Raw genomic sequence first — 44604 nt, forward strand, 5'->3', positions numbered from 1 at the left:
TATCCGATTTGCACCTGCCGCCGCCGGCTACTCTCAAGCGGACTTCGAGACTGGCTCGCTGCGCATCGCCAGGGGACTGAGGTAGCTTTCACTTCACTGGCCTCATCTACACTGTCGTTCCAACGAAAGTTGGAACCCAGCGTCGTGAAGACGGTTGGGTGACGCACTGACGCCACTGGGTCCCAGCATTCGCTGGGACGACGGTGTAATTAATTACGACAGAAGGTGAAAATCACGATGCCGCAGGCGAGCCACCCCTGGCGATGCGCAGCGAGCCAGTCAGGCCGTTCCGCTTGGAGCCAGCCGGTGATGCGATGCGAAAAATGGAAAAAGAAGGAAAAACTGTCTGAGCGAAGCGAGTTTTTTTCCTTCCCATTTTTTGCTTCGCAGCACCGGGAACCCCGAAGGGGCTGGATCCCGCGGTCGCGTTTCTTTGCTTACTTTCTTTGGCGAGACAAAGAAAGTGAGCGGCTGCCGGGCCGCCCCCGGCAACCCCGGTTGATCGAAGAAAGAACAGCGTTATATACCGCAGAAAGTATGCTCAAGACCCACCAAACACCGCCACCGGCGCCCCCGCCGAATTATTAGCCTCCACCACCGGATTACTAATCAGCAAGGCATCCACCACCGGCCCCAGCTTGCTGCTGGTGGAAGACCACTTGTCCTGCGCAATCGACCCGATCTTGTAACTGGCGCTGCCAACCACCCGCCCATCCTTGCGCAAGGTCACCGACGCAAAAGTCAGATAGGGCGTGTAAGCATTGCTGAAAGTTTTCATGTCCCACTTGATATAGGCGCTGTAAACCAGCGTCATCGGGCAGCTGCCGGGTTGCGTGCCGGCGTCGTACACCCGGCTCGGCACGCCGTGGCGTTGCAGCTCGCCCTGCAGGCTCGGCACGAAGTCGCTCAGGGCGACGGCGCCGTTCCATTCGATGCAGATTTCCTTGATCGGCGCATGCGCAAAGACGATGGGATTTTGCGGCGTGCTCGGCGTCATCGCCGACACGCCGGTGATGGCGGAGCCGACCAGGTTGGCCGCCTCGACGATCGGGCTCGGCGACAGGACGACGCAGCCGGAGAGCGATGCTGTGCTGGCGAAAACGATGAAAAGTTTGATCATGATGGCGACCGGTTCGACAATGATTGAAATTCATCATATCTGCCGATGTTCCCGGATTCGCGTACTTTTACGCTGATTTACGCCATCGCGAACAATACTTAACATGTACGTTTTTTCTGTAGCCGGCCAGTCCGCTCCTCCTGCACGAATGCTGCAACAAAGGCACAATCACCGCGGTCACACGTTTTTTCCAGGAGATCGCATCATGCGCACATTGCTGCCCACCATCGCCCTCGCCGTCTGCAGCCTGACGGCATCGGTCAACGCCATCGCCGATACGCTCAGGAGCGAGGCCGAAGTTCGCCAGCTGGCCGACAAGGTCATGGCTGCCGCCGGCAAGGGCCGCACCGACGACGCCTATTCCGCGATGACGCCGTATGCGCTGGCCGATGTCAGCACGCTCGACCGCGCCCGCGTGAGCGCGCGCAACTCGCGCATGCAGCTGGAGCAGTTCATCGGGTCGTCGGTGGGTTACGAATTCATCCGCAGCGAAAAGGTGGGAGAGTCGCTGCTCAAGCTGGTCTATATAGAGAAGGCCGAGAAACAGGCCATTCCCTGGCAATTCATTTTTTACAAGACCGGCGCGGGCTGGGCGTTGAGCGCGTTCAGCAACAGCGACAACATTAACACCCTGTTCAGCCGCTAAACCCATGTCTTAGCGAAACGCCCGCAACGGACCCAGATCCTCGCTGGCGATTTCCGTGGCAACCCCGGCGATCTTGTCGGCAATCAGCCGACTGGAACCGCAAGCGGTGGTCCAGCCGTTGGAGCCGTGGCCGGCATTCAGATAAAGATTGGAATACGAAGTCGCGCCGATCAGCGGCGCGCCGTCCGGCGTCATCGGGCGCAGGCCGGCCCAGTATGCGATCCGGCTCATGTCGGCGCCGCGCGGGAACAGCAGCTGGAGCGACTTGATCGCGGTGGCGCAATCGCGCGGCGTCACCCTGGTGTCCCAACTGCCGATCTCGGCGGTGCCGGCGGCGCGGATGTTGGAACCCATGCGCGTGATCGCCACCTTGTAGTATTCATCCATCACGCCGCTCCGGGGCGCGGCATCGGGATCGCTGACCGGCACCGTGATGGCGTAACCCTTGACCGGATACACCGGCAACCGCAAACCCAGCGGCTTGACCAACGCCACCGATGCGCTGGCGCAGGCGACCACATAAGCGTCGGCGCTCAGCAAACCGTTTGCGGTGCGCAGGCCGGTGACGGCGCCGCCGGCGAATTCGATCTGTTGCACCGCGGTGCCGAGGACGAAGTTGACGCCTTGCGACTTCAACCACGCCGCCAGCGCGCGCGCAAACAAGGGGCAGTTGCCGGTTTCATCCTGCGGCAACAGCATGCCGCCGACCAGCTGCCCGCGCGCATCGCGCAGCGCCGGATCGAAAGCAACGCAACTGTCGCCATCCAGCAGTTCATAAGCGACGCCGGCTTCGGCCAGCACGCGGGCGGCAAGGCCGGCGTTGTCCATGCCTTCCTGCGTGCGGAACAATTGCAGGTTGCCGACCGTGGTTTGTTCGTACCGGATGTCGAGACGCTCGCGGATTGCCTTCAGCTGCGTGTGGCTGTAGCGCGCCAGCCGTCCCATGCGCGCCTTGTTGACGGCGTAGCGTTCGGAATTGCATTGCGACAGGAACTGACCCAGCCAGCGCCACTGATGCGCATCCAGGCGCGGCGTGAAACGCAGCGCCGCTTCCATGCCCAGCCAGCTCTGCAGCGACCACTTGAGCGACTTGCCCTTCATGCCCGGCGCCGCCCACGGCGTGGCGTAGGACGGGCAGACGTGACCGGCGTTGCCGACGCTGGTTTCGGCGGCGACGTCCGGCTGGCGGTCGACCACGGTGACGGTGTAGCCCTTTTCGTGCAGGAAATAGGCGGTGGTTACGCCGACGATGCCGGCGCCGAGGACGATGATGTGCATGGCTGGTTAATTGTTTATAAGGTTAATCCGCCGTCGATGTGCCAGACCTGGCCGGTCACGTAGGACGCACCAGGACTCAGCAAAAAGGCGATGACGTTGGCGATTTCTTCCGGTTGGCCGAGGCGCTGCATGGGGATGCGTTCCAGCGCGGCGGCCCAGGCGGCCGGGTCGATGGCGGATTTGTCGGGATCGGACTTCCGGACATAGCCGGGTGCGACCGCGTTGACGGTGACGCCGGACGCGGCCAACTGCACCGCCAGCGATTTCACCAGCGCTTCGATGCCGGCCTTGGCCGCCGCCGAGGCCGGAAAACCGGATTCGCCGAGGCGATAGACATGCGCGACAAACGAACTCACCGCCACCACGCGCCCGGCCGGCGAGGCTTGCAAGACATCCTTGCAGGCCGTGACCAACTGGAAGAATCCGCCCAGCAAGGCGTCGATGGAACGCGACCAGTCTTGCGTCGTCAGCTCGCCGATGCGCTTGCGATCGGCAAAACCGGCATTGGCGACCAGCGCGTCAAGGCGGCCGTAGGTGTCGACGGCGACGTCGCGCAAGGCGGCGGCGGTATCGACGTCGGCCATGTCGCCGAAGGCCGTCACGCAATGCGCGCCGCGCGCGCGGCAAGCCGCCGCGGTCTGCTGCAACTCGGGCGAATCGCTGCGCGCGTGCAGCACCATGCCCATGTCCGTCGCTGCGGTCGCCCTTGCGGTTGCCGCGCCGATGCCGCGGGCGGCGCCGGTAATCAGGATCACGCGCTGCACGCCGGGAGATGGATTCATGGGTGACGAGAAAACAATATGAGGAATCAGGATGGCCGAAACGACCGTGCGCTATTTTAACCAATAAGCCGAGAGCCAGCCGCAAAAGCCGTGCACAACAGCTTCTCCTACATCCCGGGGGATATTCTCCATTACAATTGCGGGGGTTTGCAGCGGGGAAAATTGGTCTGACTGACGGTCCTCTCGCTCGCTCTGGCACGCTTCATGCTGCCTCGCCTGACGACTGACCGTCATCGTCGGGCCTACAAGAATTCAGACACCAAAGAGTAAAAGAAAAGGAAACACGATGTATCACTGGGACTTCGCCGCGCTCTGGCAATTCCGCAACGTCATTGCCGTCGGCTTCGGCTATACGCTGGCCTATACCGTCGCCTGCGTTTTGCTGGGCCTGTTGCTGGGCTTGCTGGTCGGACTCGGCCGCCTGTCGAGCAACCCGTTCATCTCCGGCCCGCTGCGCGCTTACGTCGAAGTATTCCGCTGCACGCCGGTGCTGGTGCAACTGGTCTGGTTCTACTACGCCCTGCCGGTACTGGTCGGCATCGAAATGTCCGCCGGCACCTCGGCCTTGCTGGCGCTGGCCTTGTATGGCGGCGCGTTCTATTCGGAAATCATCCGCGGCGGCATCGTCTCGATCGACATCGGCCAGAGCGAAGCCGGTTGCGCGCTCGGCATGACGCGCTTCCAGCTGATGCGCCGCGTGATCCTGCCGCAGGCATTCAAGCGCATGACGCCGCCGCTGGTCAGCCAGTCGATCATGCAATTGAAGAATACTTCGCTGCTGTCGGTGCTGGCGGTGCCGGACCTGCTATACCAGGGTCAGATCATCGCGCATGAAACCTACCGTCCGCTGGAAATCTACACCATGGTTGCGGTGATTTACTTCCTGATCCTGCTGCCGGCGACGATCTGGGCCAAGCGCCTGGAAAATCGCCTGAACGCGCAACAGGGAGTATGAGATGAGCAATCCAACAAACGAAGTCATGATTGAAATCAAGAATCTGAAAAAGGCCTTCGGAGAGCACGTCGTGCTGAAAGACATCTCGCTGCAGGTCAACAAGGGCAGCGTGGTCGCCATGATCGGCCCGTCCGGTTCCGGCAAGTCGACGCTGCTGCGCTGTATCAACCTGCTGACCGTGCCCGAGCAAGGCAGCATCCGCGTCGGCGCGCAGGATTTCACGTTTGGCCAAGGTAATAAGGCGTCCAAACCGCTGAAGGATCGCGAGCTGGCCAAGTTCCGCACCAACACCGGCATGGTGTTCCAGCACTTCAACCTGTTTCCCCACATGACCGCGCTGGAAAACGTCATGGAAGGCATGCTCACGGTGCTGCGCAAACCCAGGGCGGAAGCGCGCGCCTACGCACTGGAACTGCTGCGAAGAGTCGGCCTGTCCGACCGTGCCGACATCTATCCGCAGCGCCTGTCCGGCGGCCAGAAGCAGCGCGTGGCGATCGCCCGCGCGCTGGCGATGCGCCCGAGCGTGATGCTGTTCGACGAAGCGACTTCGGCGCTCGATCCGGAACTGGTGGGCGAAGTGCTCAACGTGATCCGCTCGCTGGCCTTTGACGGCATGACCATGATCCTGGTCACGCATGAAATCGCCTTTGCGCGCGAAGTCGCCGACCAGGTCATCTTCATGCGCGACGGCGTGGTGGTCGAAGCCGGCCCGCCGTCGCAGGTCATCGACAATCCGCAGCAGGCGGCGACGCAATCCTTCCTGACCCGCTTCAACGGCTAGGTCAGCGCACAATCATGACCGCCCGCCTCGATCTGCTCGACGACACCGACCGCAAGCTGATCTCGCTGTTGCAGCAATCGGCGCGGGACAGCGTCGCCAACCTGGCGCGCAAACTGGGCGTGGCGCGCACCACCGTGGTCGCGCGACTGGCGCGGCTGGAAAAGAACGGCGTCATCGTCGGCTACACCGTCAAGCTCGGCCAGGAAGTCCTGGACAGCGGCCTGCACGCCTACGTCGGCATCACGGTCGAGGCCAAGACCGCGCGCGACGTCCTCAAGCGTTTCAAGCGCATCCCCGAAATCGAACAGCTCTGCTCCGTCAGCGGCGAGTTCGACTACGTCGCCTGGCTGCGCGCCGCTTCGGCGGAACAGCTCGACAAGCTGCTCGACGAGATCGGCGAAATCGACGGCGTGATCAAGACCACCACTTCGATTGTGTTGTCGCGCAAAATCGACCGCTAGCCGTTCCGGCTGCTCTAGTCTTTCCGCAACACCGCCTGCAATCCAACAGAATCGCTCTGCTGCGCATGCCGCCGGACAGGAGAAACCAGGACGGCATTACTGATAGGACATGGTGAAGGTAGCAAGCCCCCTCACAGTACCCGGTACCACATTAGCGCTGGTCCGGATATATCGAACGGATAATGGAATACCACCGGCACCGAGATTCGCAGCAGCGTTGACATAAAACTGGTTTGTGTTTCCCGCAGCCGAAGAATCCGCCCCAAAGCTGACGAGGCTGCCGCCGTACAAGATCTGCAATGCCACACCCGCAGCCGTGGAGCCTGTGGCCAGCGATAGTTGGTTGGTACGGTTTCCCGGCATGGTGTTGTCGGTCAACGTGGCGTATACGTTGCCCCCGACGCCAGAGCAGTTCAAGCCGATATTGAAGGCCGTTTCCTTGGCCGAGGAGCCGATGGCCGCCAAGTCTTTTGCCGCCACGGGAGCCAACGTGACTGACACCGAAGGCGTCGTGACGCTGCAAGTAGGGACTACCACGGCGATATCGTTTGCAAGAAAAATTCTGCTGTAGGCAAGCGTATCGAGGTTGACGGTGCGCAAAAGGCCGGCAGATATCCGGCCAGGGGATACCGCTCCCGTGACGAGCAGCTGCAAGCCGCTTACGGTCCTCGTCGCGGCCGGGAAGCGAAGGGCGCTTCCCGTGGAACCTGTCCCCTGCCATGGGTACCAGGCTTGTCCGTTGTTTATAACGTTGCGCAATTCCAGGCCGGCAACACCGGAAAGCATCTGGGTATTGGTGGAAGGAGAAAGCGCTCGCGCCGGAACATAGTTACGCTGGAAAGCGGCGTCGCAAAATGCACCTCTTCTATCTTGGAGTGGAGGTATATTCATTGCCACACTTTGCCCTGCCGCTGTACCTCGCGGCACCGTGATCGTTGCAGGCAGCGTTACGTAATCGTCCTGTGGAGTTTGTGTGGAACTGGCCCCGCCAGTCCCATCTGCATTTTGCGTGAAGTAGCATGCAGCGTAACTAATCCCGGGTGCAAGAAAAATGATGGCGCACAGTCCAACGACAAACCCGCACTTCTTTAGCGTGTTAATGCCGCCCCATGCTTGCTGTCTATTTGTATTTATCAAAGAGGCGAGCAACAAACTACTGGATGGGAATCTGTACATAAGTCGCGGTGTAGGCACGTGGATAGTATCGACACGATTATGCCACCGCCATCCCCCCTACTCCATCAGAAAACTCTCAAAGCTGTTGGTATGCATGCACGGCACAGGGCCACTAATTTGAGAATTTTCTTATATTCCACATACCTTCACGTCCCTATACTGGGATAACAATCATTCATTGCAAGCACACAAAATCCCGATAATTGGATGACTTGCAATCCAGACAAACAAACAGTCTCATCTAATTTAGTCGAACCATGCAAGGGGGAGTCGTGAAAATTCTTTATCGCCATCTCACATACCAGAACATTTTATTATCATGAAGCATGTTTTTAATATGCTCTTTACGGTATGCGCCATGGGAGGACTGCCTATCGCCGCCTATGCGCAAAGCTGTTCGCTGGCTCCGGGTGGAACGCAGTCTCTTTCCATCGCGCTGCCTGCCACGTTGACGATTCCCCGGGACGCCGTCGTTGGACGTGAAATTGGGCGAGCCACATCGGCACAGGCGACGAATGCGAATAACTTTGGCGTAATTTGTTCAGGCAGTGGCTCTGTTAACGTCGTCCGGTCAGCACGAGGAGGGGCGTTGAAAGACCCCACTACCGGGATCATTCCGACGGGAATTCCTGGAATCGGATACCGGGTATTCAGAAACTACCAGGGTGGGACTGTTCAATTGAATCCGGCGTCCGGCACTCTCAACGCACCGGTTCACATGCTCGAGTATTACACTGGTGCAAGCGCAACCGTCGTCTTGACCAAGACCGGGAATATCGCCGGTACGGGGACAATAGCCGCCGGCGCATTGTTTACGACCAGCGCAGCTGGTCGTAACGCAACAATTACAAATCTGAACAATGCGGTCACAATTATTCCCCAAACCTGCCAGGTGACCACCCCCAACGTCAGCGTGAACCTGACCGGCCCCAATGGCTTGCCGCAAAAAACCTTCACCGGCGTGGGTTCCGCCACCACGGCGGTACCGTTCAATATCGGCGTCAATTGCAGCGGCGTGGCCGCCAGCGTCTACATGACGCTGACCGACCAGCAAACGCCGGGAAACACCGGCAACACCCTGGCCTTGAGCACCAATTCCACTGCTTCCGGCCTGGGGATACAGATCTTCATGCCGAGCCGTTCAACCACGACGCCGCTGAGCTTCGGCCCCGATGCCTCCGTCGCCGGCAACACCAATCAGTTTTCGGTCTTTACTGCGAGTGGCGCAAATGCGGGCGTCACCAATATCGCGCTGAGCGCGCGCTATATCCAGACCGCGGCCACCGTCACCCCCGGTACCGCCAAGGGCCTGGCAACCTTTACCATGTCGTATCAGTAGACCTGACAGACACCAAAGAAAAGGCGCCGATATCGGCGCCTTTTCTTTCACTCCATCTGCAGCCGAAGCTGCAACAGACCTTACAGAGGAATTTGCGGCGGCACGTCTTCCGGACGCACGCCCGACAGCTTCTGCAGGTTTTCCAGCACGGTCGCCTTGATCTTGCCGGCGGCGCGTTCCTGCAGGATCCACTTGTTGATGTAGTCCAGCCAGGCCTTGTCGTCTTCCTTCGGCACGCCGATGTTGGTCGACGTCGCTTCCAGCGGCATCGGCACGATCATGCTGCCCAGGCTCGGGTTCTTCTTGAGCACGTTCAGCGCCAGCAGCCAGACCAGCACTTGTACGTCGACGCGGCCGGTTTGCAGGGCCAGGGTGGCATCGTCGGCTTTTTCCAGGCGCACGATGGTGGCGTTAGGGCAGACGCGGGTAATCATGGCGTCGTGCGACGAACCGATGTCGACGCCGATCTTGACTTCGGGCTTGTTGAGTTCGGCCCAGGTCTTGGGGGCGAAACCTTTCTTCGACACGATGGTGAAGGCATTGTTGAACAGCGGCTCGGAGAAGCCGACGGTTTCGCGGCGCGCCGGCGTCGGGTTCAGGCCGAAGAAGACGTCGATCTTGCGCGTTTGCAGGTCCAGCACCGAGTTGCCCCAAGTGGTTTCCAGCACTTCCAGCTTGACGTTGAGGCTGGCCGCCAGGCTCTTGGCGAAGTCGACCATGAAGCCGACCCATTCGCCGCTGGCCAGATCCTTGTTGTAGTAAGGAGCCTGACCGCGTACACCACCAATGCGCAGCACTTTGGTCCGCTTGATGCGGGCGAAGGTGCTTTCTCCGGCCGGCGCGCTTTGTGCGAAGGCACCGGGCAGATAGCCGACGGCGGCGAGGCCCGCCACGTTGGTGATGAAACGGCGACGATTTTGCATTGCTTCTCTCCCTGATGAAATGTATGGCGCTGATGTGCGCTGATTGGCTCCGGCTCCGTCCAGACCCTGTCCCGACGGCATCCGGCAATTTTAATACCAAGCGGTATGTGCTGCGCGGGTTATTGCACATTCCCACTTTTCGAGAACGGTGTCTGACACCCGATGCGCGGATGCTTTTTCGGCATCATGGTCAATATGCATCACGCAATGGTACAAATTGACGAATATATCGTCATACATGCATCAATCTTGGTCTTTTTATCGTATCGATCGCTTCCTACAATGGAGACAAATCCCGTCAAACCCATCCACCATCTCAGGAGCATCGCCATGAAAATCGTCCTGCTCGGCACCGGCCACATCGGCCACGCCATCGCCCGCCTGCTTCACGCCGGCGGCGACTACGACATCATCGCCGCCGACCGCGACGCGCACGCGCTGGCGGCAATCGAAGCGCTCGGCGTGCGCACCGCGCTGATCGACTTCAAGGACCACGACGCCTTGTGCAGTCTTCTGTCCGGCAACGACGCCTGCCTCAACGCGCTGCCGTACCACCTGGCGACCATGGTCGCCAAGGCGGCCAGGATGAGCGGCGTGCATTATTTCGACCTGACCGAAGACGTGCGCGCCACCAGGGCCATCGCCAAACTGGCGGCCGGGGCCGACACCGCCTTCATGCCGCAATGCGGACTGGCGCCCGGCTTCATCGGCATCGCCGCGCATCACCTGGCCCATGATTTCGATGCCATCCACGAGCTCAAGATGCGCGTCGGCGCACTGCCGGAGTTTCCCACCAACGAACTGAAATACAACCTGACCTGGAGCGTCGACGGCCTGGTCAACGAATACTGCCATCCCTGCGAAGCCATCCGCGACGGCAAGATGCAGGACATCCAGCCGCTGGAAGGACTTGAGCACTTCTCGCTGGACGGCGTCGAGTACGAAGCCTTCAACACCTCGGGCGGCCTCGGCACGCTGTGCAACACGCTGGCCGGCAAGGTGCGCAATCTCGACTACAAATCGGTGCGCTATCCTGGCCATCGCAACCTGGTGAAATTCCTGCTGGAAGAACTGCGCCTGCGCGACGACCAGGAGCAGCTCAAGGCCATCCTGCGCAAATCGGTGCCGGCCACCATGCAGGACGTGGTGCTGGTGTTCGTCACGGTCAGCGGCATGCGGCGCGGCCAGTACGTGCAGGAAGTTTTCAGCCGCAAGATCTTTGCGCGAACCGGTGCCGACGGCGTGCACGAAAGCGCGATCCAGATCACCACGGCGGCCGGCATCTGCGCCGCGCTGGACTTGTTCCGCGCAGGGAAACTGCCGGTGCGCGGCTTCATCCGGCAAGAACAGATCGCCTTGCCGGATTTCCTCGCCAATCGCTACGGATGCGTCTATGGCGGAGGTATTTTTACCGGTTCGCAACAACGTCCGCGAGACGCGTCAAATTATCCGGCGAAGGAGGCGGCGCTAGTTGACTGATTACCGTCGCGTCGTCAAGGCCATTGCAATGGCCTTGACGATTTTGAACACAGGTAAAATTTGGTCAGGATGATGTAATCCTTTTTGGCGCGGTTCTACACTGACTAGAACTCAATCGGGGGGAGAACCATCATGCAGACAACTGCGACCATACCGCGCGCTTCACCGACCGTGCTGTTGCATGCCCTGCTCGCCGTCGGGACGGCCTGCACGCTCAATGGCTGCGCCAACTACAGCCAGGTGATTTCGGAAGACGCCGACGGCTCCTATAGCCTCACCGCCACCGGCATCAGCTACACCATGTCGATGCCGGCGCTGACCGCGGCCAGCCATGACAAGGCCGCCTCCTGGTGCGCCGCCCAGGACGCCGACCTGCAATTGCGCCAGCAGACGCGCGGCTGGAAGCCGATGCAGGTTGAACTGAATTTCCGCTGCCTGCCGAAACAGGCCGGTCAGCCGGATCAGTCCGCTCTACTGCCGAGCTCACTGCCAACTTCTCTGCCGATCATCAAATAGGCGCTTTCCGCAGTTCCTCGATGATGAAGTCGATGAAATGCCGCACCCGCAGCGGCATCTGCGTGCGCTGCGGATAGTACATGTACATGCCGCCGTACACGCTGTTGAGGCGCGGCAAAATCGGCACCAGCTTGCCCGCAGCAACTTGCTCGCGTGTGGAATAGACCACCAGCTGGCCGATGCCGACGCCAGCCTGCACCGCGGCGACTTCCGACTCCATGGTGTTGAAGCTCACCACCGCCGGCATCTCCTGAAAAACCGTCGTGCCGTCCACCGTCAGCATCCATGGCGACAGCCTGCCGTTGTTGGGATGGCGAAAGCCGGTGCAGCGGTGCTTGCGCAATTCGGCCAGGTTTTTCGGCTTGCCGTATTTTTCCAGATAGGACGGCGCGGCATAGATTTGCAGGACGATGTCGCCGAGCCGGCGCGCCACCAGATTGCGTTGCGGTTCCTTGCCGGTGCGAAAGCCGACGTCGACGCGTTCGGCCACCAGATCGGTGAAGCGATCGTCGAGCAAGAAGTCGAAATGGATGTTGGGGTACTGCTCCTGGAATTTCTGGATCAGCGGCATCAGCAACAGATTGCCGACCGACGTCGGCGCACTCACCCGGATGACGCCCTCGGCATCGCGTCGACTGTTCTGCACCTGATCCAGCGCCTCGTCGAGCAGGCGCAAACCCGGGTCGGCCAGCTCGGACAGGCGCGCGCCCTCTTCCGTCAGGCTGAGTTTGCGCGTGGTCCGATGAAAAAGCCGCACGCCCAGATGCTCCTCCAGCTGACCCACGGCCTTGCTGACCGCCTGCGGCGTCATGCCGGCTTCCACCGCCGCCCGGCTGAAACTGCCGGCGCGCACCACGCCGAGGAAAATCGTCACGACTCTTGCCTTGTCCATTGCAGCCTCTCTTCCGATTTTCCATTTACAACCATTGGTTGAAAATCAAACACCTTTATGCGGTCTAGTGTAGCAGTCCACGCTTGCCTACACTTCGTTCTGCCAACTGCGCACACCGCTACACAACGGCGTGCAGTTCATCTCAACGACCGACATCCACAAGGAGCATCACCATGGCACAAGCATCCGCAACTTCCAAAGTCTGGCTCATCACCGGCGCATCGCGCGGCTTCGGCGCACTGATCGCCCGCGATGCGCTGTTGCGCGGCGACCGCGTCATCGCCACCGCGCGCAATCCGCAAACGGTGATCGAGCAACTGGGTGACCAGGCCAATCTGCTCGCACTGAAGCTGGACGTCACCAGCGAAGCCGATGCGATCGACGTCGCACAACAGGCGATGGCGCGCTTCGGCCGCATCGACGTGCTGGTCAACAACGCCGGCTACGGCCTGCTCGGGGCGGTGGAAGAAGCCGGCGCCGACGAAGTGAAGAAGCAGTTCGACACCAACGTATTCGGCCTGCTGCACGTCACGCGCGCCGTGCTGCCGGTATTGCGCGCACAGGGCAGCGGCCATGTGATCAATATCTCTTCGATCGGCGGCTATGCCTCGCATCCGGGCTGGGGCGTGTATTGCGCCACCAAGTTCGCGGTCGAAGGACTGACCGAAGCGCTGGCTGCCGAGCTGGCGCCGCTGGGCATTCGCGCCACGGTGGTGGAGCCGGGTTTCTTCCGCACCGACTTCCTCAACGCCGATTCGGTGGTCTCGACCGGCAAGCGCATCGAACAGTATGCCGCGAGTGTCGGCGTCATGCGCACGCTGATGGCGGACGCCAACCACAAGCAACCGGGCGATCCGGCCAAGTTGTCGCAGGCGATCCTGAAGCTGGCCGACGACGGCAACCCGCCGCTGCGCCTGGCGCTGGGATCGGATACGGTGACGGCGATACAGAAGAAGAACCAGTTCGTGGAAGCCGAATTGCAGGCATGGATGCCGGTGTCGGTGTCGACCAACCATGACGACGTGGCCGCCTGAAGCAGAAACTGATATCGGCCAAATCAGTTTCTGCTTGGTTTCTGCTCAGTTGCCGTCGGCGTAAGGCTGGACGTTGACGGCGTTGCCGCCAGCGTCGAACTCTTCCGCCAGCGCAACCGACTGCACACCCAGCGTCAGCAAGGCGTCGCAGGTGTCGTCCAGTTCCACCTGCAGGTCGCGCGCGGCGTCCAGCGGCTTTTCCGCCGTGGCGACGATCGCGTCGCCGTCACCGTACAAATTCACCCGCAACACCACGTCGCCGTCCATGTGCACCGGCCCCATGACGGCACGCGTCTGCGCTCCCGTCACGCCGCTTTGCTGCAGGCCGTGATCGAGCTCGGACATCATCTGCAGCATGAAGTATTCGGCGATGCCGCGCTCCTTGCCGCCGTGGAACAAGTCCTGATACAGGAAATGCACGTCGAATTCGCGTCCGTCGGTCACCAGGCAGCGCTGCACCAGCGGCACGACTTTTTCGCTCCAGGCCTGGAAGCGCTGGGCGCGCACGGCGAAGTAGGCATCCATCGCCGCTTCGTCCTGCGGGATGGTGTAGAAGGGATCGTCCACCGTCTTCAGGGTAAAGCCGAGCAGGAAGCGCAGCTCCACCGCCGTGTCGTCGGCGCCGAAACGATTGGCCGGCCAGCTGCTCATGCTGCGGTCGATGGCGGGCGTCGAAGTGAGTTTCTTGTCGGTCATGGCGGCGAAGGCGTCGCGCACCATGGCTTCGAGATGGCTGTAGGTAATCGCGTCGATCTCGTCCAGGTGATAGGCGTAGCTGACCAGCACGACCTTGGCGTCGGCGCTTTCCAGCTGGGCTTCCTTGATGCTGGCGGTCAGCTCGGTGAAGGCGTCGGCGTCGCGGAAATTCTGTTCGGCGTCGAGACCGCCGGCGGTGCGCACGAACATCGGGATGACGAAGGCGTTGACTTCATAGCTGCGCTCATTGCGGGTGAAGAAGACGATTTCGGCGGCTTCTTCGATGATTTCGCGCAGGTAGGGATAAGCCTCGGCTTCCTGGTCGCGTGCGCGTTCAAGCGCTTCGTAGAGCACGTCGTCCTGTTGCTGGCGCAGGCTCTTGCCGACCATGCGGCGCAGGTCGCGTTGCTTGCCCGGCAAATCGGGCGAGGCGTCGTCCTCGGTCGCGAGTTCGACGGCGAGATTGGCGATCTTGTCGACCAGCGCCTCGTCGAGTTCGTATTCGCCCGGATCCGCACCTGGCGATGCGACGCTGGAAGGAGTGGAGGCTTTGGCGGCCGGGCGCTTGCTTTTGGACATGATGGGGACGTAGAAAAACAGAAGAGGCGGACATTGTAACAAGTCCGCCTCTTCTGCCATCGCGTTCTGCCAAACGCGGGGTGTCAATCTCTCACTGCGGCCATGTTTTGATCGTCGTCCTGACGAAAGTCAGGACCCAGCGTCGTGTCAGCGCGCGTCAAGACACTGGGTCCTAGCGTTCGCCGGGACGACGGCCAAAGACAAATGCAGACTCAATCGGAGACGGCTATCGCCTTCTTGCCTGACGTACGCGCCAGGAACACCAGTCCCGCCGCGATCACCGACGCCACCGCCAACGCATACAAACCGCCCTGGATCGAGCCGGTCTTTTGCTCCAGATAGCCGAAGGTTGCCGGTGCGAAGAAGCCGCCCAGGTTACCGATGGAGTTGATCAGCGCGATCACCGCGGCGGCGATGCGGGCATCCAGATAGGCCTGCGGAATCGGCCAGAACAGCGAAGACGCCGCCTTGAAACCGATGCCGGCAAAGCAGATCGCCACGAAGGCAAACACCGGACCGCCGGTGGTCGAGGCGAACATGCCGGCCGCGGCGATGATCAGCGTCGCCGCCACCCAGGCTTGCTGACGCTTGTAGCGCGTCGCCAGGCTGGCGAAGACGTACATCGCGACGATAGAGATGATCCACGGAATCGAGTTGAACAGGCCGACCTGGAAGTCGTTGAAATGCCCCATCTTCTTGATGATGCTCGGCAGCCAGAAGGTCGCGCCGTAGATCGTCAGCTGGATCGCGAAGTAGATGAAGCAGAACAGCAGGATCTGCGGATCCTTGAGCAAGCTCCACGACGACACGTGCACCGGCTTGCTAGCCTGGCGTTCACGCTGCTCGTGCTGGATGACGGTGGCCAGGCTGTCGCGCTCGGCGTCGCTGAGCCATTTGGCGTCTTTCGGCGTCGAGTCGAGGCGATACCAGACCACGAAGCATAGCGCCACCGAGGCCAGGCCTTCGATGATGAACATCCATTGCCAGCCGTGCAGGCCGCCGCCTTCGATCTGCAGCAGCGCGCCGGAGATCGGCCCGGACAGGATGGACGCGATCGCCGAACCGCTCAGGAAGATCGCCATGGCCTTGCCGCGCTCGCTGTTGGGCAGCCACTGTGTGAAGTAATACACCACGCCCGGGAAGAAACCGGCCTCGGCCACGCCCAGCAAAAAGCGCAGCGCGTAGAACGAGGTCTCGTTGTGCACGAAAGCCATCGCCGTGGCCACCACGCCCCAGGTCAGCATGATGCGCGTGAGCCAGGCCTTGGCGCCGAACTTTTGCAGCAGGATGTTGGACGGCACTTCGAAGATGGCGTAGCCGATGAAGAACAACCCGGCGCCCAGACCGAACGCCGCCGAGCCGATGCCGAGGTCGGTCGCCAGATGCGAACGCACGAAGCCGATGTTGACGCGGTCGATGTAATTGGCGATGAACATGATCACGAACAGCGGCAGGATGCGCCATTTGACCTTGTCGATGGCGCTGGCCAGCGGCCCGCTTGCCGTGCCGTCGGGATGTGCGGCATAGGCCGCGATGCTTTGCTCACTCACGTTGTATCTCCTTGATGTTGTCGGTGCAGGCTGCCGGAACAGCCTGCGCAATCTTTGTTCTTATAGTTCGGCGCGGCAGTTCTGCGACTGCGCGCGGTGCTTACCGTACTAAGCAGGGTTTCTTGTTATCGAACTTCCAGCCCGGAATCAGGTATTGCATGGCGATGGCGTCGTCGCGCGCGCCGAGTCCCTTGGACTGGTACAGCGCATTGGCGGCCATGACCTGCTCCATGTCGATCTCGACGCCCAGGCCAGGCGTCGTGGGCACGTCCACCATGCCGCCGACGATCCTGAGCGGATCGCGCGTCAGGCGCTGGCCGTCCTGCCAGATCCAGTGCGTGTCGATGGCGGTGATGTCGCCCGGCGCGGCGGCAGCGACTTGCGTGAACATCGCCAGCGAAATGTCGAAATGGTTGTTGGAATGCGAACCCCAGGTCAGGCCCCACTCGTTGCACATCTGCGCCACGCGCACCGAGCCCTGCATGGTCCAGAAATGCGGATCGGCCAGTGGAATGTCGACCGATTGCAGCTGGATTGCATGGCCCATTTCGCGCCAGTCGGTGGCGATCATGTTGGTGGCGGTCTGCAGGCCGGTGGCGCGGCGGAATTCGGCCATCACTTCGCGACCGGAGTAGCCGTTCTCGGCGCCGCAGGGATCTTCGGCATAAGCCAGCACGTCGTGCTGGTCGCGACACAAACGGATCGCATCCTTGAGCAGCCAGCCGCCGTTGGGGTCGAGCGTGATGCGCGCCTGCGGGAAGCGCTCGTGCAATGCGGTGACGGCTTCGATCTCGTCCTCGCCGCGCAGCACCCCGCCCTTGAGCTTGAAGTCGTTGAAGCCGTAGCGTTGGTAGGCGGCTTCGGCCAGGCGCACGATGGCGTCGGCGGTCATGGCCTTTTCATGGCGCAGGCGCTGCCAGTCGTCGGCGGCGTCGGGCTCGCTGCGGTAGTCCAGATCGGTGACGCCGCGGTCGCCGACGTAGAACAGGTAGCCGAGCATTTCCACCTTGTCGCGCTGCTGTCCTTCGCCGAGCAAGGCCGCGACCGGCACGCCGAGGAATTTGCCGAGCAGGTCGAGCAGCGCGGACTCCACCGCCGTCACGGCGTGGATGGTGATGCGCAGGTCGAAGGTCTGCAGGCCGCGGCCGCCGGAATCGCGGTCGTTGAAAACCTGGCGCATGCGGTTGAGGATGGAATGATAGGCACCGATGGATTGGCCCACCACCAGTTCGCGCGCGTCTTCCAGCGTCTGGCGGATGCGCTCGCCGCCCGGCACTTCGCCGACGCCGGTGTTGCCGGCGCTGTCGGTCAGGATGACGATGTTGCGCGTGAAGTAAGGCCCGTGCGCGCCGCTCAGGTTGAGCAGCATGCCGTCGCGGCCGGCGACCGGGATGACTTGCATTTCGGTGACGATGGGTGCGCCGGCGGTATGGTGAACTGACATGATGAGTTTCCCTGAGGTGATCCGAGGTAATCGATAAATTCAGGAACTGGCGCTAGTCTGGAGACACCGATTGGTACCGCTACCAATTCCGATTGACACCGATGGTAGCGGTACCGTTTTACCGTGTCAATCGATTTGCAGAGGATTGATTTTCAGGAAACATTGCACGGAGGAACTGCACCGAACCCGAAGAGTGCGGCTAGACGCTCTCGCGTTCGATGATGGTAAAGCCGATGTCATGCACGCGATCCGTCACCTGCAAACCGTCGGCGCGGTCGATGATGAACTGCGCAGCCACCTTGCCGATGCCGGTGCCGTCGATGCGCACCGTGGTCAGTTTCGGATGCAGGTCGCGCGAAAAACTCAGGTCGCCGAAACCCATCACCGCCAGTTGCGTCGGAATGGCGATGCCGCGCACCTGCGCTTCGATCATCACGCCCATGGCGAGGATGTCCGAGCTGCAGAACACGCCGTCGATGGCGGCATTTTTGCCGAGCAAGTCGGCCAGGCCGGTGCGGCCGCTGCCCAGCGTGGTCGGCGCCGGCACCATGCACAGCGGAATTTCGGTCACGCCGGCGGCGGCCATGCCCAGCCGCACCGCTTCGTCGGAGAACGCCTTGGCGCGGCGGCGGCTGCGTTCGTCCACGCCGGCGATCACCGCCACGCGGCGACGGCCGGCGGCGTGCAGGTGGCGCGCCACGGCGATGCCGATGTTTTCATGCGAGAAGCCGACCAGCATGTCGATCGGCGTCGGCGTCAGGTCCCAGGTTTCCACCACGGGGATGCCGCTGGCCAGCAGGCGCTTGCGCGACTCCGGCGAGCGCATGATGCCGGTCAGCACCACGCCGTCGGGGCGACGGCCGATGATGGCTTCGAGCAAGGCGTCTTCGCGCGAGTTTTCGTAGCCGCTCTGGCCCAACATCAGCTGATAGCCGGCGGCGGCCAGCGATTCGGTCAGCGACTGCACGGTTTCCAGGAACACCGGGCCGACAATGGTCGGCACCACGGCGGCGACCAGGCGGCTCTTCTTCGAGGCCAGACCGCCGGCCAGCAAATTGGGGACGTAGCCGGTGCGCTCGACCGCTTCGCGCACCTTTTTCAGGACGGTTTCGGAAACCGCGTCCGGCGTGTTCAGCGCGCGCGAGGCGGTGATCGGCGCCACGCCGGCCAGCCTGGCGACGTCGCGCAAGGTCAGTCCGGCGCCTTTGCGACCCTTGCGCGCTTTTTCGGCAATGGGCTGGGGGTCGGTCATTGAGGCGTCAGGTGAAGGTGCTGGAATAGGCGGAATAGTAAGCTTCGTCATGGCCCGATTCTAGCATTGTCAAAATGGTACCGATACCATGTCTTGATCGTTCAACGGCCATGACGCTGCCTGAATCGCGTATGCTGACCCGCTGTCCGATAACGAACCGAAAGACTTCTTTGCGACTTTTTCTGCTCTGCTCACTTGCGGCGCTGCTCGGAGCCGCTGGCATCGATGCCGACGCCGGCGCGCAGACGACCGCCGACCAGCCCGAGATCGACGTCGTCATGAACCGCGCCAAGGGCTATCCGCTGTTTGAAGTGACGGCGAAGATGACCGTGCATGCCGACGTGGCGCGCAGCTGGAAGGTGCTGACCGACTACAACCGGCTGGCCGAGTTCGTCCCCAACCTGTCGCGTTCGCAAGTCAGCTCGAGCGAAGGCAATGAACGCGTCGTCACCCAGAACGGTTTCGCCAGATTCCTGTTCATCCGGCAAAACATCGATCTGGTGCTGCACGTCACCGAACAGCCGATGCAGGCCATCGACATCCGCCTGGTCAGCGGCAACATGCGCGAATACCAGGCGCGCTGGGAACTGCAGTCATTGCAAGCGCAGCAACAGGCAGGAAACGACGGCCGCACCCGCATTTCCTACGCGGGCATCATCGCGCCCGATTTTTATGTGCCGACGCTGTTTGGCGCGGCCCTGATGAAAGGCGACCTGCGCAACATGCTCAATGCCGTCAAGGCCGAAATAGAAAAGCGGCCCTGAGGCCGCTTTCGCTATCGAGATGATGAAAAACCGATCGGCTCAGACTATGCCGAGTATCGAATACCCTCCTTCGCATACCGCGTCGTAGCAACGCGTGCATTGTGTGCAAAACAAGTGCGAACGTTTGACATGATGACGGCGCAGCACCAGTTGCAGCGCCACGCCTTCGCAATGCGGGCACATTTCGCGCATGGGGCCGACCGGGGTCGGATCGGGTGCGAGGAACATGCCGTTATCCAGCAGCACGCCATCCACCACTGCGCGCGGATCAAGTTCCATCAGGGTAACGTCGAGACGTTCGCGGCGGCGTTGCGGGCGGGGAGGAATATCGATGCCGAGGTTTCCGGCGTGTGCTCTTGCCGAGCGCTCTTCCAATACAGCAGATGCGGCAGGACTCATTACTGTGCTCCTTGGGTAGACAGTTAAGTGCGCTGTTATGACTGGCTGTTTTTCTGTTGGAATACCCAATCTAGTAAAGATAAAGGGCAAGCGCAAGGAAGGATTGAGAATAGTTTTGACTGTCGAAAATCATCGCACGATCGTTCGATGTCAGCTTGCAAATACTTGCCCGAATCCATGTGTTGACGCGATGGCAAGCTTGCCGACATATCCGCACAACCTACGCGATCAACGGATGCTGCACGCCTGAAAAATGGATCAGGCGGCCTTGCGCTGAAACCATTTGACGCCCAGCGAAATGCTGAAGCAAATCACGAAGTAGACCGCGCCAGCGAAGAACAGCAACTCGATGATGCGACCGTCGCGTTCGCCGATGGTATAGGCGCGTCCGAAGAAATCAGCCAGCGCGCTGACGTAGACCAGCGAGGTATCCTGGAACAGGATGATGCCTTGCGTCAGCAGCAGCGGCACCATGTTGCGGAAAGCCTGCGGCAGGATGATCAGGCGCATCGTTTGCATGTAGGTCAACCCCAGCGCAAACGACGCGGCCAGCTGGCCGCGCGCCACGCTCTTGATGCCGGCGCGGATGATTTCGGAATAGTAAGCCGCTTCAAACAGCGAAAACGCCACCAGCGCCGAGGTCATGCGCAGATCATGGGAAGCCGACAGCTTGAACGCCTTCTGCAGCAGCTGCGGCACGATCAGGAAAAACCACAGCAACACCATCACCAGCGGTATCGAGCGGAACAGATTGACGTAGCCAGCGGCGAACCATTGCAGCGGCTTCGACGACGACAGCCGCATCATCGCCAGCAGCGTGCCCCAGACGATGCCGAAGGCGATCGCCGTGGCGGTGATCTGCAAGGAGATCAGCATGCCGTGACCCAGCACCTGGATGGCGGCCGGCGTGATTGCGCTGAAATCGAATTGGTAGCTCATGGCCGCGTCTTCCTTGATGTCTGCTTTTATCTTTATTTGCTGCCGACGAAACCGGGCAAGGCGACGCGCCCTTCCAGCCAGCGCATCAAGCTCATGACCGTGATGTTGATCAGCATGTAAGTCAGCGTCACGGCGATGAAGGCTTCATACGGCTGAGCGGTGTAGTCGACCAGCTGGCGTCCCTGCGCGGCCAGTTCCAGCAGGCCGATGGTGGAAGCGACGGCGGAATTCTTGAAGATGTTGAGAAACTCCGAGGTCAGCGGCGGCAGGATGATGCGGAACGACATCGGCAGCAGCACGTAGCGGTAAGTCTGGCCCAGCGTGAAACCCATCGCGAGACCGGCGTTCTTCTGTCCCGGCGGCAACGCGCGGATGCCGGAGCGCACCTGTTCGCACACGCGCGCCGCGGTGAAAAATCCCAGGCACAGCATCGCCGTCGTGAACTGCTGCGCCAGCGGACTCATGGACTTGATCGCCTCGCCCATGCCGAACGGCAGGATTTCCGGCATGGCGAAATACCAGATGAAGATCTGCACCAGCAGCGGCACGTTGCGGAACAACTCCACATACGCCGCAGCAATACCGCTGAACCAGCGATTGGGCAAGGTGCGCAGGATGCCCAGCAAGGTGCCGAGCGTGAGCGCGATCAGCCACGCCGACAAACCCAGCGCCAGCGTGATCGACAGGCCCGACAGCAGCCAGTCGACATAGGTCTGGTTGTCGGCGGCCTGGTGGAGGAAGACGCTCCAGTTCCAGCGGTAGTCCATGATGTTGTCTCGGCTTCTCTGAAGATCAGGTAATCAGGCCGGCGGCGGCTCTGAGAAAGGCAGCGAGGTCTGGCCCTCGGCGCGCATGCCGAAGACATTGAGCGTCATCGCCACCAGTGCGTAGTAGCCGAGCAGGCCGATCAGGTTGACCACCACCTTGAGGCCGAACAACTCCACCGCACGTGCATAAGTTGCATCGGCGACGCGCTTGTGGCGATACAGCTCGATAGCGAAAGACCAGACCACGCGCTCGTCTTCTTTTTCAAACACGGGCGTCTGCCCGATGCGAATCTGCTCCGCGACCGCCGCCGGCAAACCCGCATCGACGGCGATCGGCAGATGGATGTGCCACTCCGCCTGCGATTGCCATTCGCGCGCCGTCGCCAGGATCGCCAGCTCGGACAAGCGCAACGGCAGGCCGGTGTCGTAACGGCAATACGCACCCAGCCTTTGCGCCAGCTGGCCCAGCTCGGGGCTGTGGATCCAGCTCACGAACGGGCCGTTGAGATTGCCGCGCGGGCCGGACAGGATGTCGTCCAGCAACGCTTTCTGTTGCGGCGTGGCGTGGGCCGGATCGAATGCCGGCAGGCGTGCTTGCGTCATGTCAATACTCCAAATTTATGGATCGTCTTGAAACCTGCTTACGATCTGTAGCGAGAGGCCATCAGCCGGTGGCGGACGGAGCGGAGGAACCGGAGTGTACTTTAGTACATGAGGATTCCGAGCACCGCCCAAGGGTTGTCAATTCGCGGATCATGGCCTCGCAGTAAGATCGTAAGCAGGTTTAATCCATCGGCTTGTCGCTGGGATTTGCGTAGAGCTTTTTGACATCTTCCGGCATCGGGAAATTGAAGCTGATGTTCTTCGGCGGAATCGGGAAGGTGAACCACTTGGCGTAGATGCGGTTGATCTCGCCGCTCTTCATCAGGCCGCTCAGCGTACCGTCGACCAGTTGCTTGAATTGCGGGTCGTCCTTGCGGACCATGAAGCCGTAGGGTTCGGCGCCGAACGGCGTGCCGGTGAGCAGCCAGTCGTTGGGCTTTTGCGCCGTGGTGCGCGCGCCGGCCAGCAGGATGTCGTCCATCACGTAGGCGGCGACGCGGCCCGATTGCAGGATCAGGAAGGCTTCGCCGTAATCCTTGGCGCTCTGGATCTGCATGTTCATCTTGCGGCGTTCATTGAGCGTGCGCAGCAGGCGTTCCGAGGTGGTGCCGGCGTTGGTCACGACGGCCTTGTTGGCCAGGTCGGGAAAATCCTTGATGCCGCTGTCCTTGCGCGTGAGGATGCGGCTGCTGGCGACGAAGAAGGTGGTGTTGAACGACACTTGCTGCCAGCGATCCTTGAGGTTGCTGGTGACGCCGCATTCGAGATCGATGGTGCCGTTTTGCAGCAGCGGCGTGCGGTTTTGCGAGGTCACCGGGATCATGCGCACTTCCAGATTGGGCATGTTCAGTTTGGCCTTGACGCTGTCGATGACCTTGTTGCAAAGGTCTTGCGAGTAGCCGACCACCTTCTGGTTTTCATCGTAGTAGGAAAACGGGATCGAGCTGGTGCGATGGCCGATGGCGATGACGTTGCCTTCCTTGATCTTTTGCAGCGTCGGGCCGAGGCCGGCGTCGGCGGCGGTCGCCGCGTTCATTCCGCTCAATGCGGATAGCAGTGCAAGCAGCGGTAGGGTGAATCGTTTCATGTCGTTTCCTCTCCTGATGAATTTGATGGGTGCTGCCGGTGTGCGTAATGGACTGCCTCAGGCCAGCGCAGCATCGACCGCCGGAATCAGCCGCTCGACGATGCGCTCGATGTCTGCGGCGGTGCTGATGAAAGGCGGCGCGATCAGGATGTGGTCGCCCTGGCGGCCGTCGACCGTGCCACCCATCGGATAGACCAGCAGGCCGCACGCCATCGCCTCGCTCTTGACGCGGCTGTGGGTGCGCCTGGCCGGATCGAGCGGCTGCTTGCTGTCGCGGTCGGCAACCAGTTCGACGCCGACGAACAGGCCCCGGCCGCGCACGTCGCCGACGTTCGGATGATTGTCGAAGGCGCTGCGCAAGGCGGCGCGCAGTTGTTCGCCGCGCGCCTGCACGTTGGGCAATAGCTGGTCGTCCCTGATGGTCTTTTGCACGGCGAGCGCGGCGGCGCAGGCGGTGGCATGGCCGATGTAGGTGTGGCCGTGCTGGAAGAAGCCGCTGCCACCGACCACGGCGTTGTAGACGCGATCGCTGGCAATCATCGCGCCGATGGGCTGGTAACCTGCGCCGAGGCCTTTGGCGATGACGAGGATATCGGGCACGACGCCGTCCTCTTCGCAGGCATATAGATAGCCGGTGCGGCCCATGCCGGACATCACTTCGTCCAGGATCAGCAGCACGCCGTACTTGTCGCACACGGCGCGGATCTTCCTGAAGTAGTCGCCGACCGGCGGCACCGCGCCGGCGGTCGCGCCGATCACGGTTTCGGCGACGAAGGCCGCGACCTGGTCGGCGCCGAGTTCAAGGATCTTCGCTTCCAATTCGTCGGCCAGACGCTGCACATACTGCGCATCGGATTCGCCGTTCAGCTGATCGCGGTAAGCGTAGCAAGGCGCGACGTGGTGCGACGGCGCCAGCAACGGCAGGAACATCTCGCGGCGCCAGGCGTTGCCGCCGATGGCCAGCGCGCCCAGGGTATTGCCGTGATAGCTCTGGCGGCGCGCGATGAAATGGCGGCGCTGTTTTTGTCCTGTTTCCACATGGTATTGACGCGCCAGTTTGAGCGCGGCTTCGACGGCTTCCGAACCGCCCGAGAGAAAGTAAACGTGGTTGAGATCTCCCGGCGCCGAGGCGCTGAGATTGTCGGCCAGTTCTTCCACCACTTCGGTCGTGAAGAACGAGGTGTGCGCATACGCCAGTTCATCGATCTGCTTGCGGATCGCTTCGATCACGCGCGGATGGCCGTGGCCGAGGCAAGACACGGCCGCGCCGCCGCAGGCGTCGATGTAGCGCTTGCCGTTGCTGTCGATCAGCTCCATGCCGATGCCGGCTTTGGCGACGGGCATGGTTTGTTTCGGATAGCGGTGGAACACGTGTGTCATGGAACGGGCCTCAAGCAAGGATTCGAAGTGCGGGAATTCAGGTTGAGCCAACTATAAATTGAAAGAAATGCTTTTGCAACGTTTGTTGCATAAATATTTTATATTGCATTTTTTGGTGCATTGCGACACATGCGCGCACCAAATCGGACTTGCCGGAAAGTTGCCTTTTGACATGCAGGAATGCGATGCGCCTCGACGGTTGAAAGCGACGCCTCCTTCGCCGTCATCCCAGCGCACGCTGGGATCCAGCGTCTTGACGAAACCCGGACAAAGCAATGCACGTCACTGGGTCCCAGCGTGCGCTGGGACGACGGCGAGAAAAAATTGGGGAGATTTAGTGTTGCAACAGTTGTTGCAGAACGATCCGGCAAGACCAGATTACTTGCTGCCGCCCTTCACATAGGCGCCGCTCTGGTACAGCTCATCTTCGGCCTGCTCCAACCGTTTGACGGCCTTGTCGTCGTCCAGCGAAATCACCAGTTCGATCAGGCTTTCGGCGACCGCAACAGCCGCCGCCATGGAGGGAAAGAACGACGGGCTCTCATGCGAGAACAAAATCGTGTGATCGGCCTGCAAGGCTACCGGTGCGACGGCGCTGTCGGTCAGCGCGATCAGTTTGCTGCCGGCGCGCTTGGCGGCTTCAGCGACTTGCACGGCTTCGATGGAATAGGGTGCGAAGCTGATCACGATGGTCGCGTCCTGCGCCGTGACGGCGCGCAATTCCATCGCCAGCGAACCGGCGGTGCCCTTGATCAGCGTCACGCTCGGACGGAACAAACGGTACAGGTATTCCAGCATGAAGGCCACCGAATACGCGGCGCGGAAACCGGCGATGTGCACATGGCGCGCCTTGGTCAACGCCTTCGCGGCGCGCAGCAATTCGTCGGCATTCTTCGGTTCGGACGCATCGAGGTTGGCGCGCTGGGCCTGGAAGATTTCGGCGATCAGGATGTCGCTGTTGTTGCGCTTGACCAGGCTCTGCGCCTTGTAGGCGTAGGCCTTGGGCGTGACGGCCAGGCGCTCGACGAACAGTGCGCGCAGCTCGCCCCAGCCGGGAAAGCCGAGGTATTGCGACAGCCGCACCAGCGTCGACGGCTGCACGCCGGCGCGCGTGGCGACGGCGCGCATGGTCGACACCGCGACTTCGCCCGGATTATCGAGCAGGAAGGCGGCGCCGGCCTGGAACTGCGGGCGCATCTCGGCATAGTTGGCGCGGATCAGCGCATCGAGTTCGGTAAAGCTTGCGGGCACATCCTGATGGGCGATGCCGACTGTGGAATCCGTCATGGTGAAGGCGTTGCCGGTGGCCCGGCTGATAGGGTGACGCAGCATTGTTTCACAAATTGCGGGAAAGCAGGAATCTGCAACATCGGTTCCACGCCCCGGCCCCTGCTGCTGCTGTGGATGACAACTCAAATAAGAATTGTTATCATCTACAAATTCTTCGCCCCTTAATTCCACATCCTGACAAGACTACTTCCGTCGTCCTGACGAAAGTCAGGACCCAACGTTCGCTGGGACGACGGCAAAAGCCGGCGCTAGCTCGACGGCTGCGCACCTTGCAGCCGGCCCAACCATGACATTGTAGAAAATGAACTTGCATCCTCTCCTGCGTTACCGCCTCGATGTCGCTGCGCGTGTACTGGCCGCCATCGTCGGCGGCTATGCGCTGGCAGCCGCGGCAGCCGCCCTGCTCGCCGTGTTGCTGCCCATGCCGCGCGCCGAAGCGGTGATCGCCGCCACCCTGCTGTCCTTCATCGTATTCTGCTGCGCGGTGCTGTGGGTGTTTGCCGCGCGCACGGCGTGGCGCGCGTGGGCCGGCCTTGTGTTGCCGGGCGCGCTGCTCGGGCTGGGTCTGCTGCTGATGATGACGCAGCGGAGCATGGCATGAGAGAAGGTTTCCGCCAGTCGATGGCATGGCTGCACACCTGGTCCGGGCTGCTGGTGTGCTGGGTGTTGTTCCTGGTGTTCTGCGCCGGCACGGCGTCCTATTTCCGCGAAGAGATCACGCTGTGGATGAAGCCCGAGCTGCATGCTTCACATAGCGCGACCGTCACCAACGACCAGGCCGCGCAAACGGCATTGACCGCGCTGCAACGCAAGGCGCCCGACGCCGCGCGCTGGTTCATCACGCTGCCGGTGGAACGCGGCACGGCCCTGCGCATCGGCTGGATCAGCCCGCCGCCCAAGGATGCGCCGCCGAAAACGCGCGGCAAGTTCACCAGCGAAGTCATCGATCCGCTCACCGGCGACAAGATGCCGGACGTGCGCGAGACGCGCGGCGGCGAATTCCTCTACCGCCTGCATTTCGACCTGCATTACATGCCGCCGCTGTGGGCGCGCTGGATCGTCGGCTTCTGCGCGATGTTCATGCTGGTGGCGATCGTCAGCGGCGTCATCACGCACAAGCGCATCTTCAAGGACTTCTTCACCTTCCGTCCGAAGAAGGGTCAGCGTTCCTGGCTCGACGCGCACAACGCCACCGCCGTGCTGGCCCTGCCCTATCACCTGATGATTACCTACACCGGACTGGTGACGCTGATGTTCCTGTACATGCCCTGGGGTGTGCAGGCGGCGTACAAGGGCGACCAGGACAGTTTCTTCGCCGAGGTTTTCCCGAGCGCCAAGAACGGCAAGGCTGCCGGCAAACCGGCACCGCTGACGCCGCTGCAACCGCTGCTGACGCAAGCCGGGCAACACTGGAACGGCATGCCTGCCGTCGGCATCACCATCAATCATCCGGGCGACGCCAACGCCACCATCCAGATCCGTCGCCGGGAAGAAAAAGGCCTGAACTACATCCAGCCGTCGATGCAATTCAACGGCGTCACCGGCGCACTGATGAGCAGCGACAATGAAAACCTCGGCGGCGCCAACGCCACGCGCGGCGTGCTGTACGGCCTGCATCTCGGCCACTTCGCCAATCCGCTGCTGCGCGCCCTGTTCTTCCTGTGCGGCTTGTCCGGCTGCGCGATGGTCGCCACCGGCGCGCTGCTGTGGGCGGTGAAGACGCGCCAGAACCATACCAAAAAGCTGGCGCAAGGCGGTCAGGCAAAGGCAGGCTTCGGCTTGCGCCTCGTCGAAGCGCTCAACATCGGCGCGATTGCCGGGTTGCCGATTGCGTTTGCGACCTACTTCTGGGCCAACCGCCTGCTGCCGGTGGCGATGGAAAAGCGTCCCGACGCCGAGATGAATTTGTTCTTCATCGCCTGGGGCATCGCCGCCGTGCTGGCGCAGATCCGTCCCGACCGCCGCATGTGGCAATGGCAATTGTGGATGGGCGCCCTGCTCTTCATGGGCATCCCGGTAGTGAACGTCTTCACCACCTCGTCGCATCTGGGCGTGACGCTGTTCATGGCGCAAGGTCCGTGGTCGGTGGCCGGGTTCGATCTCACCGTACTGGCGCTGGGGATCGGTCTCGCCTGCGCAGCCTGGCATCTGGGCCGCAAGAAGAAGGCGGAAAAAAAGGCCGGCAAAGCGCATCTGCACGATGATGCCAATACCAACGCCGACAACGCCACGTTACAGGAGGCGGCATGATGAGTTTCATCCCCCTGCCCTTTCTGGCGACGCTGGCGCTGGCCTACAGCGCGTGGGTGGCGCTAAGCCTGGCGATGGATCGCCACTACGCCGACATCCACGGTCGCGGCGCCGAACCGAGCGGACTGCTGCGCAAACGCAGTCGCCGGCTGGGCACGCTGGCGTTGACCGTGGCATTCGCCGTCTGCGTGCGCGACAGCGGCTGGGGCATCGGCCCGGTGGCCTGGCTGGGCACCATGACCGTCGCCGCCCTGCTGCTGGTGCTGCAGCTGTGCTACGCGCCGCGCTCGGTGCTGCGTACGGGCAAGCCGGCGTTGTTGCTGGCGGTGGTATTGACGCTGGCGGCGCTGGCGATTTGAAGTTCGATCTGTCAAGGATTGCTTGACAGATCAGTGGTCACTGTTGCGGCGAACATCGATACGACGCTGGGCCCTGACTTTCGTCAGGGCGACGTCATCCATTTTTTCAATTCTCAAAACGACCGCATCACCCTCACCGTGACATAAGGCAAACGCTCGGTGGCGGCGGAGGCGCGCGCGCTGTGCAGACGATGCAAGGTGATCTGGTTGACCTCCGCATGGCTGCCGGCGATGTGCTCGGTGATCAGCCTGACGGCTTCGTCGCCGTCACGAGCGTCGATCTGCGCGAGGATGGCGGCATGTTCGTCATAGGTCGATCCGACGCAATCGCCGTAGACGAAATCCAGCCGCCGCACGATGCGGATGCGGTCGGTGAGGCGGTCGAAGGCGCTCGCCATTTCCTGATTGCCGGTGGCGCGCACCAGCGTCTGGTGGAAGGCTTCGTCGAGCGCGGCGGCCGCACGGCCGTCGGTCAGCCGCTGCGCTACCGGCACGCACCAATCCGCCTTGAGGGCATTGATCTGCGCCATGTCGATGACATGTTTTCCGTCACCGGGGCTGGCGCACAAGCGCGTCACGGCATGGACCTCGATCAGTTGGCGCAACTCGTATAAATCGGCGAAACGCTTGAAATCCATGGGCACGACTTCCCAGCCGCCGCGCACGTAGCCCTGCATCAGGCCGTCGCTTTGCAGGCGTTGCAGCGCCTCGCGCACCGGCGTGCGCGAGACCTTGAAGTAGGCCGCGACTTCGGTCTCGGTGACCTGGTCGCCGGGCAGGAGGCGCATTTCAAAAATGTCTTCGCGCAGACGGGCGTAGACATATTCCGGCAAGGAGGCCTTGACCGGCTCTTCGGCGACGCTGTCGGACGGAGTCAGCGACGGATCGGGTGAGGCATGCATGAGCGGCGTGGCCTTATCGGAATGCTGAATGAAGGAAACTACCAGGCGGCGACGCAACCGTCGGTGCGCGGCTCGGTGCCGCCGCACAGCACGCCGTTGGCGTCGCGCCAGATGATCTGGCCGCGGCCGAAGCCGAGCTGGTTGCCGGACCAGCTGACCTGATGGCCCAGACCGGCCGGACCGAGGCCGCGGAACAGATGCTCTGCCGTGGTGTGTTCGATGCTGACCTTGTTGCCGCTCTCCCATTCCCAACGCGGCGCGTCGAGCGAAGCCTGCGGATTGAGGCCGAAGTCGACCGTGTTCATCACCATCTGCACATGGCCTTGCGGCTGCATGAAGCCGCCCATCACGCCGAACGGGCCGATGGCCTGGTTGTCCCTGGTGAGGAAGCCGGGGATGATGGTGTGGTACGGACGCTTGCCAGGCGCGAGGCAATTCGGATGCGCGGCGTCGAGCGTGAAATTGTTGCCGCGATTGTGCAGCGAAATCCCCGTGCCCGGCACCACCAGGCCCGAACCGAAGCCCATGTAATTGCTCTGGATGAAGGACACCATGTTGCCTTCGTTGTCGGCCGTGCACAGATACACGGTGCCGCCGCGCGGCGGATCGCCCGCGACCGGCAGCGTGGCGTGCGTGCCGATCAGCTTGCGGCGCTCGTCGGCGTAAGCGTCGGACAACAGATCCTTGACCGAGACGCGCATGTGGTCGATGTCGGCGATATGCGCCAGGCCGTCGGCGTAGGCCAGCTTGATGGCTTCGATCTGGCGGTGATAGGTTTGCAGCGTGTCGCGCTCGCTGAAGTCGAAGCCTTTCAACATGTTCAGCGCCAGCAGAGCCACCAGGCCATGGCCGTTCGGCGGGATTTCCCAGACATCGTAGCCGCGGTAATTGGACGAAATCGGATCGACCCATTGCGGACGGAAGTTGGCGAGATCCGCCACGTCCATGTAGCCGCCGGCGGCGCGGATGAAGGCCGCCGTCTTCTCGGCCAGCGCACCCTGGTAGAAGCTGCGCGCGTTGTCGTCGGCGATCGATTGCAGCGTGCTGGCATGGCCCGCAGAGCGCCAGATTTCGCCGGCCTGCGGCGCGCGACCGGAACCGTCCAACGCGCCGAAGGTATCGAACCACGATTTGAAATGATCTTCCTTGAACTCGCGCGTAAAGGTCTTGTAGGCCTGCTGCCAGGCGAAGGCCACTACCGGCGAAATCGGAAAGCCGTCCTGCGCCAGGCTGATGGCGCCGGCCATCGAGCGCGACAGCGGCATGCGGCCGAAGCGCTCCGCCATGGTGGCCCAGGCCGACGGCGTGCCGGGCACGGTGACGGGCAGGGCGCCGTACTTCGGCACTTCCTTGTGGCCGGCGGCGGTCAGCGCGTCGAGCGAAATTGCCATCGGCGCCGGGCCGCTGGCGTTCAATCCATGCAGTTGCCCCTTGTGCCAGATCAGCGCGAAGGCGTCGCCGCCGATGCCGTTGGCGGTCGGCTCGACCACGGTCAATGCGGCAGCGGCGGCGATGGCCGCATCGATGGCGTTGCCGCCGGCCTGCAATACCTGCAGACCGGCTTGCGCGGCCAGCGGCTGCGAGGTCGCGACCATGCCGCGATTGGCGAAGACGGCGCTGCGGCGCGAGGCGTAGGGATAGTGATTGGCGTTGAAGGTTGGCATAGGGTGCTTTCTTGTTCGGACAATGGATAAGTTTAACGATACAGATGACAGGCGACGTATTCGCCGGGGGCCGTCTCCACCTTCGGCGGCGTCTCGGTCTTGCAGATGTCCATGCAGGACGCGCAGCGCGGATGGAAATGACAGCCGCTCGGCGGCGACGCCGGATTGGGAATCCCGCCCTTGAGCACGATGCGTTCGCGCACCTGATCGGGATGCTCGCGCGGGATCGCCGACAGCAGTGCCTGCGTGTAGGGATGCTTGGGCGCGCTGTAGACGCTCTCGCAGCTGCCGTACTCCACCATGCGCCCGAGATACATCACGCCGATGCTGTCGCTGACGTGGCGGATCACGGCGAGGTCGTGCGAGACGAACAGATAGGTGAGAGAAAACTCCTTTTGCAGCTCCTGCAAGAGGTTCAGGATTTGCGCCTGGATCGAGACGTCCAGCGCCGATACGGCTTCATCGGCGACCACCAGTTTGGGACGCGTGATGATGGCGCGCGCGATGCCGACGCGCTGGCGCTGGCCGCCGGAAAATTCATGCGGATGGCGACCGGCATAGGCCTGACTCAAACCGACCACGTCGAGGATCTCGGCGACCTTGCGCTTGCGCGTGGCGCGGTCGAACAGGCCGTGCACGATCAGCGGTTCTTCCAATACTTCGCCGATGGTCATGCGCGGATTGAGCGAGGCGAACGGATCCTGGAACACCATCTGCATGTTGCGGCGCATGCTGCGCAGGGCAGGGGAAGACATCGTGGAAATCTCTTCGCCCATGAAGTTGACGCTGCCGGCGGTGGGTTCGATCAGGCGCAGCACGCTGCGGCCGGTAGTCGACTTGCCGCAGCCGGATTCGCCGACCAGGCCGAGGGTCTTGCCTTCGTCGATGGAGAACGAGACATCGTCCACCGCCTTGACCGGCGGCGCGCCGCGCTTGCCGGAGGCGAAGTGTTTTTTCAGTCCGGAGACCTGGAGCAGGGGAGCAGTCATCTCAGCCTCTTCAATTCGGATACCAGCAACGCGCCAGGTGGCCGTCGCTGACTTTGTCGAGCGTCGGCGCATCGCGGTGGCAACGCTCCTGCGCCTTCGGACAGCGCGCCGCAAAGCGGCAGCCGGATTCGACCGAACCCGGCAACGGCACCGAGCCGGGAATCGCTTCCAGCGGCTCGCCCGGCGTGGCGTCGAGGGCGGGGCGCGCGCGCATCAGCGCTTGCGTGTAGGGATGGGCGGGCGCATCGAACAAGTCGCGCACGCTGCTTTGTTCGACCACCTGGCCGGCGTACATGACGACCACGCGGTCGCACATTTCCGCCACCACGCCGAGGTCGTGCGTGATCATCAGGATCGCGGTGCCGTGCTCGCGCTTGAGCTCGCGCATCAGGTCGAGGATCTGCGCCTGTATCGTCACGTCGAGCGCGGTGGTCGGCTCGTCGCAGATCAGCAGGCCGGGATTGCACAGCAGCGCCATGGCGATCATCACGCGCTGGCGCATGCCGCCCGACAGGCTGTGCGGATAATCGTTGACCAGTTGCTCGGCGCGCGGCAAACCCACGCGTTGCAGCATGGCGATGACTTGCGCGTCGATCTGCTTGCGATCGAATTTAAAATGCGCGCTATGCACTCGCAGCATCTCGCGCAGCTGGTCGCCGATGCGGTGCAAAGGATTGAGCGAGGTCATCGGCTCCTGGAAGATCATCGCGATCTCCTTGCCGCGCATGCCGCGCAAGGTGGCGTCGTCGGCTTCCAGCAGATTGCTGTCGGCAACGCCGTCGTTGTAGGTGATGGCGCCGCTCAGCTGCGCCTTGCTGGACATCGGGAACAGCCGCAGGATGGACAGCGCGGTGACGCTCTTGCCGCAGCCGGATTCGCCGAGCAGGCCGACGGTTTCGTTGGCGCCGACCGAGAACGACACGCCGTCGACGGGTGCGACGCGCTTGCCGTTGCGGACGAATTCGACTTTGAGATTATTGACTTCCAACATGGCCGGTTCTCTTTAACGGTATAACTTGGGATCGAACACTTCACGGATGCCGTCGCCCAATAAATTGAAGCCCAGCACCACCGCAAAGATCGCCACGCCCGGCCACAAGGCCAGCGTCGGGTTGGTGTTCAGATAGCCTTGCGCAATGTGCAGCATCGAGCCCCAGCTCGGGTCTTCCGGCTTGGCGCCGAGGCCGAGGTAGGACAAGCCCGCTTCGGCGATGATCGCCGAGCCCATCGCGAAGGTCGCCTGGATCACCAGCGGCGCCATCGCGTTCGGCAGCACGTAACGCCACATGATGCGCATGTGACCGGCGCCGACCGAGCGCGCCGCCATGACGTAATCGAGATTGCGGATGCTCAGCGCCTGGCCGCGCGCCAGACGGATAAAGGCCGGCGCAAAGCCGATGCCGACCGCCACCATGGCGTTGTAAAAGCCGCCGCCCAGGGCCGCCGCCAGCGCCAATGCGAGGATCAGCGAAGGGAAGGCCTGCAGCGCGTCGACGATGCGCATCACCACCCATTCATCCCAGAAGCCGCGGAAGTAGCCGCTGGCAATGCCGATCGGCACGCCGACGCAGAAGGCCAGGCCGACGGCGATCAGCGCCGCCTGCAGCGAGATGCGCGCACCGTACAGCATGCGTGAAAAAATATCACGCCCCAGATCGTCGGTGCCCATCCAGTGCGTTGCGTCGGGACCGGAGAGCAGGTTGCCGTAGTCCTGGTCGAAGATCGGGTCGTTGGTCGCCAGCAGCGGCGCGAAGATCGCGACCAGCACCAGCAGCAAGATGATGGCCGCGCCGACTACAGCCAGGCGGTTGCCGGCGAAACGGCGCAGGCCGACGAAACGTTGCCGGCGCGGCAGGGCTTCTGCGGTACCGGTATTTGCTTTCTTTGCGATGGCTTGATTCATGTCCGTCCTCATTTCGCGATGCGCGGATCGATGACGCTATACAGCACGTCCACCACCAGGTTGACGATCACCACCATCAGCGCCGCCGCCAGCACGCCGCCCTGCACCATGATGTAGTCGCGCTGGAAGATGGCGTCGACGATCATTTTGCCCATGCCGGGAATGCCGAAGATGCTCTCGGTAATCACCAGCCCGCCGAGCAAACCCGACACCATCAGGCCGCTGGCCGTCACCACCGGAATCAGCGCATTGCGCAGCGCGTGGCCGATGACGACTTGCCAGTCCTTCAGACCCTTGGAGAACGCCGTGCGGATGTAATCTTCATTGAGCACTTCGAGCAGGCTACTGCGCACCATGCGCATCAGGATCGCCGACTCGCGCAGCCCCGTGGCCAGCACCGGCATGCACATCGCCGCCAGGTTGCCGCGCCAGTCCTCGGTGAACGGCACATAGCCGGAAGCCGGCAGCCAGCCCAGCTTGACCGCGAACAGGATGATGAACATCATGCCCAGCCAGAAGTGCGGCACCGACATGCCGAACAGCGCCACCAGCGTGCTGAAATAATTGGCGATGCCGCGCGGACGCACCGCCGCCATGATGCCGGCCGGCACCGCGATCATGATGCCGACGGCGAAACTGCCGAGCGCCAGTTCTATCGTCACCGGCAGGCGCTGCATCAGGACGTCGATGACCGGTGTGCGGTCGATGAAGGAACGGCCGAGATCGCCGTGCAACAGGCCGCCCAGCCAGCGTCCGTATTGCATGTAAAGAGGGTCGTCAAGGCCGAGTTGCGCGCGCAATGCCAGCGCGGCTTCGGGCGTGGCTTCCTGGCCGAGGATGGCGGTCACCGGATCGCCCGGCAGGATCGCCAGCAGGGAAAAGATCACCATGCTGACCAGCAGCAGGGTGGGGATGACCAGCAGGATGCGTTTAAGTAATGGAGACATGGGCAGCAGCGCCGTGACAAATGGGAACGTTCATTACAAGCACAACACAGCCGTCGTCCTGACGACAGTCAGGACCCGGCGTCGTTGTAGCGTTCGTCACGACACCGGGTCCCGGCGTGCGCTGGGACAAGGGCAAATGAGGCATGCGTTATTTCGCCAGCGTCGACGTGCGGATCACGCCATCCGGCACATACCGGAAGCCCTTGACCGACTTGGAGATACCGAACAACACGTTGTCGTGATTCAGGTAAATGTAGGGCACGTCCTTCACCAGAATCTGCATGGCCTGATCGTAGAAGGCCTTGCGCTTGGCCTCGCTGCCTTCCAGGCGCGCTTGCTGCAACAGGTCGTCGACTTCCTTGGTGCCGTACTTGGAGTAGTTCAGCGAACCGTTGGTGACGACGAAGTCGTAGATGTTCTGATCGGGATCGGGACGACCGCTCCAGCCGACGAAGATGGCTTCATAGGTGCCGGCCTTGCCCGACTCGATCTGGGTCGCCAGTTCGGCTTTTTCCAGCGTGACGGTGATGCCCGCCGGACGCAGCATGCCCTGGATCATCTGGCCGACCTGCGACTCGTACGGCGTGGTCGGCAGCGTCAGCTTGAAGCTGAAGCCGGCTTCCTTGCCGGCGGCCTTGAGGAGTGCCTTGGCGCGCGCGACGTCGACCTTCGGCGGCGCATCGGCCTCGCCATGGGAGAACTGCGCCTTGCTGAACGGCGAATGGCTGGCGGCGACGGCGCCGTTGTAGACCACCTTGGCGATGGCGTTGCGATCGATCAGGATGTCGACGGCTTCACGCACTTCCTTCTTGTCGAACGGCGGCTTGGAGGTGTTCAGGTAGAAGCCGCGGAAACCCAGCGAAGGTTTGTTGATGACGGCGTACTTGGCGCCGGCTTCGATGTTGGTGATTTCCTTGTACGGAAAACGATTGGTGACGTCGACCTGGCCGCTGCGCAGGTTGTTGAAGGCGACGTTGACGTCGCTCATGATCTTGTAGGTCACGCCGTCGGCTTTGGGCAGGCCGGCTTGCCAGTAATGCGGATTCTTTTCCAGCGTGATGGTGGCGCCCTTGAGGCGCCCCTTGTAGATGAAGGGGCCGGTGCCGACCGGATTGTTGACGTAGTCGTCGCCGAACTTCTTCACGGCGTCGGGCGAGGACATCATGCCGGCGCGATCGGTCAGGATAGACATGAAGGGCGCGAACGGCGTGCTCAGCTCCAGCTTGACGGTGGTGTCGTCGACCACGGTGATCTGCTTGATGTATTTAAGCTCATTGCGACGCAGGGAGCTTTTCTCCTGGCCGCGCAACAGATTGAATTCCACCGCCTTGGCGTTGAACGGCGTGCCGTCCTGGAATTTCACGCCCTTTTGCAGGTACAGCGTGTAGGTCTTCTGATCGTCGGAAATGGTCCAGCGCTGCGCCAGCATCGGCACGATCTTGCCGTTTTCGTCCAGATCGACCAGTTTGTCGAAGATGCTTTGGTACACCATGCGCTCGGCGATCATCGACGATTGCGTCGGATCCAGCTTGCCGGGGTCGTCGTCGAGCGAGATATTGATGGTGGCGGCCGAGGCCGCAAAGGATGTGGCGGTCAGCAGACCGGTCGCAATCAATTGCTTGAAAAGACGCTGAAAGGGATGCTGAAACTGCGGAAATGGCTGGATCATCGTTGTTCCTTTAAATGTAGGCACCAATGTATACATCAAAGTAGACATGCATTTATCGTGCCATATCTCTTCATAAAAAGGGATTGCAAAACGATGGGGAACTAGTCTTTCTGCTTTAAAAACAACGCTTTACAGTGCCACGCAAGGCCGCTTTCCGCCATTGCGGCGCACAAGAAAACCCAGCTTCCCGCGGCTTTTTGTTTGCTTTGATGGAAAGAAAAAATACCCGGAACAGGCATTGAGCGCCCGAAAAGTCCGGACATGGTGCAGACCGGATCAGGCGGCGTACCGGAAAAAACCGAAATGGTGCGCCGCGATTCCCGACGTCCCGGATGAAAAAGGCCGCTGCGGAAATTTCCGCTCGGCCTTTGTTTGCTTCAGGAAGAATCGGTTGCGCTCAATCAGCGATATCAGCGACGTGGGGCATTCTGCTTGTCAAGTTCGCTCAGTATCCGGTACGCCGCCGTCACGCGCTGAGCGTTGGGATAGTTTCTGTTGGCCAGCATCACGATGCCGATTTTCTTTGCCGGCGCGTAAAGCGCATAGGCGCCGAAGCCGCCGGTCGATCCGGTCTTGTTGAGAAACACGGCGGCCTGCGGCGGCAAGGGAGGGCTGATCGCGGTCGCGGCGACGCCCTGATAGACCATCTGGTCGGCATTGCCGGCCAGCAGCCGCTCCAGCGGCGAGGTATCGGGATACTGTTCCCAGATCAGGTCCTGGGTGATCTCGCCCGCCTTGAAATAACCGGTGTGCGTATCGGTGACCGCCTGCTGCAACTTGCCGTCCAGCCCGACGAGTCCCATGTTGGCGTTGATGAAGCGGATCAGGTCCAGCGTATTGGTTTTTACGCCGTAGGCTTCGTCGGCCAGCATGCCGGGATTCACCCGCACCGGCGCATCGAACTTGTTGTAGCCCTGCGCGTAGTTTTTCATCTGCTCCGCCGGCACGTGGATATAGCTGTGCGTCATGCCAAGCCGGGGAAACAGCGTCTTCTCCATCGCATCGGCAAAGGACATGCGCATGCTTTTGGCCGTGACGACGCCGAGCAGGCCGATGCCGGGGTTGGAGTAGGTTCGGTACGTGCCGGCGGCGTGGGTGGGTTTCCAGTTCTTGTAGTAATCCATGAGCTGCTCGTCGTTCGTCACCTCGTCCGGAAGCTGCAGCGGGAAGTCGCCGGCGGTATGCGTGCCGAGATTCATCAGGCTGATGTTGTCGAAGGGGGTACCGCTCAGATACGGAAGATGCCGGCTGACGCTGTCCGACAGGGAGAGCCGGCCGTTGACCTGCGCGTACGAAGCCAGCGTCGCGGTCAAGGTCTTGCTCAGGGAGCCGATCTCGAACAGGGTGGCGTTGGTGACGGCTTGGCCGCTTGCCCTGGAGGCCACGCCATAGTTGTAGAAATAATTCCTGCCGTCGATGGTGACGGCGACCGCCATGCCGGGGATGGCGTATTTTTCCATCAGCGGCCGGATGGCGGCGTCGACCGTGCCCTGGATGTCCGGCTGGGTAGCCGTGTTGTCCGCGTAGCTGCTGCAGCCCGTGAAAAGAGTGAATGCCGACACCGCGCACAGGGTGTTGATGACTTGTCGATACATGCCTGAATACCTCGATACAAAATACGAAAATGGATGGAGAAAAATCTCCTCGCTGCAGATGATCCGCAGATGGTTCGATGCCAGCCGCAATATCCCAGTTCCAAACGCCCGGTACAAACGATAATAATTAGGGCCTGTTCACAGTAAATCTGAGGTATGAAGAATCCACGAGAAAATCCACGTGACGCCGGCACGAACGCGATGCTAAGGTAGCCGCTCTCCGCCGACGAAAGCACGCGATGCTCCATTCGCAATCAGACACTCATCCCGCCGCACACACATCCACGACCGGGTTCTTAACGCGCCCGCTGGAAGAGCGAGACATCGCGACGCTGGATTCCATACTGCGCGAACATGTGCGCGACTTGCATAGCGGCGAAGTAGTCGAGAGCGAAGTCGATGCCATCAAAGCCTATATGCGAGGAGCGACGGATGAATTCGGGCGCACGCGCCGCTACCTGGTGGCCGGCGATGGCGAAGGAAGAGCAATCGCCTGCATGGCCTTGTCGGCGCCGGAGGCGCGCATGACGCTGCATTTCGACGAGGAGACGGCAGCATCGGCATCGGACATCGCCTCTGTCGAACTGCTCAACGCTTTCGTCGCCACGGCCGCGCGTGGCAAGGGCGTCGGGCGCATGCTGTTCGAAGCGATCTGTCGGCTGGGCGCGGCGGACGGCGCCGGCTGCCTGCTGGTCAATAGCGGCCCGCGCTACCGCCACAGCTGGGCCTTTTATGACCGCGTGTGCGACGGCAGCCATGGTTTCATCAACGACTATTATGGCGAGGGTCGCCACGCGAAGACGTGGCGAAAAAATCTTCGGGCTTGCGCTCCTGAACCGGCCACGTCGGCATGACGCGCGCGCCGCGCCACGTTCAGGAATGGAACATCATCGCAATCCTGGCCGCAATGAGCTTCACGATGAACCGGAACGGATAGGACGGGGAGCTCGGCACGTCGGACGGCAGCGGATCCGTCGCCGTCCTGGATCTGGTGCAAATGCGCATCTGCACCGGCGCGGCATCTTCCGGAAAACGGGCCCGGTACATCGATACCCAGTGCCTGCCGTCATCGAAGCTCATCAGCATGGCGCTATTGCAGCAGGTGGCGACCATGCGATTGGTCGCCGACGTCGCCTCGATCTTGTAACTTTTCAGCAGCGCCGCGCCCTTCACGAGCGTCACGCGATCCTTGCGATACGCCACATAGGCGGTCCCGCCATCGGGGTCCTGAATGGCGGCGGCATCGGGCAAGGCCGCAATCTCGCGCGATCCCCGCTGACAATCCTTGCAGTAACAGATGGCGCTGACGATCGGGGCGGCGCGCGCCTTCAGGGCGACGCTTCCGCACCTGCACGATACGACCAGTTCCTGCGTTGGCGAGGCCGGCATCACTCGCCCCTAAGCGGAAGCGAAGTTGAGCCCGTTTCCGGTCTCGAGCAGGGACTTGAGGCTGGACGCGATCTGGGCCCACGCTTCCTTCAGGCCCTCATGCCCCTCCGGAATGCCGTAATGCAGGATGGTCAGCTTGGTGACTTCGCCGACCGGCTGGATGTCGTACACGATGCGCGACGGTTTGAGATCGGAGCCGAACCAGCTTGGCAGGAAGGTCATTTCGAGCCGCTTGCCGTGCTCGGCGAACAGAATGTCGCCGGACACCATCACCTTGCCCTCCGCGGTGCGGTGTTCGTACTTGCCGCCGGTTTCGAAGCGGCCATGGATTTCCGTGCCGCGAATGTTGTAGCGCCTCGACAATTCCGCGCTGGTCAAGGCCTCCCATAGCTTCCCGGGCGTGGTGCGGATGAAGGTTTCAAGGATGAAATCGGGTTTGACGGAATCCATGGATGATGTCCTTTCCAGTTCGGCCTTCAGGTCCAGGATGGCCCTGGTCAGCGGTTGACGGGTAAGCGGCTCGATCCAGCGGTCGACCAGCGACTGCAGCGGAGCGGCATTGAGATAGTGGTATTTGAACCGGCCGGACCGATGCGTCACCACCAGGGATGCGGCCTCCAGCACCTTCAAGTGCTTCATGACGCCAAAGCGCGTCATGCCCAGCGCGCTTTCGAGTTCGGTGAGCGTCTGGCCGTCGCGTTTGCGCAGCATGTCCAGCAGCTGGCGGCGGGTTTCATCACTCAAGGCTTTAAAGATCGCATCCATGACGCCGATATTAAGTGACTCAATAGTCACGTGTCAATAGGGTCACATGAAATGATGGGACGGCACGATCGCCGTCATGGCGTTCAGGCTGCCTTGCGGGCGACAGGATTGGCGAGAGCCACGCATTTGCGGGCGAGGATTTCGGTCGGGTCGAGCACCGGCACCTGCTTGCCGCCGACGTCGAACTTGTCGTCCTGCGCGATCAGCAGCGGCAGCTCGGTGCAACCGAGCACGATGACGTCGGCGCCGTTGGCAACCAGGTAGGCAATCGCGCGTTTGAGCCTGGCGCGCACGGCGTCGTTGACGAAGCCGGCCTTGACGCCTTGCGCGCCGTAGATGACGTCCATGACGACGGCCTGATGTTCGGCGTCGGGCACGACCATGCGGAATTTGCTGCGCTCGATGTTGTGGTGATAGACGCGGCTGGCGATGGTGCCGGAAGTGGCCAGCAGGCCGATGCTGGTTTTGTCGCCGTGGTGCTTTTCGATATAGCTGACGGTTTCGCCGAGCATGTTGACGATGGGAATCGACAGGTAGGCCTGGATGCGTTCGACGAAGGCGTGCGCGGTGTTGCACGGGATCGCGATCATGTCGGCGTTGTCGTTCTCCAGGCGCTTGCAGGCGGCGTAGATGGCCACCGTCGGGTCGGCGCCGTCGCCGATCAGGTTGTCGGTGCGGTCGGGGATCTTGGGGTTGTGCTCGACCACCAGCTTGATGTGGTCCTGGTCGCGCGCGGCGGGGGTGTTCCTGATGACCTTTTCGATGAAGTCGACGGTGGCCGCCGGACCGACGCCGCCGACCACGCCGATCTTGAACGAGCGGCCGATCTGTTCGGCCTTGAAGCTCAATGCCGATTCCGCATAGATCTGGTTGGTGTCGACGATGGGGATGCCGCGCGCCCTGAGCACTTCGGCCACGGTGGAAATCTCGGTCATGCCGGGCACGATCACCTGCGCGCCCTGGTCGAGCAGATCCCTGCAGGCGCGGTACAGCAGGTCGATCGATTCGCCGTCGAGATAGCCGTTCTTGATGCCGGTGGTGCCATAGACCGCGCGCATCAGGCAGGCATGCTGGATGGCGGCGGCGGGGTAGAGCAACTGTACATCGTCCTCGCCGAAATACTTCTCGAACAAACCCTTCTTGCGCACGTAGCTGGAAGTCAGCACGCCGATCTTCTGCAGCTTGGGCAGGCGCTGCACCAGATGGCGGCGGATGGCGGCGACCATGTCGATCACCGGGATGCCGATCTCGGCCTGCACTTCGTCGAGGAAGGTATGGCTGATGAAGCAGGGCAGCAGCACGGCGCTGCTCTTGCGCTCCTCGAACTCGCGCAGCATGTCGAAGACGTAGAGCTTGCGCGCATTGGTCTCGGCGTTTTCGGCGCCGGCCATGTCGATGTCGTCGAAGGCTTGCTGGCCGAACAGGACCTTGATGCGTTCGTGCGGGGCCGCCTTGGCGGCGACCTTGGTCATTTTGGCGTAAAGGTCGGCGCTGCCGATGGCGCCGAGGCCGCCGACGATGCCGACCGACATGGCGCGCTGGATTTGTTCGACTTTCATGATGGCTGTTTCCGCAGATTCCGAGTGAGCTTGTTCCATGCACCGAGGATAATCCTTACGGCAGGCGAGGCTATGCAAAGTAGTACGGTGGTTATGTCGCTGGAGCATAGTTTGTGGAAAAGGCAGCCGGGCGGGACTTTTCACGCCCGGCGCTTGCTGTTATAGATGCGCTGTTGCATCGCATGCCGATGCACGCAAACACACACACAAACGCCTACAAAGGACGGCAGATGGACATCAAATGGATCGAGGATTTCCTCAGCCTGGCGGCGACGCGCAACTTTTCGCGCTCGGCGGATCACCGCAACGTCACCCAGCCCGCCTTCAGCCGCCGCATCCGCGCGCTGGAAGCCTGGATCGGCGCCGAGCTGGTCGATCGCAGCACTTATCCGCTGACGCTGACGGTGGCCGGCAAGCTGTTCAACGACGCCGCCGCGGAAGCCGTCAAGCTGCTCAACGATGCACGCAACCAACTGCGCAGCGAGCAGACCGCGGACAACATGCTGCGCGTGACGGCCGGGCATTCGCTGGCGCTGAGTTTCTTTCCCGAATGGCTGGACAAGCTCAACGGCGCCGCCAACGATAAAAACAACATCAGTGCGCGCATCGCCGCCACCAACATCCACGATTCGGTGCTGGCGCTGACCGAGGGCGAGTGCGACCTGTTGTTGTGTTTCTATCATCCCCAGCTACCCATCCTGCTCAACCCGGACCAGTATGAATACGTGACGGTCGGCAGCGAACGCGTGATCCCGGTGTCGGCGCCGGACAAGAGCGGCGCACCGCTGTTTCGCTTGCCCGGCAGCAAGAGCAAGCCGACCAGGCTGCTGGCTTACCCGGCGACGTCTTTCCTCGGTCGCGTGATGGAGCTGATCCTGGCCGGCGCGCCGCAAGCGCCGGGCCTGCTGACCAGCTACGAATCGGACATGGCGGAGTTGCTCAAGCGCATGGCGCTCAACGGCCACGGCCTGGCCTGGCTGCCGCAGCGCTCGGTCGTCGAGGAGCTGGATGAAGGCAAGCTGGTGAGCGCCGGCGGCGACGCCTGGTCGCTGGAACTGGAAATCCGCGTGTTCCGTTCACTGCAAAACAAACGGCCGGCGCTGACCCGGCTATGGGAGACGCTGGCGTTGACCGCAACCCCACCAAAATCTCCCACGGCATAGCGGTCGGCTGCGCCTATCCTGACTGCACGCTGAACATTCAGCCGTCGCGTGCTTTTTCCTCAAGTCCTGCATCGCACCATCCGTTAATGCAGGGATGCGCATCGGTTCGTCCCGATCTGCCCGCCACTTTCCGCTGCCGGCCACAAGCCGTCCGCAATCAGTATCAGATAAAGAAGCAGGCAAAGCGACGAACTGCGCCAACATGAGGGAGAGATGGAACAATGAAAAATCTGAAGATCGGTACACGCCTGGGCATCGCTTTTGCGGCACTGCTCATCCTGATGAGCGTCATCACCGGCATCGGCGTCTGGCGCCTGCAGTCGGTCGGCAGCCTGACCGATTTCATGGTCAACGACGCCCTGGCCAAGGAGCGCCTGGTCAATGCCTTCTACAAATCGATCGAACTCAACGTCGGCCGCATCGTCGCCGCCGCCAAGAACGCCGATCCGGTGCAGCAGAAGTTCTACAAGGACCAGATCGTCGCCACCATTTCCCGCAACAACGGTTACGTCAAGCAGATGGAAGAGCTGATCCAGGATCTGGACGGCAAGGCGCTCCTCAACGAGATCAATGAGCACCGCAAGATCGTGATCGCCGACAACACCGCCGTCTTCAAGGAAAAGGATGCCGGCAACGAAGACGCGGCCCGCAAGATCGTCGAGGAAAAACTGATACCGGACAGCCAGCGTTACCTGGCCGCGATTGAAAAACTCTCGAATCGCCAGAGCGACAGCATTACCCGGCTGACGGCCCAGGTCGACGCCGTGTTCCGCACCGCGCGCACGCTGATGATCGCCCTCGGCGGCATCGCGCTGATCGGCGGCATTGCGCTGGCGATCGTCATCACCCGTTCGATCACCCGGCCGCTGGTCAAGGCGGTGGACGTCGCCAGTCGCGTGGCACAGGGCGACCTCGGCACCCAGATCAAGGTCGAGTCGCGCGATGAAACCGGCCAGCTGATGGCCGCGCTCAAGGGCATGAACGACAACCTGGTCAATATCGTCGGCCAGGTGCGCACCGGCACCGACACCATCGCCACCGCCTCGGCCGAAATCGCCAACGGCAACCTCGACCTGTCTTCGCGCACCGAGCAGCAGGCCGGCTCGCTGGAAGAAACCGCCGCCGCCATGGAACAGCTGACCTCCACCGTCAAGCAGAACGCCGAAAACGCCCGCCAGGCCAACCAGCTGGCGGCGTCGGCCTCCGAAGTCGCGATCCAGGGCGGCAGCGTGGTCGGCCAGGTGATCGACACCATGGGCTCGATCAACGATTCCTCCAAGAAGATCGTCGACATCATCAGCGTGATCGACGGCATCGC

43 protein-coding genes and 1 other RNA gene are annotated in these 44604 nt (G+C 61.9%); 15 read left to right on the forward strand and 29 right to left on the reverse strand.

What is annotated here, in order from left to right; translation table 11 throughout:
• Positions 1-541: 541 nt before the first annotated feature.
• Complete coding sequence (locus PMI16_RS17600; RefSeq protein ID WP_007882033.1) at positions 542-1120, reverse strand: hypothetical protein; 579 nt, start codon at positions 1118-1120, stop codon at positions 542-544.
• Between the two features lie 205 nt (positions 1121-1325).
• On the opposite strand from PMI16_RS17600, the gene PMI16_RS17605 reads away from it, so the two are divergent.
• Positions 1326-1766 carry a hypothetical protein gene (locus tag PMI16_RS17605; protein ID WP_007882041.1) on the forward strand — a complete coding sequence of 147 codons (441 nt, stop codon included), beginning with the start codon at positions 1326-1328 and terminating at the stop codon, positions 1764-1766.
• 9 nt (positions 1767-1775) lie between these two features.
• Here the strand turns inward: PMI16_RS17605 and PMI16_RS17610 are convergent, their stop codons facing one another.
• Positions 1776-3044: a D-amino acid dehydrogenase gene (locus PMI16_RS17610; protein ID WP_007882045.1), complete on the reverse strand. Its 1269-nt coding sequence runs from the start codon at positions 3042-3044 to the stop codon at positions 1776-1778.
• A 14-nt stretch (positions 3045-3058) separates the two neighbouring features.
• A complete protein-coding gene (locus PMI16_RS17615) occupies positions 3059-3826 on the reverse strand; it encodes an SDR family NAD(P)-dependent oxidoreductase (RefSeq protein WP_007882046.1) in 768 nt (255 codons plus the stop codon).
• A gap of 286 nt (positions 3827-4112) precedes the next feature.
• Here PMI16_RS17615 and PMI16_RS17625 point away from each other — a divergent pair, with 286 nt between their 5' ends.
• The 3 genes from PMI16_RS17625 to PMI16_RS17635 are packed head-to-tail and all read left to right on the forward strand — an operon-like array spanning position 4113 to position 6023.
• Positions 4113-4781: an amino acid ABC transporter permease gene (locus PMI16_RS17625; RefSeq protein ID WP_007882047.1), complete on the forward strand. Its 669-nt coding sequence runs from the start codon at positions 4113-4115 to the stop codon at positions 4779-4781.
• 1 nt (position 4782) lies between these two features.
• Positions 4783-5562, forward strand: a complete 780-nt coding sequence (locus tag PMI16_RS17630) for an amino acid ABC transporter ATP-binding protein (RefSeq protein WP_007882048.1) — start codon at positions 4783-4785, stop codon at positions 5560-5562.
• A gap of 14 nt (positions 5563-5576) precedes the next feature.
• Positions 5577-6023: an Lrp/AsnC family transcriptional regulator gene (locus tag PMI16_RS17635; RefSeq protein ID WP_007882050.1), complete on the forward strand. Its 447-nt coding sequence runs from the start codon at positions 5577-5579 to the stop codon at positions 6021-6023.
• A 96-nt stretch (positions 6024-6119) separates the two neighbouring features.
• Here the strand turns inward: PMI16_RS17635 and PMI16_RS25400 are convergent, their stop codons facing one another.
• Positions 6120-6914: a fimbrial protein gene (locus PMI16_RS25400; RefSeq protein ID WP_157212683.1), complete on the reverse strand. Its 795-nt coding sequence runs from the start codon at positions 6912-6914 to the stop codon at positions 6120-6122.
• A gap of 643 nt (positions 6915-7557) precedes the next feature.
• Between PMI16_RS25400 and PMI16_RS26800 the strand changes: the two genes are divergently transcribed.
• The gene (locus PMI16_RS26800; protein ID WP_443134897.1) at positions 7558-8538 is read left to right on the forward strand and encodes a fimbrial protein; all 981 of its coding nucleotides are present in this window, start codon (positions 7558-7560) and stop codon (positions 8536-8538) included.
• 80 nt (positions 8539-8618) lie between these two features.
• Here PMI16_RS26800 and PMI16_RS17650 read toward each other — a convergent pair whose 3' ends face one another.
• Positions 8619-9461, reverse strand: a complete 843-nt coding sequence (locus PMI16_RS17650) for a transporter substrate-binding domain-containing protein (protein WP_007882054.1) — start codon at positions 9459-9461, stop codon at positions 8619-8621.
• Positions 9462-9791: 330 nt separating this feature from the next.
• Here PMI16_RS17650 and PMI16_RS17655 point away from each other — a divergent pair, with 330 nt between their 5' ends.
• Together PMI16_RS17655 and PMI16_RS17660 are read left to right on the forward strand one after the other, a co-directional pair.
• On the forward strand, positions 9792-10940 hold the full coding sequence (locus PMI16_RS17655; protein WP_007882055.1) for a saccharopine dehydrogenase family protein: 1149 nt from the start codon (positions 9792-9794) through the stop codon (positions 10938-10940).
• 132 nt (positions 10941-11072) lie between these two features.
• A complete protein-coding gene (locus PMI16_RS17660; protein WP_007882057.1) occupies positions 11073-11456 on the forward strand; it encodes a hypothetical protein in 384 nt (127 codons plus the stop codon).
• On the opposite strand, the gene PMI16_RS17665 is transcribed toward PMI16_RS17660, so the two are convergent.
• Positions 11449-12348: a LysR family transcriptional regulator gene (locus PMI16_RS17665; protein WP_007882066.1), complete on the reverse strand. Its 900-nt coding sequence runs from the start codon at positions 12346-12348 to the stop codon at positions 11449-11451. The two genes, PMI16_RS17660 and PMI16_RS17665, sit on opposite strands and share 8 nt — an antisense overlap.
• Before the next feature lie 173 nt (positions 12349-12521).
• Here PMI16_RS17665 and PMI16_RS17670 point away from each other — a divergent pair, with 173 nt between their 5' ends.
• Positions 12522-13382 (forward strand): oxidoreductase, encoded by an 861-nt coding sequence (locus PMI16_RS17670; RefSeq protein WP_007882068.1) that lies wholly within the window; start codon positions 12522-12524, stop codon positions 13380-13382.
• Between the two features lie 45 nt (positions 13383-13427).
• Here PMI16_RS17670 and PMI16_RS17675 read toward each other — a convergent pair whose 3' ends face one another.
• The 4 genes from PMI16_RS17675 to PMI16_RS17690 form a co-directional block, all read right to left on the reverse strand.
• Positions 13428-14657: a DUF2863 family protein gene (locus PMI16_RS17675; RefSeq protein WP_034381148.1), complete on the reverse strand. Its 1230-nt coding sequence runs from the start codon at positions 14655-14657 to the stop codon at positions 13428-13430.
• Positions 14658-14869: 212 nt separating this feature from the next.
• Positions 14870-16207 (reverse strand): MFS transporter, encoded by a 1338-nt coding sequence (locus tag PMI16_RS17680; protein WP_007882071.1) that lies wholly within the window; start codon positions 16205-16207, stop codon positions 14870-14872.
• A gap of 100 nt (positions 16208-16307) precedes the next feature.
• Complete coding sequence (gudD, locus tag PMI16_RS17685) at positions 16308-17651, reverse strand: glucarate dehydratase (protein ID WP_007882073.1); 1344 nt, start codon at positions 17649-17651, stop codon at positions 16308-16310.
• 199 nt (positions 17652-17850) lie between these two features.
• Entirely contained in the window at positions 17851-18903 is a 1053-nt protein-coding gene (locus tag PMI16_RS17690; RefSeq protein ID WP_007882075.1) for a LacI family DNA-binding transcriptional regulator, read from the reverse strand.
• A gap of 170 nt (positions 18904-19073) precedes the next feature.
• Between PMI16_RS17690 and PMI16_RS17695 the strand changes: the two genes are divergently transcribed.
• Entirely contained in the window at positions 19074-19667 is a 594-nt protein-coding gene (locus PMI16_RS17695; protein WP_237719883.1) for an SRPBCC family protein, read from the forward strand.
• A gap of 39 nt (positions 19668-19706) precedes the next feature.
• On the opposite strand, the gene PMI16_RS25410 is transcribed toward PMI16_RS17695, so the two are convergent.
• From PMI16_RS25410 to PMI16_RS17730, 8 genes are all read right to left on the reverse strand, one after another.
• Entirely contained in the window at positions 19707-20066 is a 360-nt protein-coding gene (locus PMI16_RS25410) for a hypothetical protein (RefSeq protein ID WP_007882079.1), read from the reverse strand.
• 258 nt (positions 20067-20324) lie between these two features.
• Positions 20325-21005: a glutamate/aspartate ABC transporter permease GltK gene (gene gltK, locus PMI16_RS17705; protein WP_007882081.1), complete on the reverse strand. Its 681-nt coding sequence runs from the start codon at positions 21003-21005 to the stop codon at positions 20325-20327.
• A gap of 32 nt (positions 21006-21037) precedes the next feature.
• Positions 21038-21772, reverse strand: coding sequence for an amino acid ABC transporter permease (locus tag PMI16_RS17710; RefSeq protein ID WP_007882082.1), 735 nt, complete (start codon positions 21770-21772; stop codon positions 21038-21040).
• Between the two features lie 33 nt (positions 21773-21805).
• Positions 21806-22375 (reverse strand): carboxymuconolactone decarboxylase family protein, encoded by a 570-nt coding sequence (locus tag PMI16_RS17715; protein WP_007882083.1) that lies wholly within the window; start codon positions 22373-22375, stop codon positions 21806-21808.
• Positions 22376-22410: 35 nt separating this feature from the next.
• Positions 22411-22485, reverse strand: a non-coding RNA gene (locus PMI16_RS25415) — sX9 sRNA.
• Positions 22486-22556: 71 nt separating this feature from the next.
• A complete protein-coding gene (locus tag PMI16_RS17720; protein WP_007882091.1) occupies positions 22557-23462 on the reverse strand; it encodes a glutamate/aspartate ABC transporter substrate-binding protein in 906 nt (301 codons plus the stop codon).
• Between the two features lie 57 nt (positions 23463-23519).
• Positions 23520-24842, reverse strand: a complete 1323-nt coding sequence (locus tag PMI16_RS17725) for an aspartate aminotransferase family protein (RefSeq protein ID WP_007882093.1) — start codon at positions 24840-24842, stop codon at positions 23520-23522.
• Between the two features lie 378 nt (positions 24843-25220).
• Complete coding sequence (locus PMI16_RS17730) at positions 25221-26093, reverse strand: MurR/RpiR family transcriptional regulator (protein ID WP_034381150.1); 873 nt, start codon at positions 26091-26093, stop codon at positions 25221-25223.
• Positions 26094-26433: 340 nt separating this feature from the next.
• Between PMI16_RS17730 and PMI16_RS17735 the strand changes: the two genes are divergently transcribed.
• Genes PMI16_RS17735 through PMI16_RS17745 form a run of 3 tightly spaced genes read left to right on the forward strand, consistent with a single transcriptional unit; the run spans position 26434 to position 28741 of the window.
• Positions 26434-26733, forward strand: coding sequence for a DUF3649 domain-containing protein (locus PMI16_RS17735; RefSeq protein ID WP_007882095.1), 300 nt, complete (start codon positions 26434-26436; stop codon positions 26731-26733).
• The gene (locus tag PMI16_RS17740) at positions 26730-28382 is read left to right on the forward strand and encodes a PepSY-associated TM helix domain-containing protein (RefSeq protein ID WP_007882104.1); all 1653 of its coding nucleotides are present in this window, start codon (positions 26730-26732) and stop codon (positions 28380-28382) included. Before PMI16_RS17735 ends, PMI16_RS17740 begins: the two co-directional genes overlap by 4 nt.
• The gene (locus tag PMI16_RS17745; protein WP_007882106.1) at positions 28379-28741 is read left to right on the forward strand and encodes a DUF3325 domain-containing protein; all 363 of its coding nucleotides are present in this window, start codon (positions 28379-28381) and stop codon (positions 28739-28741) included. The genes PMI16_RS17740 and PMI16_RS17745 overlap by 4 nt, the downstream gene beginning before the upstream one ends.
• A 113-nt stretch (positions 28742-28854) precedes the next feature.
• Here the strand turns inward: PMI16_RS17745 and PMI16_RS17750 are convergent, their stop codons facing one another.
• From PMI16_RS17750 to ampC, 8 genes are all read right to left on the reverse strand, one after another.
• A complete protein-coding gene (locus tag PMI16_RS17750; RefSeq protein ID WP_007882108.1) occupies positions 28855-29643 on the reverse strand; it encodes a GntR family transcriptional regulator in 789 nt (262 codons plus the stop codon).
• Between the two features lie 38 nt (positions 29644-29681).
• On the reverse strand, positions 29682-31307 hold the full coding sequence (locus PMI16_RS17755) for a gamma-glutamyltransferase family protein (protein WP_007882109.1): 1626 nt from the start codon (positions 31305-31307) through the stop codon (positions 29682-29684).
• Positions 31308-31339: 32 nt separating this feature from the next.
• On the reverse strand, positions 31340-32296 hold the full coding sequence (locus PMI16_RS17760) for an ABC transporter ATP-binding protein (protein ID WP_007882110.1): 957 nt from the start codon (positions 32294-32296) through the stop codon (positions 31340-31342).
• 10 nt (positions 32297-32306) lie between these two features.
• Positions 32307-33287: an ABC transporter ATP-binding protein gene (locus PMI16_RS17765; protein ID WP_007882111.1), complete on the reverse strand. Its 981-nt coding sequence runs from the start codon at positions 33285-33287 to the stop codon at positions 32307-32309.
• A gap of 12 nt (positions 33288-33299) precedes the next feature.
• The gene (locus tag PMI16_RS17770) at positions 33300-34199 is read right to left on the reverse strand and encodes an ABC transporter permease (protein ID WP_007882112.1); all 900 of its coding nucleotides are present in this window, start codon (positions 34197-34199) and stop codon (positions 33300-33302) included.
• A gap of 8 nt (positions 34200-34207) precedes the next feature.
• Positions 34208-35146: an ABC transporter permease gene (locus tag PMI16_RS17775; protein ID WP_007882114.1), complete on the reverse strand. Its 939-nt coding sequence runs from the start codon at positions 35144-35146 to the stop codon at positions 34208-34210.
• Positions 35147-35294: 148 nt separating this feature from the next.
• Entirely contained in the window at positions 35295-36815 is a 1521-nt protein-coding gene (locus PMI16_RS17780) for an ABC transporter substrate-binding protein (RefSeq protein ID WP_007882115.1), read from the reverse strand.
• A gap of 410 nt (positions 36816-37225) precedes the next feature.
• Entirely contained in the window at positions 37226-38410 is a 1185-nt protein-coding gene (gene ampC / locus PMI16_RS17785; RefSeq protein WP_007882117.1) for a class C beta-lactamase, read from the reverse strand.
• A 239-nt stretch (positions 38411-38649) separates the two neighbouring features.
• Between ampC and PMI16_RS17790 the strand changes: the two genes are divergently transcribed.
• Positions 38650-39264: a GNAT family N-acetyltransferase gene (locus tag PMI16_RS17790; protein WP_007882118.1), complete on the forward strand. Its 615-nt coding sequence runs from the start codon at positions 38650-38652 to the stop codon at positions 39262-39264.
• Positions 39265-39283: 19 nt separating this feature from the next.
• Here the strand turns inward: PMI16_RS17790 and PMI16_RS17795 are convergent, their stop codons facing one another.
• The 3 genes from PMI16_RS17795 to PMI16_RS17805 form a co-directional block, all read right to left on the reverse strand.
• Positions 39284-39799, reverse strand: a complete 516-nt coding sequence (locus PMI16_RS17795) for a GFA family protein (RefSeq protein ID WP_007882119.1) — start codon at positions 39797-39799, stop codon at positions 39284-39286.
• Positions 39800-39808: 9 nt separating this feature from the next.
• Positions 39809-40564: an ArsR/SmtB family transcription factor gene (locus PMI16_RS26775; protein WP_007882120.1), complete on the reverse strand. Its 756-nt coding sequence runs from the start codon at positions 40562-40564 to the stop codon at positions 39809-39811.
• A gap of 83 nt (positions 40565-40647) precedes the next feature.
• A complete protein-coding gene (locus PMI16_RS17805; protein WP_007882121.1) occupies positions 40648-42123 on the reverse strand; it encodes an aspartate/glutamate racemase family protein in 1476 nt (491 codons plus the stop codon).
• A gap of 230 nt (positions 42124-42353) precedes the next feature.
• On the opposite strand from PMI16_RS17805, the gene PMI16_RS17810 reads away from it, so the two are divergent.
• Entirely contained in the window at positions 42354-43286 is a 933-nt protein-coding gene (locus PMI16_RS17810; protein WP_007882129.1) for a LysR substrate-binding domain-containing protein, read from the forward strand.
• A 221-nt stretch (positions 43287-43507) separates the two neighbouring features.
• Positions 43508-44604: methyl-accepting chemotaxis protein (locus PMI16_RS17815; RefSeq protein ID WP_007882130.1), on the forward strand; the 1097-nt coding region annotated here is incomplete at its 3' end.

Source organism: Herbaspirillum sp. CF444, from assembly GCF_000282135.1.
In the GTDB taxonomy this organism is placed as follows: Bacteria; Pseudomonadota; Gammaproteobacteria; order Burkholderiales; family Burkholderiaceae_D; genus Herbaspirillum.

Excerpts from the sequence above, each read along its gene's own strand:
- PMI16_RS17600 (WP_007882033.1), bottom strand. The coding sequence starts at position 1,120 with ATGATCAAACTTTTCATCGTTTTCGCCAGCACAGCATCGCTCTCCGGC.
- PMI16_RS17605 (WP_007882041.1), top strand. The coding sequence starts at position 1,326 with ATGCGCACATTGCTGCCCACCATCGCCCTCGCCGTCTGCAGCCTGACG.
- PMI16_RS17610 (WP_007882045.1), bottom strand. The coding sequence starts at position 3,044 with ATGCACATCATCGTCCTCGGCGCCGGCATCGTCGGCGTAACCACCGCC.
- PMI16_RS17615 (WP_007882046.1), bottom strand. The coding sequence starts at position 3,826 with ATGAATCCATCTCCCGGCGTGCAGCGCGTGATCCTGATTACCGGCGCC.
- PMI16_RS17625 (WP_007882047.1), top strand. The coding sequence starts at position 4,113 with ATGTATCACTGGGACTTCGCCGCGCTCTGGCAATTCCGCAACGTCATT.
- PMI16_RS17630 (WP_007882048.1), top strand. The coding sequence starts at position 4,783 with ATGAGCAATCCAACAAACGAAGTCATGATTGAAATCAAGAATCTGAAA.
- PMI16_RS17635 (WP_007882050.1), top strand. The coding sequence starts at position 5,577 with ATGACCGCCCGCCTCGATCTGCTCGACGACACCGACCGCAAGCTGATC.
- PMI16_RS25400 (WP_157212683.1), bottom strand. The coding sequence starts at position 6,914 with ATGAATATACCTCCACTCCAAGATAGAAGAGGTGCATTTTGCGACGCC.
- PMI16_RS26800 (WP_443134897.1), top strand. The coding sequence starts at position 7,558 with ATGGGAGGACTGCCTATCGCCGCCTATGCGCAAAGCTGTTCGCTGGCT.
- PMI16_RS17650 (WP_007882054.1), bottom strand. The coding sequence starts at position 9,461 with ATGCAAAATCGTCGCCGTTTCATCACCAACGTGGCGGGCCTCGCCGCC.
- PMI16_RS17655 (WP_007882055.1), top strand. The coding sequence starts at position 9,792 with ATGAAAATCGTCCTGCTCGGCACCGGCCACATCGGCCACGCCATCGCC.
- PMI16_RS17660 (WP_007882057.1), top strand. The coding sequence starts at position 11,073 with ATGCAGACAACTGCGACCATACCGCGCGCTTCACCGACCGTGCTGTTG.
- PMI16_RS17665 (WP_007882066.1), bottom strand. The coding sequence starts at position 12,348 with ATGGACAAGGCAAGAGTCGTGACGATTTTCCTCGGCGTGGTGCGCGCC.
- PMI16_RS17670 (WP_007882068.1), top strand. The coding sequence starts at position 12,522 with ATGGCACAAGCATCCGCAACTTCCAAAGTCTGGCTCATCACCGGCGCA.
- PMI16_RS17675 (WP_034381148.1), bottom strand. The coding sequence starts at position 14,657 with ATGTCCAAAAGCAAGCGCCCGGCCGCCAAAGCCTCCACTCCTTCCAGC.
- gudD (WP_007882073.1), bottom strand. The coding sequence starts at position 17,651 with ATGTCAGTTCACCATACCGCCGGCGCACCCATCGTCACCGAAATGCAA.
- PMI16_RS17690 (WP_007882075.1), bottom strand. The coding sequence starts at position 18,903 with ATGACCGACCCCCAGCCCATTGCCGAAAAAGCGCGCAAGGGTCGCAAA.
- PMI16_RS25410 (WP_007882079.1), bottom strand. The coding sequence starts at position 20,066 with ATGAGTCCTGCCGCATCTGCTGTATTGGAAGAGCGCTCGGCAAGAGCA.
- gltK (WP_007882081.1), bottom strand. The coding sequence starts at position 21,005 with ATGAGCTACCAATTCGATTTCAGCGCAATCACGCCGGCCGCCATCCAG.
- PMI16_RS17710 (WP_007882082.1), bottom strand. The coding sequence starts at position 21,772 with ATGGACTACCGCTGGAACTGGAGCGTCTTCCTCCACCAGGCCGCCGAC.
- PMI16_RS17715 (WP_007882083.1), bottom strand. The coding sequence starts at position 22,375 with ATGACGCAAGCACGCCTGCCGGCATTCGATCCGGCCCACGCCACGCCG.
- PMI16_RS17720 (WP_007882091.1), bottom strand. The coding sequence starts at position 23,462 with ATGAAACGATTCACCCTACCGCTGCTTGCACTGCTATCCGCATTGAGC.
- PMI16_RS17725 (WP_007882093.1), bottom strand. The coding sequence starts at position 24,842 with ATGACACACGTGTTCCACCGCTATCCGAAACAAACCATGCCCGTCGCC.
- PMI16_RS17735 (WP_007882095.1), top strand. The coding sequence starts at position 26,434 with ATGAACTTGCATCCTCTCCTGCGTTACCGCCTCGATGTCGCTGCGCGT.
- PMI16_RS17740 (WP_007882104.1), top strand. The coding sequence starts at position 26,730 with ATGAGAGAAGGTTTCCGCCAGTCGATGGCATGGCTGCACACCTGGTCC.
- PMI16_RS17745 (WP_007882106.1), top strand. The coding sequence starts at position 28,379 with ATGATGAGTTTCATCCCCCTGCCCTTTCTGGCGACGCTGGCGCTGGCC.
- PMI16_RS17750 (WP_007882108.1), bottom strand. The coding sequence starts at position 29,643 with ATGCATGCCTCACCCGATCCGTCGCTGACTCCGTCCGACAGCGTCGCC.
- PMI16_RS17755 (WP_007882109.1), bottom strand. The coding sequence starts at position 31,307 with ATGCCAACCTTCAACGCCAATCACTATCCCTACGCCTCGCGCCGCAGC.
- PMI16_RS17760 (WP_007882110.1), bottom strand. The coding sequence starts at position 32,296 with ATGACTGCTCCCCTGCTCCAGGTCTCCGGACTGAAAAAACACTTCGCC.
- PMI16_RS17765 (WP_007882111.1), bottom strand. The coding sequence starts at position 33,287 with ATGTTGGAAGTCAATAATCTCAAAGTCGAATTCGTCCGCAACGGCAAG.
- PMI16_RS17770 (WP_007882112.1), bottom strand. The coding sequence starts at position 34,199 with ATGAATCAAGCCATCGCAAAGAAAGCAAATACCGGTACCGCAGAAGCC.
- PMI16_RS17775 (WP_007882114.1), bottom strand. The coding sequence starts at position 35,146 with ATGTCTCCATTACTTAAACGCATCCTGCTGGTCATCCCCACCCTGCTG.
- PMI16_RS17780 (WP_007882115.1), bottom strand. The coding sequence starts at position 36,815 with ATGATCCAGCCATTTCCGCAGTTTCAGCATCCCTTTCAGCGTCTTTTC.
- ampC (WP_007882117.1), bottom strand. The coding sequence starts at position 38,410 with ATGTATCGACAAGTCATCAACACCCTGTGCGCGGTGTCGGCATTCACT.
- PMI16_RS17790 (WP_007882118.1), top strand. The coding sequence starts at position 38,650 with ATGCTCCATTCGCAATCAGACACTCATCCCGCCGCACACACATCCACG.
- PMI16_RS17795 (WP_007882119.1), bottom strand. The coding sequence starts at position 39,799 with ATGCCGGCCTCGCCAACGCAGGAACTGGTCGTATCGTGCAGGTGCGGA.
- PMI16_RS26775 (WP_007882120.1), bottom strand. The coding sequence starts at position 40,564 with ATGGATGCGATCTTTAAAGCCTTGAGTGATGAAACCCGCCGCCAGCTG.
- PMI16_RS17805 (WP_007882121.1), bottom strand. The coding sequence starts at position 42,123 with ATGAAAGTCGAACAAATCCAGCGCGCCATGTCGGTCGGCATCGTCGGC.
- PMI16_RS17810 (WP_007882129.1), top strand. The coding sequence starts at position 42,354 with ATGGACATCAAATGGATCGAGGATTTCCTCAGCCTGGCGGCGACGCGC.